At 63.6% G+C, this 56,457-nt stretch carries 51 protein-coding genes and 1 pseudogene (2 of these 52 only partly in view); 33 read left to right on the top strand and 19 right to left on the bottom strand.

The window, feature by feature from the left end; all coding sequences use genetic code 11:
• Positions 1-303, top strand: the 3' portion of a protein-coding gene (gene sixA / locus ACF8C6_RS16080; RefSeq protein WP_392500201.1) for a phosphohistidine phosphatase SixA. The gene continues 150 nt to the left of window position 1, outside the view; the window shows 303 of its 453 coding nt (coding positions 151-453); its start codon lies off the left edge, out of view; its stop codon occupies positions 301-303.
• 117 nt (positions 304-420) lie between these two features.
• Positions 421-2,085, top strand: coding sequence for an AMP-binding protein (locus ACF8C6_RS16075; protein ID WP_392500200.1), 1,665 nt, complete (start codon positions 421-423; stop codon positions 2,083-2,085).
• A 772-nt stretch (positions 2,086-2,857) separates the two neighbouring features.
• On the opposite strand, the gene cobA is transcribed toward ACF8C6_RS16075, so the two are convergent.
• The 10 genes and pseudogenes from cobA to ACF8C6_RS16025 form a co-directional block, all read right to left on the bottom strand.
• Entirely contained in the window at positions 2,858-3,595 is a 738-nt protein-coding gene (gene cobA, locus ACF8C6_RS16070; RefSeq protein ID WP_392500199.1) for a uroporphyrinogen-III C-methyltransferase, read from the bottom strand.
• A 58-nt stretch (positions 3,596-3,653) separates the two neighbouring features.
• Entirely contained in the window at positions 3,654-6,383 is a 2,730-nt protein-coding gene (locus ACF8C6_RS16065) for a molybdopterin-dependent oxidoreductase (protein ID WP_392500198.1), read from the bottom strand.
• A gap of 19 nt (positions 6,384-6,402) precedes the next feature.
• Positions 6,403-7,608, bottom strand: a pseudogene (locus ACF8C6_RS16060) (NAD(P)/FAD-dependent oxidoreductase); the annotation flags it as partial.
• Positions 7,609-7,883: 275 nt separating this feature from the next.
• The gene (locus ACF8C6_RS16055) at positions 7,884-8,492 is read right to left on the bottom strand and encodes an ABC-type transport auxiliary lipoprotein family protein (protein WP_392500197.1); all 609 of its coding nucleotides are present in this window, start codon (positions 8,490-8,492) and stop codon (positions 7,884-7,886) included.
• Positions 8,489-9,427 carry an MlaD family protein gene (locus tag ACF8C6_RS16050; protein ID WP_392500196.1) on the bottom strand — a complete coding sequence of 313 codons (939 nt, stop codon included), beginning with the start codon at positions 9,425-9,427 and terminating at the stop codon, positions 8,489-8,491. The genes ACF8C6_RS16055 and ACF8C6_RS16050 overlap by 4 nt, the downstream gene beginning before the upstream one ends.
• Positions 9,427-10,212 (bottom strand): ABC transporter ATP-binding protein, encoded by a 786-nt coding sequence (locus tag ACF8C6_RS16045; protein WP_392500248.1) that lies wholly within the window; start codon positions 10,210-10,212, stop codon positions 9,427-9,429. Before ACF8C6_RS16045 ends, ACF8C6_RS16050 begins: the two co-directional genes overlap by 1 nt.
• Positions 10,206-11,336 (bottom strand): ABC transporter permease, encoded by a 1,131-nt coding sequence (locus ACF8C6_RS16040; RefSeq protein WP_392500195.1) that lies wholly within the window; start codon positions 11,334-11,336, stop codon positions 10,206-10,208. Before ACF8C6_RS16040 ends, ACF8C6_RS16045 begins: the two co-directional genes overlap by 7 nt.
• A gap of 63 nt (positions 11,337-11,399) precedes the next feature.
• Positions 11,400-13,067 carry a protein kinase gene (locus ACF8C6_RS16035; protein WP_392500194.1) on the bottom strand — a complete coding sequence of 556 codons (1,668 nt, stop codon included), beginning with the start codon at positions 13,065-13,067 and terminating at the stop codon, positions 11,400-11,402.
• A 188-nt stretch (positions 13,068-13,255) separates the two neighbouring features.
• The gene (locus ACF8C6_RS16030) at positions 13,256-14,467 is read right to left on the bottom strand and encodes a nitrate/nitrite transporter (RefSeq protein ID WP_392500193.1); all 1,212 of its coding nucleotides are present in this window, start codon (positions 14,465-14,467) and stop codon (positions 13,256-13,258) included.
• A gap of 398 nt (positions 14,468-14,865) precedes the next feature.
• Positions 14,866-15,303 carry a thioesterase family protein gene (locus tag ACF8C6_RS16025; protein WP_277690412.1) on the bottom strand — a complete coding sequence of 146 codons (438 nt, stop codon included), beginning with the start codon at positions 15,301-15,303 and terminating at the stop codon, positions 14,866-14,868.
• 89 nt (positions 15,304-15,392) lie between these two features.
• On the opposite strand from ACF8C6_RS16025, the gene ACF8C6_RS16020 reads away from it, so the two are divergent.
• Together ACF8C6_RS16020 and pyrF are read left to right on the top strand one after the other, a co-directional pair.
• A complete protein-coding gene (locus ACF8C6_RS16020) occupies positions 15,393-16,115 on the top strand; it encodes a ZIP family metal transporter (RefSeq protein WP_392500192.1) in 723 nt (240 codons plus the stop codon).
• A 59-nt stretch (positions 16,116-16,174) separates the two neighbouring features.
• On the top strand, positions 16,175-16,870 hold the full coding sequence (pyrF, locus tag ACF8C6_RS16015; RefSeq protein WP_392500191.1) for an orotidine-5'-phosphate decarboxylase: 696 nt from the start codon (positions 16,175-16,177) through the stop codon (positions 16,868-16,870).
• Between the two features lie 70 nt (positions 16,871-16,940).
• On the opposite strand, the gene acnA is transcribed toward pyrF, so the two are convergent.
• The gene (gene acnA, locus ACF8C6_RS16010; RefSeq protein ID WP_392500190.1) at positions 16,941-19,682 is read right to left on the bottom strand and encodes an aconitate hydratase AcnA; all 2,742 of its coding nucleotides are present in this window, start codon (positions 19,680-19,682) and stop codon (positions 16,941-16,943) included.
• Between the two features lie 135 nt (positions 19,683-19,817).
• Here acnA and rlmM point away from each other — a divergent pair, with 135 nt between their 5' ends.
• Genes rlmM through ACF8C6_RS15995 form a run of 3 tightly spaced genes read left to right on the top strand, consistent with a single transcriptional unit; the run spans position 19,818 to position 21,605 of the window.
• Positions 19,818-20,867, top strand: a complete 1,050-nt coding sequence (gene rlmM / locus ACF8C6_RS16005) for a 23S rRNA (cytidine(2498)-2'-O)-methyltransferase RlmM (RefSeq protein ID WP_392500189.1) — start codon at positions 19,818-19,820, stop codon at positions 20,865-20,867.
• 46 nt (positions 20,868-20,913) lie between these two features.
• On the top strand, positions 20,914-21,153 hold the full coding sequence (gene tusA / locus ACF8C6_RS16000) for a sulfurtransferase TusA (protein ID WP_277690417.1): 240 nt from the start codon (positions 20,914-20,916) through the stop codon (positions 21,151-21,153).
• Positions 21,153-21,605 (top strand): gamma-glutamylcyclotransferase family protein, encoded by a 453-nt coding sequence (locus tag ACF8C6_RS15995; RefSeq protein WP_392500188.1) that lies wholly within the window; start codon positions 21,153-21,155, stop codon positions 21,603-21,605. The genes tusA and ACF8C6_RS15995 overlap by 1 nt, the downstream gene beginning before the upstream one ends.
• Here ACF8C6_RS15995 and ACF8C6_RS15990 read toward each other — a convergent pair.
• Positions 21,563-22,969 carry an MATE family efflux transporter gene (locus ACF8C6_RS15990; RefSeq protein WP_392500187.1) on the bottom strand — a complete coding sequence of 469 codons (1,407 nt, stop codon included), beginning with the start codon at positions 22,967-22,969 and terminating at the stop codon, positions 21,563-21,565. The two genes, ACF8C6_RS15995 and ACF8C6_RS15990, sit on opposite strands and share 43 nt — an antisense overlap.
• A gap of 127 nt (positions 22,970-23,096) precedes the next feature.
• On the opposite strand from ACF8C6_RS15990, the gene pdxB reads away from it, so the two are divergent.
• Positions 23,097-24,227 (top strand): 4-phosphoerythronate dehydrogenase PdxB, encoded by a 1,131-nt coding sequence (gene pdxB / locus ACF8C6_RS15985; protein ID WP_392500186.1) that lies wholly within the window; start codon positions 23,097-23,099, stop codon positions 24,225-24,227.
• A gap of 15 nt (positions 24,228-24,242) precedes the next feature.
• On the opposite strand, the gene ACF8C6_RS15980 is transcribed toward pdxB, so the two are convergent.
• Positions 24,243-24,416 (bottom strand): PA1571 family protein, encoded by a 174-nt coding sequence (locus tag ACF8C6_RS15980; RefSeq protein ID WP_392500185.1) that lies wholly within the window; start codon positions 24,414-24,416, stop codon positions 24,243-24,245.
• A 115-nt stretch (positions 24,417-24,531) separates the two neighbouring features.
• Here ACF8C6_RS15980 and ACF8C6_RS15975 point away from each other — a divergent pair, with 115 nt between their 5' ends.
• Genes ACF8C6_RS15975 through ACF8C6_RS15960 form a run of 4 tightly spaced genes read left to right on the top strand, consistent with a single transcriptional unit; the run spans position 24,532 to position 29,031 of the window.
• Positions 24,532-25,650 carry an ATP-NAD kinase family protein gene (locus ACF8C6_RS15975; RefSeq protein WP_392500184.1) on the top strand — a complete coding sequence of 373 codons (1,119 nt, stop codon included), beginning with the start codon at positions 24,532-24,534 and terminating at the stop codon, positions 25,648-25,650.
• Positions 25,651-25,699: 49 nt separating this feature from the next.
• The gene (locus ACF8C6_RS15970; RefSeq protein WP_392500183.1) at positions 25,700-26,146 is read left to right on the top strand and encodes a thiol-disulfide oxidoreductase DCC family protein; all 447 of its coding nucleotides are present in this window, start codon (positions 25,700-25,702) and stop codon (positions 26,144-26,146) included.
• On the top strand, positions 26,143-27,927 hold the full coding sequence (locus ACF8C6_RS15965; protein WP_392500182.1) for an ABC transporter transmembrane domain-containing protein: 1,785 nt from the start codon (positions 26,143-26,145) through the stop codon (positions 27,925-27,927). Before ACF8C6_RS15970 ends, ACF8C6_RS15965 begins: the two co-directional genes overlap by 4 nt.
• A complete protein-coding gene (locus tag ACF8C6_RS15960) occupies positions 27,928-29,031 on the top strand; it encodes a saccharopine dehydrogenase family protein (RefSeq protein WP_392500181.1) in 1,104 nt (367 codons plus the stop codon).
• Here ACF8C6_RS15960 and rhtA read toward each other — a convergent pair whose 3' ends face one another.
• The 3 genes from rhtA to ACF8C6_RS15945 all read right to left on the bottom strand — a co-directional run bounded on the left by rhtA (position 29,032) and on the right by ACF8C6_RS15945 (position 30,875).
• Positions 29,032-29,907: a threonine/homoserine exporter RhtA gene (gene rhtA, locus ACF8C6_RS15955; RefSeq protein WP_392500180.1), complete on the bottom strand. Its 876-nt coding sequence runs from the start codon at positions 29,905-29,907 to the stop codon at positions 29,032-29,034.
• Positions 29,908-29,980: 73 nt separating this feature from the next.
• Positions 29,981-30,262, bottom strand: a complete 282-nt coding sequence (locus tag ACF8C6_RS15950; RefSeq protein WP_277690427.1) for a pyrimidine/purine nucleoside phosphorylase — start codon at positions 30,260-30,262, stop codon at positions 29,981-29,983.
• 70 nt (positions 30,263-30,332) lie between these two features.
• The gene (locus ACF8C6_RS15945) at positions 30,333-30,875 is read right to left on the bottom strand and encodes an exonuclease domain-containing protein (protein ID WP_392500179.1); all 543 of its coding nucleotides are present in this window, start codon (positions 30,873-30,875) and stop codon (positions 30,333-30,335) included.
• Between the two features lie 141 nt (positions 30,876-31,016).
• On the opposite strand from ACF8C6_RS15945, the gene ACF8C6_RS15940 reads away from it, so the two are divergent.
• From ACF8C6_RS15940 to ACF8C6_RS15930, 3 genes are all read left to right on the top strand, one after another.
• Entirely contained in the window at positions 31,017-31,898 is an 882-nt protein-coding gene (locus tag ACF8C6_RS15940; RefSeq protein ID WP_392500178.1) for an NAD(P)-dependent oxidoreductase, read from the top strand.
• Positions 31,899-31,995: 97 nt separating this feature from the next.
• Complete coding sequence (locus ACF8C6_RS15935; protein WP_392500177.1) at positions 31,996-32,247, top strand: YkgJ family cysteine cluster protein; 252 nt, start codon at positions 31,996-31,998, stop codon at positions 32,245-32,247.
• 43 nt (positions 32,248-32,290) lie between these two features.
• Positions 32,291-32,899 carry an START domain-containing protein gene (locus tag ACF8C6_RS15930; RefSeq protein ID WP_392500176.1) on the top strand — a complete coding sequence of 203 codons (609 nt, stop codon included), beginning with the start codon at positions 32,291-32,293 and terminating at the stop codon, positions 32,897-32,899.
• Positions 32,900-32,955: 56 nt separating this feature from the next.
• On the opposite strand, the gene gltA is transcribed toward ACF8C6_RS15930, so the two are convergent.
• Positions 32,956-34,242: a citrate synthase gene (gltA, locus tag ACF8C6_RS15925; protein WP_277690432.1), complete on the bottom strand. Its 1,287-nt coding sequence runs from the start codon at positions 34,240-34,242 to the stop codon at positions 32,956-32,958.
• Between the two features lie 350 nt (positions 34,243-34,592).
• Between gltA and sdhC the strand changes: the two genes are divergently transcribed.
• The 16 genes from sdhC (at position 34,593) to ACF8C6_RS15845 (ending at position 53,681) form a co-directional block, all read left to right on the top strand.
• Positions 34,593-34,979 carry a succinate dehydrogenase, cytochrome b556 subunit gene (gene sdhC / locus ACF8C6_RS15920; protein ID WP_277690433.1) on the top strand — a complete coding sequence of 129 codons (387 nt, stop codon included), beginning with the start codon at positions 34,593-34,595 and terminating at the stop codon, positions 34,977-34,979.
• Positions 34,973-35,341 (top strand): succinate dehydrogenase, hydrophobic membrane anchor protein, encoded by a 369-nt coding sequence (gene sdhD, locus ACF8C6_RS15915; protein WP_277690434.1) that lies wholly within the window; start codon positions 34,973-34,975, stop codon positions 35,339-35,341. Before sdhC ends, sdhD begins: the two co-directional genes overlap by 7 nt.
• A 3-nt stretch (positions 35,342-35,344) precedes the next feature.
• Positions 35,345-37,117 carry a succinate dehydrogenase flavoprotein subunit gene (gene sdhA / locus ACF8C6_RS15910; protein WP_392500175.1) on the top strand — a complete coding sequence of 591 codons (1,773 nt, stop codon included), beginning with the start codon at positions 35,345-35,347 and terminating at the stop codon, positions 37,115-37,117.
• Positions 37,118-37,128: 11 nt separating this feature from the next.
• A complete protein-coding gene (locus tag ACF8C6_RS15905) occupies positions 37,129-37,848 on the top strand; it encodes a succinate dehydrogenase iron-sulfur subunit (RefSeq protein WP_277690436.1) in 720 nt (239 codons plus the stop codon).
• 248 nt (positions 37,849-38,096) lie between these two features.
• On the top strand, positions 38,097-40,928 hold the full coding sequence (locus ACF8C6_RS15900; RefSeq protein ID WP_392500174.1) for a 2-oxoglutarate dehydrogenase E1 component: 2,832 nt from the start codon (positions 38,097-38,099) through the stop codon (positions 40,926-40,928).
• A gap of 71 nt (positions 40,929-40,999) precedes the next feature.
• The gene (odhB, locus tag ACF8C6_RS15895) at positions 41,000-42,226 is read left to right on the top strand and encodes a 2-oxoglutarate dehydrogenase complex dihydrolipoyllysine-residue succinyltransferase (RefSeq protein WP_392500173.1); all 1,227 of its coding nucleotides are present in this window, start codon (positions 41,000-41,002) and stop codon (positions 42,224-42,226) included.
• Positions 42,227-42,292: 66 nt separating this feature from the next.
• Positions 42,293-43,729, top strand: coding sequence for a dihydrolipoyl dehydrogenase (lpdA, locus tag ACF8C6_RS15890; RefSeq protein ID WP_277690439.1), 1,437 nt, complete (start codon positions 42,293-42,295; stop codon positions 43,727-43,729).
• 188 nt (positions 43,730-43,917) lie between these two features.
• Positions 43,918-45,084, top strand: coding sequence for an ADP-forming succinate--CoA ligase subunit beta (sucC, locus tag ACF8C6_RS15885; protein WP_392500172.1), 1,167 nt, complete (start codon positions 43,918-43,920; stop codon positions 45,082-45,084).
• The gene (sucD, locus tag ACF8C6_RS15880; protein WP_392500171.1) at positions 45,084-45,971 is read left to right on the top strand and encodes a succinate--CoA ligase subunit alpha; all 888 of its coding nucleotides are present in this window, start codon (positions 45,084-45,086) and stop codon (positions 45,969-45,971) included. The genes sucC and sucD overlap by 1 nt, the downstream gene beginning before the upstream one ends.
• Before the next feature lie 277 nt (positions 45,972-46,248).
• A complete protein-coding gene (gene brnQ, locus ACF8C6_RS15875; RefSeq protein WP_392500170.1) occupies positions 46,249-47,562 on the top strand; it encodes a branched-chain amino acid transport system II carrier protein in 1,314 nt (437 codons plus the stop codon).
• Positions 47,563-47,687: 125 nt separating this feature from the next.
• A complete protein-coding gene (locus ACF8C6_RS15870; RefSeq protein WP_392500169.1) occupies positions 47,688-48,494 on the top strand; it encodes an alpha/beta fold hydrolase in 807 nt (268 codons plus the stop codon).
• Complete coding sequence (locus ACF8C6_RS15865) at positions 48,491-49,354, top strand: alpha/beta fold hydrolase (protein ID WP_392500168.1); 864 nt, start codon at positions 48,491-48,493, stop codon at positions 49,352-49,354. The genes ACF8C6_RS15870 and ACF8C6_RS15865 overlap by 4 nt, the downstream gene beginning before the upstream one ends.
• 50 nt (positions 49,355-49,404) lie before the next feature.
• Positions 49,405-50,058, top strand: coding sequence for a glutathione S-transferase family protein (locus ACF8C6_RS15860; protein ID WP_392500167.1), 654 nt, complete (start codon positions 49,405-49,407; stop codon positions 50,056-50,058).
• A gap of 8 nt (positions 50,059-50,066) precedes the next feature.
• Positions 50,067-50,870: a DUF4892 domain-containing protein gene (locus tag ACF8C6_RS15855; protein ID WP_392500166.1), complete on the top strand. Its 804-nt coding sequence runs from the start codon at positions 50,067-50,069 to the stop codon at positions 50,868-50,870.
• A gap of 51 nt (positions 50,871-50,921) precedes the next feature.
• Entirely contained in the window at positions 50,922-51,974 is a 1,053-nt protein-coding gene (locus ACF8C6_RS15850) for an AI-2E family transporter (RefSeq protein WP_392500165.1), read from the top strand.
• A 174-nt stretch (positions 51,975-52,148) separates the two neighbouring features.
• Complete coding sequence (locus ACF8C6_RS15845; protein WP_392500164.1) at positions 52,149-53,681, top strand: YdgA family protein; 1,533 nt, start codon at positions 52,149-52,151, stop codon at positions 53,679-53,681.
• A 106-nt stretch (positions 53,682-53,787) separates the two neighbouring features.
• Here the strand turns inward: ACF8C6_RS15845 and ACF8C6_RS15840 are convergent, their stop codons facing one another.
• On the bottom strand, positions 53,788-54,795 hold the full coding sequence (locus tag ACF8C6_RS15840) for a patatin-like phospholipase family protein (RefSeq protein ID WP_392500163.1): 1,008 nt from the start codon (positions 54,793-54,795) through the stop codon (positions 53,788-53,790).
• A 136-nt stretch (positions 54,796-54,931) separates the two neighbouring features.
• On the opposite strand from ACF8C6_RS15840, the gene ACF8C6_RS15835 reads away from it, so the two are divergent.
• Together ACF8C6_RS15835 and ACF8C6_RS15830 are read left to right on the top strand one after the other, a co-directional pair.
• Positions 54,932-55,210, top strand: a complete 279-nt coding sequence (locus ACF8C6_RS15835) for a hypothetical protein (protein ID WP_392500162.1) — start codon at positions 54,932-54,934, stop codon at positions 55,208-55,210.
• A 5-nt stretch (positions 55,211-55,215) separates the two neighbouring features.
• The gene (locus ACF8C6_RS15830) at positions 55,216-55,821 is read left to right on the top strand and encodes a flavin reductase family protein (RefSeq protein ID WP_277690451.1); all 606 of its coding nucleotides are present in this window, start codon (positions 55,216-55,218) and stop codon (positions 55,819-55,821) included.
• Here ACF8C6_RS15830 and ACF8C6_RS15825 read toward each other — a convergent pair.
• On the bottom strand, positions 55,811-56,457 hold the 3' portion of the coding sequence (locus ACF8C6_RS15825; protein WP_392500161.1) for a cation-transporting P-type ATPase. The gene runs 2,035 nt beyond the window's last position; 647 of the gene's 2,682 nt are visible here — the last part of the coding sequence; its start codon lies off the right edge, out of view; it ends in the stop codon at positions 55,811-55,813. The genes ACF8C6_RS15830 and ACF8C6_RS15825 overlap by 11 nt on opposite strands.

Here is a 56,457-nt window from a genome sequence, read left to right as displayed (position 1 = left end):
TATCTGCGTGCCCAGCAAACCGCCGAGTTGGTGCGTGAGAGCCTGGGCCTGAAGCTGCCGTTGACCACGGTGGACTGGGCCACGCCCGATGACTCCCCGCGCGCAGCCGCCAATCAACTGGATGCATACCCCGGAGAGTGCTTGCTGGTCAGCCACAACCCCTTGCTAGGCAGCCTTGCAGGGCTGCTGCTGCATGGCCATTTGCAGCAACCGCTGGGCCTGAGTACTGCCAGTCTGGTGGCCCTCGACGGCGAAACCATTCCCGGGCTGATGCAATTGGCCGGTCTGTATCACCCGAGCTAGGGCGCTTGGGTTACCTGTAACATTTCTTCACTTGCGACGCCTCCTGACGCATGGAATATTCAACCAAGCAAGTGCTTGGTTGCTCCCTGTGACAAAAACAATAAACAAGGAGGCCCCGTGGCCAGTGCAGTTCGTTTACCGCTTGACCTGTTCTTCGAACGTGAGTCGCGTCACCCCAACAAAACCTACCTGATCCAACCGCAGGCGGGGGGCCAGGTCGAACAGCTGAGCTGGGCCGAGGTAGGTGACCAAGCTCGACGAGCTGCCGCCTGGCTGCGCAGCCTGGAGCTGGAGCCCGGCAGCAAAATCGCGATCATCTCGAAAAACTGCGCACACTGGATTGTCACCGACCTGGCGATCTGGATGGCTGGCCACGTCTCCGTGCCCCTTTATCCCAATCTCACCGCCGAATCGATGCGCCAGGTACTGGAGCATGCGGAGGCGAAGGTGGCCTTTATCGGTAAGCTCGACGACTGGCCAGCAATGGCGCCAGGGCTGCCGGCGGGAGTACTGACCGTGGCCCTGCCGCTGCATGCGCCCGGCAATTTCGATAAACAGTGGAGTGACCTGCAGGCGTGTGCGCCAATTCAGGATCGGCCCGCGCCTGCGCCTGAGCAGCTCGCCACTATCATCTACACCTCCGGTACTACCGGGATGCCCAAGGGCGTGATGCACAGCTTCGGCAACTTCGGTTTTACCGCCAGCCACGCTACGGAGCTGTTCGGTGTGGGTGAGGATGACCGCGTGCTGTCCTATCTGCCGCTGTGCCACGTGGCGGAACGCATGTTCGTCGAGCTGAACTCGCTCTACAGCGGGCTTACCGTGTTCTTTGCCGAGAGTCTCGATACCTTCCTCGAAGACCTGCGCCGGGCGCGGCCGACGGTATTCTTTGGCGTGCCGCGCATCTGGACCAAGTTCCAGATGGGCGTATACGCCAAAATGCCGGCCAAGAAACTGGATTTCCTGCTATCCCTGCCGCTCGTTGGCCGTCTGGTCGGGCGCAAGGTACTGCGTGGCCTGGGGCTGGACGCGGTCCGCTTCGGCCTTTCCGGCGCCGCGCCGGTGCCAGATGCGCTGCTGGCCTGGTATCGACGCCTGGGCCTGGAGTTGCAGGAGGTCTACGGCATGACCGAGAACTGTGGTTACTCGCATGTGTGCCGGCCTGGCAAGTTCAAGTCTGGCTGGATTGGCCAGAACAACCCGGGCGTCGAGGTTCGTATCAGCGACGTGGGTGAAGTGTTGGTGCGCAGTGGCTCGACCATGCAGGGCTACTACAAGGAGCCAGGCAAGACCGCCGAAGCGATGACCGAGGACGGCTTCCTGCGTACCGGCGACAAGGGCGAGCAGGACGCCGAGGGCAACCTGCGCCTGACCGGGCGGATCAAGGAAATCTTCAAGACCAGCAAGGGCAAGTACGTCGCCCCGGCGCCCATCGAGAACCGCCTGGCCGTGCACAGCCATATCGAACAGGTCTGCGTGGTTGGCGACGGCCTGCCCCAGCCGCTCGCTCTGTGCGTGCTGTCCGAGGCCGGGCGCAAGGAGCCGCGCGAGGAGCTTGAGGGCAGCCTCAAGCGTCTGCTGGAGGAAACCAATCAGGTGCTGGACAAGCATGAGCAGCTCAATGGTCTGGTGCTGGTGCCCGAAGTATGGGCGGTGGAGAACGGCTTTCTGACACCGACGCTGAAGATCAAGCGGGCGTCGGTGGAGAGTGTCTATGGTCCGCACTTCGGGGCTTGGGGCGAGCGGCGCGAGGGGGTGGTTTGGCATCAGCAGGTCAGTTGAGCATCTTTGGAATGGGGGCGCTCTGATACTGGACTGGCAAGATTGTGTTTGCCTGATTCGGTGTCCAGCCGTTTTCAGAGCGAGCTGAAGGCTCCGGTTTCGCCCCTCCCGGGCGAGTCACTTTCTCTTGTCTGGCCAAGAGAAAGTAACCAAAGAGAAGGCCACCCCGGCATCCGGCCCCGCCTGCGGCGGGGTTCCCTCCTTCCGGTGTCGCTCCGGGGGCCGTCACGAAGGGACGTCCCTGTCCCTTCGTTCCTCGCTCGGCGTCCTGCCTCGCGTCCCCCTGCGCAACACCTCCACTCGGCCTCCTGACGGGGACTTGGGTTCCGAGTTGCTTGAGCGGTTTTCTTTCTCTCTTGGTTTTCCGATGCGAGCCATCAGGCAGCACCCAAGGCCCCTTCAGGAGGCCGAGTGGAATCGTTGCGTAAGGGTTAGAGCGGCATGGATGCCGCGAGAGGCGCGATGGGCCACGGAGGGCCCTTCGCGACGTGCCCCTGGAGCAGCGATGGAGCGAGCGAACCCGGAGCGAAGCGCAGGGCCGGATGCAGGGGCAAGCGGTTTTGCTTACTTTTGTCCCGGTCGGGCATGACGCGATTGGCAAAAGTAAGTCGCCCGGCGGGGCGAAATAGGAAGTATCGGTAAGCGAGGAAAACGGTCGGACAAGGATCAAGTACACGTGATCAGCCCAGCGCTGAGGCCTCATGCCTCACTCAACGCAAAAAAACCCGGCCATACGGCCGGGCGAGGCACTACTCCGCAGGAGCGAAGGGGATCAGGCAGTTTCTGCCAAAGCTTCAATCTGTTGCTGCGCCGCCACTTCACCGATCACCAGAATCGCCGGGCTTTTCAGCTGAAAGTCTTGAGCGGCCTGCTGCATGCCAGCCAGGGTACTGCGGCATTCGCGCTGCTGCGGCAGCGAGGCGTTCTCGATCATCGCCACCGGCATGTCGGCGCGCATGCCGCCGGCCAGCAGGCTTTCGCGGATTTCCGGCAGCTTGGCCACGCCCATGTACACCACCAGGGTGGTGCCGCCCTGGGCCAGGGCCTGCCAGTTGAGGCTGCTGTCGTCCTGGGTGTGGGCGGTGACCAGGGTCACGCCGCGGGCCACGCCACGCAGGGTCAGCGGGATGCCGCAGTTGGTGGCGCCGGCCAGGCCGGCGGTGATGCCGTTGACCATTTCCGCTTCGACGCCGTGCTCGGCCAGCCAGTCGGCTTCCTCGCTGCCACGACCGAAGATGCACGGGTCGCCGCCTTTCAGGCGTACCACGCACTTGCCCTGACGGGCGTAGCGCAGCATCAGGCGGTGGATGAAGGCCTGCGGGGTAGAGCGGCAGCCGCCGCGCTTGCCCACCGGCACCACGCGGGCAGCGGGGCAGTGCTCAAACACGGCCGGGTTGACCAGGTCGTCGATCATCACCACGTCGGCCTGGTTGAGAGCTTTCACTGCCTTGAGGGTCAGCAATTCCGGGTCGCCGGGGCCAGCGCCTACCAGCCAGACTTTTGCGCTCATGCTTATCTCCTCATCACTGCGCCGGGATCGCCAGTGGCTAATCCGGCCTAGGGTTGTTTCAGGCTTCTACCGCTACGGGCTGCGTGGCCAGTAGTCGTTTGATTTCCGGCACGCACGAGCCACAGCTGGTGCCGCACTTCAGTTCGTTCTTCAGACCATTCAGATCCAGTCCGCGAGCGATGCCGGCGCAGACCGCGTCCTGGCTGACGTTCATGCAGTTGCACAGGGTTTTGCTGGCCTTGACCCCTCCACCGGGTGGCGTGGCCAGCGGGGCCAGCAGCCAGCGGCGCAGGTCGGTGTCGGCCTTGCCTTCCTGCCACATCCCCTTGAGCCAGTCGCGGGCAGCGGTTTCACCGGCCAGGCGGATGGCGACGATGCGCCCGTCCTCGATACGGATGCGTTTGCCCACGGCGCGCTGCGGGTCGTCGTAGGTCAGCACCGGGCCCTGATCGACCCCCAACAGGGCATCAATCTGTGCCAGCAGTGCGGTATCGGGCGCCGTGGCGCAGGCGGCGCGCAACAGCAGTGCGGGGCGTTCTTCGCGGCCGGTCGGGTTCAGGCTGGCGTAAGCGAAACTTTCGAACAGCGGACGCAGGGCGTTGAAGCGGCGCTGTACATCGCCTTCGACCAGGGCAAACAGCTGCCAGGGCAGCTCGGCCTTGGCGACCTGCACGCCGCTGATCTTCAGCTCCGGCTGTTTGGAGAGCGGATCGAACGCCGGTTGGGTCAGCACATTGGTGCCCAGGCCCTTGAGGAAACGGTCGCCCCAATGCATCGGCAGATAGGCCTGGCCCGCTTGCAGGCTGTCGTCAGCCTGCACTGGCAGAGTCAGTCGGCCGCGACGGCTGCGCAGCTCGACCAGATCACCGCTTTGCAGGCCGCGCTGGCTCAGCTCGATCGGATGCAGGCCGAGCAGCGCTTCCGGCACATGACCAAACAAGCGCGCGGCGGTGCCGGTGCGGCTCATACCGTGCCACTGGTCGCGCAGGCGGCCGGTGTTGAGCAGCAGCGGGAAGTCCTTCTCCTGGCGTTCCCTGGCCGGCACGTAGGCATCGGCGACGAACTGGGCACGGCCGCTGGCGGTGGGAAAGCGGCCATCCCGGTACAGGCGTGCGGTGCCCTGCTGGGCGCCGGCGGGGAAGGGCCATTGTTGCGGACCTTGGTTGTCCAGAATCGCGTAGCTGAGACCGGACAGATCCAGGTCGCGACCGCTGGTGAGGTGCTTGTATTCCTCGAACAGCATTTCTGCGCTGAGGAAGTTGAACAGGCTTGGCAGGCCGGGGCGGAGCAGTTGTTCGAGGCGACGGGCGAAGTCGGTGGTGATCGCCCAGTCCGGCCGCGCCTCTGCGGGCGCTGGCACGGCGCGGCGCACGTGGGTCACGCGCCGCTCGGAGTTGGTTACGCTGCCTTCCTTTTCGCCCCAGCTGGCGGCCGGGAGCAGAAGGTCGGCGTATTTGCAGGTTTCGGTAGTGAAGAAGGCTTCCTGTACTACCACGAAGGGGCACAGGGTCAGCGCTTCGTGGATCTTCTGCTGGTCCGGCAGGGACTGGGCCGGATTGGTGCAGGCGATCCACAGGGCCTTGATCTTGCCGGCACGCACCGCCTCGAACAGCTCCACGGCGGTCAGGCCGGGCTTGCTCGGCAGTTCGTCGACACCCCAGTAGCGGGCGACCTCGGCGCGGTGCTCGGCATTGCCGGCCTCGCGGTGGCCGGGAAGCAGGTTGCTCAGGCTGCCGGTTTCGCGCCCGCCCATGGCGTTGGGCTGGCCGGTCAGCGAGAAGGGGCCGGCGCCGACCTTGCCGATCTGTCCGGTGGCCAGGTGCAGGTTGATCAGTGCGCTGTTCTTGGCGCTACCGGCGCTGGACTGGTTGAGGCCCATGCACCACAGCGAGAGAAAGGCCGGCGACTGGCCGATTAGCTCGGCCGCTTGGCGCAGGTCATCTTCATCGATGCCGCACAGCCGCGCGACTTCGCTTGGCGGGTAGTCGGCGGCCAGCTCGCGCAGGGTTTCGAAGCCTTCGGTGTGGTTCTCGATATAGGCCGGGTCGTAATTGCCGCCAGCCAGCAGCAGATGCAGCAGGCCGTGGAACAGGGCCACATCGGTGCCGGGGGCGATGGCCAGATGCAGATCGGCCAGCTCGCAGGTGTCGGTGCGCCGTGGGTCGACCACGATGATCTTCATCTCGGGCCGCGCGGCCTTGGCGGCTTCCAGACGGCGGAACAGGATCGGGTGGGCGTAGGCCATGTTGCTGCCGGCGATCAGCAGGCAGTCTGCCTGTTCGATGTCCTCGTAGCTGCACGGCGGGGCGTCGGCGCCCAGGCTGCGCTTGTAACCGACCACCGCCGAGCTCATGCACAGGCGCGAGTTGGAGTCGATGTTGTTGGTGCCGACCAGGGCGCGGGCCAGCTTGTTGAAGGCGTAGTAGTCCTCGGTCAGCAGCTGACCGGAGATGTAGAACGCCACGCTGTCCGGGCCGTGATCGCGGATGGTCTCGGCGAACACGCTGGCGGCGTGATCCAGGGCGTTGTCCCAGCTGCTGCGGCTGCGGGCCAGAGCCTTGCCCAGACGCAGCTCGGGGTAGAGCGCGCGGGCATCGAGATCGCCGGTCAGGTGCAGGGTCGAGCCCTTGCTGCACAGCTTGCCGAAGTTGGCCGGGTGCGCGGGGTCGCCGCGCACGCCGCTGATGCGTTCGCCATCGTGGTCGATCAGCACGCCACAGCCGACGCCGCAGTAGCAGCAGGTCGCGGCGGTGGTGTGCAGGACGGGATTGGGGGCAGGCAGGGTCATCGGCTCAGGCACCTATACCGCTGGTGTCGCCAAACATCAGGTGGTCGCGCACCTGGCTGATGTTGGCGTTGTTGCGGATTTGCTGGAAATACCAGCCGCCATCCAGGGTGTCGCCGTACAGGCAGCCGCCGACCAGCACGTCGTCCTTGATCACCAGCTTCTTGTAGATGTTGCTGATGGGGTCGTTGAGGGTGATGGTTTCGGTGCCTTCGCCGCCCATGAAGTCGCCGGCCGAGAACAGCTCGATGCCGGTGACCTTGAGCTTGGTGGACACCACCGAGCCCTTGTAGCGGGCAGTGCCGAGCATGGCCAGGTGGTTGGCACAGACCTGGGCTTGCTCGAACAGTGGCGCCACCAGGCCATAGGCGATACCGCGGTGGTTGGCGCATTCGCCAATGGCGTAAACCCTTGGGTCGTAGGTCTGCAGGCAGTCGTCGACCAGAATGCCGCGGTTGCAGGGAATGCCGGCCTTTTCCGCCAGTTCGGTGCAGGGGCGGATGCCGGCGGCCATCACCACCAGGTCGGCGGGAATCACGTCGCCGCTCTTGAACTGCACGGCACAGACCCGGCCGCTACCGTAGTCCAGAAGTTCTTCGGTCTGCTCGTTGAGACGGAAACGGATGCCTCGGGCCTCCAGAGCTGCCTGCAGCAGCTTGCCGGCGGCCTTGTCCAGTTGACGCTCCAGCAGCCAGTCGGCGAGGTGCACCACGGTTACGTTCATGCCACGCTGGCGCAGGCCGTTGGCGGCCTCCAGGCCGAGCAGTCCGCCGCCGATGACCACCGCGTGGCTGTGGTTGCGGGCGGTTTCGATCATGCTCTGAGTGTCGGCGATGTCACGGTAGGCGATCACGCCCGGCAGGCGATTGCCCGGCACCGGCAGGATGAAGGGGGTGGAGCCGGTGGCCAGGAGCAGGCGATCGTATTCGGCGGTGCTGCCGTCGTCGGCGGTGACGATGCGCTTCTTGCGATCGATATGCACCACCTTGCGGCCCATGCGCAGGTCGATGTTGTTGTCGCGGTACCAGCTCAGGTCGTTGAGCACGATGTCATCGAAGTTCTGCTCGCCGGCCAGTACGGGGGAGAGCAGGATGCGGTTGTAGTTGGGGTGCGGCTCGGCACCGAACACGGTGATGTCGTAGAGGTCCGGGGCGAGCTTGAGCAGCTCTTCCAGGGTGCGTACCCCGGCCATGCCGTTACCTACCAGTACCAGCTTGAGTTTTTTCATGCCGGCCATCTCCTGCATCTCTAATCACGGAAAACAAAAAAGGCGTCCCGCTAGCTCACTAGCGAGGACGCCTTTGTCCTTGTCCCGATCTGTCGGGAGGCACCACCTTCTACGTTGAAGGCGCTGCCTTTATGTAATGTCGGTATTCACCAAGCATGCGCCGTGCCAAAAGCCGCAAGCCCGCGAATTGCGGGTTTGCGCGAGGGCTAGGGCGGTGCTGCGGGTAGGGGTGCACTCGATTGAGGCCGGCTCGCCTCGTCGTGGTGCGAAATGGCTCAGGGCGCCTTGCGAATCTGGCTCGTCGTCCATTCAAGCAACTGCTCGGCCAGCCGGTCGCTGGCCTGCCCGAAAGCCTGCACTACGGCGGGCACCTGAGCATCCTGAGTGGGCTGGCGTATGACGAAGCTGCGACTGGCCAGTACGCTCTGATCCCGGCTGCGTACCAGGCGGGCATCGAAGCGGATGCGGGCCTCGGGGCGCCCATCCTGGTACTCGCTCTGGAAGGCCAGCAGGTTGCCGATCAGCTTGTAATCGCTGTGCAGGTGCTGCATGTCGCTGCTCAGCGCGGCAAAGCGGCCGTCATTCTGGAAGGCTTCCAGCAGCTGGTCGCGCAACAGGGCCGGGGCTGGGTCGCTCCAGCGCGCGCCTTTGTAGTTGGTGATCTCACTGCCCTGCGGCACGACGGCGATGCGGGTGCTGTCGAGCGTCAGGCTGGCCTGCGGCCGGCTGATGCTGAGCGATGTGTTCAGACTCTGGTTGCTGGCCTTGATCTGCGAGTTGGGGAGCAGGTAGGTCTGCACCTGTTCGGCCTTGGGCAGCACCGAGCAGCCAGCAAGCAACAGCAGGCCGGCCAGGCAGCTGTGACGCAACGGCGATGGGATCATGGCTGAAATTCCTTGTTCTGTTGATGATCCAGCAGCAAGGCGCCGGGGTTTTCGGAGAGTTGCCGGGTCATCTGCCGCAGCGCCGCGAGGGTGCTGCGCAGCTCACCAATGGCCGGGCCGAGTTCAGCCAGGCCCTGCATGCCGCCGCTGAGGGCATCCTGGTTGCGCTCGATGAGTTGCTCGATGTCGCGGCTGCTGTCTTCCAGGCTGGCCATGGCCCTGGCGGCCGAGTTCATGGCGCTGCGGCCTTGCTGATCGACCAGGCTGTTGGCATTGCGCAGGGTGCTGGCGCCCTGGGTCAGCATGTCATTGGCCTGCCGGCTGGCGGCAGCCAGGTTGCTCAGGGCTTCACGGATCTCGTCACGACGCTCGGCCACACTGCCGGTCATCTGCTCCAGGTGCGCCATGGTTTGCCCCATGCGTTCGATGTTTTCGTCGGAGAACATGCGGTTGGCATTGAGCAGCAGCTTGTTGATGTTACTGACCAGATCCTCGCCGTTATCGAGTAGACGAGCCAGCGGTGATGGCTCGGCGGTGATCCGGGTGGGCTGGTCATTGTTGGTGAGCAGTGGCGGGCTGTCCGGGGTTCCGCCGTAGAGCTGGATGGCGGCGCTGCCAGTGATGCTGGTCAGCGCCAGGCGGACATGGGTGTCCTGCTTGAGCGGGGTGGCACCGGCCACTCGAATACGCGCCCTGACCCGGCGTGGGTCCTGCGGGTCCAGGCTCAGGTCGGTGACGTCGCCCACGACAATACCGCTGTATTGCACGGGGCTGCCCACGGACAGGCCGCTGACCGGCTCGTTGAATATCACGTCGTACAGTTTGAACTCGCGGTCTACCTGGGATTTACCCAGCCACAGGGCGAAGAGCAGGGCACTGCCGACGGCGATCACGGTGAACAGCCCGATGAGAATGTGATGGGCACGGGTTTCCATCAGCGGCACTCCTGGTTGGCGGCGCGTTGCGCCGCTCGGCCTCGTGGGCCGTGAAAGTAATCGCGAATCCAGGCGTCGTCGGTGGCTTCGACTTCTTCCAGCGGACCTGCGACCAATACGCGCTTCTGCGACAGCACGGCCACGCGATCGCAGATGGTATAGAGCGTGTCGAGGTCGTGGGTGACCAGAAATACGCTCAGGCCCAAGGCATCGCGCAGGGTCAGGATCAGTTGGTCGAAGGCCGCGGCACCAATCGGGTCGAGGCCCGCCGTGGGTTCGTCGAGAAAGAGGATTTCCGGGTCCAGGGCAATGGCCCTGGCCAGCGCAGCGCGCTTGACCATGCCACCGGACAGCGAGTCCGGGTACTTATCGCCGGCATCAGCAGGCAGGCCCGCCAGGCCCACCTTGACCCTGGCCAGGCGTTCAGCCTCGGGGCGCGGCAGACCGGCATGCTCGATCAGCGGCAGGGCGATGTTCTCGACCACGGTCAGCGAGGAGAACAGGGCGCCGCGCTGGAACAGCACGCCAAAGCGTCGCTCCAGCTCGGAGCGGCGTTTGGGCGGTGCTTCCAGCAGACTTTCCCCGAACACCTGGATCTGGCCAGCAGCGGGCCGCAGCAGGCCGACGATACTGCGCAGCAATACCGACTTGCCGGTGCCGGAGCCGCCGACCACGCCTAGCACCTCGCCGCGACGGATATCCAGGTCGAGATCCTGATGCACCACTTGCGTGCCGAACTGATTGCGCAGGCCGCGTGCCTGTACCAGGACGTCGTCGTTCACCAGCCCATCTCCATGAAGAACATGGCGGCGACTGCGTCAAGCAGGATCACCATGAAGATCGACTGCACCACGGCGGAGGTGGTGTGGTCGCCGACCGACTTGGCGCTACCGCCGGATTTGAAGCCTTCCAGGCAGCCGATGATGGCGATGATGAAGGCGAAGAAGGGTGCTTTGGCCAGGCCGATGTAGAAGTGTTTGACGGCGACATCCGTCTGCAAAATGCCGAGAAACAGGGTAGGAGAAATATCCAGCAGCAGGGTGCTGACCATGGCGCCACCGAGGATGCCGGACAGCATGGCGATAAAGGTGAGGATCGGCAGGCTGATCATCATGGCCAGGAGGCGCGGCAGCACCAGCAGCTCCACTGGGTTGAGGCCGAGCACGCGGATGGCGTCGATTTCCTCGTTGGCCTTCATCGAGCCGATCTGCGCAGTGAAGGCGCTGGCGGTACGGCCGGCCATGAGGATGGCGGTGAGCAGTACGCCAAATTCGCGGAGAAAGGAGAAGGCCACCAGATGAACGGTGTAGATCGTGGCGCCGAAGTTGGCGAGCACCGTGGCACCGAGGAAGGCGACGACGGCGCCGACCATGAAGGTCAGCAGTACGATGATGGGGATGGCATTCAGGCCGGTCTGCTCGACATGGGCTGCCAGCGAGGTGATACGCCAGCGACGAGGTTGGAACAGGCAGAGAAACAGGCTTTCCAGCGCAAGCCCGATGAAACCGAGCAGGGCGCGCAGCTGTTTCCAGTAGCCTTCGACGGCGCCGCCGATTTTTTCCAGCAACTCCAACGCGGCAGCGTGTTTGGCTGGGCGGGCGTGGGTGGGGGTGTGCGGCAGGGCTTCGGCGACGGTGCGCAGAAGCGCCAGGCGTTCGGCTGGTAGATCCTGGCTTTGGGTCAGTTGTTGCAGGCGCTCGTGGCCGATCCAGCGACCGAGCAGGGCGGCGCCAGCGGTGTCCAGACGCCCCAGTTGGCTAAGGTCCAGCGAGTATCCGTCGGCTGAGCCGGGCTGACGGGTCAGTTGGGCCTGGAGATGGGCGTAGTGCTGAAGCGTCCAGTCCCCTCTCAGTTGCAGGCGGGCGGGCTCTTCACTGCTGCTCTGGATGATGCTGCCAGCTTCCGACATGGGCGTCCTGCTGTGGGCTCGGGCCCGGATAAAACTGGGCGAAAAGCCTCTGGAACGCAAGTCTCAGCCGAGTATCAGCGCCAATAACATCAGGTTGAGCAGAAGCGAAGCCAGCGCAACTCCGCGCCAAACCTTCAGTAGCTCGCGCTCCAGCAGCGGGCGCGGGCGACTGGCCAGGGCCGCGCGCTCCCCCTGTTCGAGTTGCAGCAGCCATTCTTCAGCGGTTTCGAAACGCTCCTGCGGGTTGCTGGCCACGGCGCGTAGCAGGCACTCATCGAGCCAGGCGGGCAAGTCCGGGCGATAGCGGCTGGGCGGCGTGACCTTGCCGAAGCGCGGGTGCTGGAAGGCTTCGATCTCGCCGTAGGGGTAGTGGCCGGTGAGCAGGCGATAGAGAGTGACGCCGGTGGCATACAGATCCTGCCCTGGGTTCGGTTCGGCTCCGGTAAAGGCTTCCGGGGCGATATAGCTGGGCGTGCCGGGCAGGCTGTGCTGTTCGTCACGGGACAGGCCGGGGCAGTAGGCCAGGCCGAAGTCGAGCAGGCGCAGTTCGCCGTCGTCTCCCCACAGCAGGTTTTCCGGCTTGATGTCGCGGTGCAGGATATTGCGCCGGTGCAACATACCCACGGCCTTGAGCAGGCGCGGGGCGAGGTCCAGCCATTCCGTCAGACCCAGTTGGCCGCTTAGGCGCAGGTGTTCCTCCAGCGTCTGCCCGGCGTACTCGCGCTGCACGTAGTACAGGTGCTGGCGCTGCGGCAGCGGGTGCAGTTCGGGGAAGTGGCGGCCAGCCACGCGGCGCAGGAACCACTCCTCCAACAGCAGCGCCGGGCCGGCCAGTTCTTCGTCGCGGCGAGTGTCTGGCAGGGTCTTGAGTATCCAGCGGCGCGATTGCGCATCACGCACCCGGTAGACCAGCGACTGGCGCGACTCGGCCAGCAGGCGCTCGACTTGCCAGCCTTCGAAGTCCTGTCCCTCGCGCAGGCGTGGCGGCAGTGGCCAGTGGCTGAGCTGGGCAAGGGTATCGGCCAGGTTGTTGTCGGGCAGGTTCTCGATGCTGACCAGTACAGCGCTGGCATTGTCCTGGCTGCCGGCCAGATGGGCGGCGCCAACCAGCGCGCGGCAGGCGGCGGTGGGGTCGGCCTCGTCACTGAGCAGATTACGGATGGTGCTGTCACCGAGTGCCGACCAGACGCCATCGCTGACCAGCAGATAGCGCTCGCCCTGGCGCAGCTCGCCTTCCAGGTAGTCGACCACCAGGTGCTGATCCAGGCCCATGGCACGCTTGAGCACGTGCTGCATGCCGGGCTGCTCCCAGACATGGTCTTCGCTGAGTCGTTCCAGTTGCCCCTCGTACCAGCGGTACACGCGGCAGTCACCCACGTGCGCGAGGGTGAAGCGGCGCCCGCGCAGGACCAGGGCGGAGAGGGTGGTGAGCAACGGCTGACCACCGCCGTTGGCCTGTAGCCAGCGATTGTGGGCTACCAGCAGGCGGTCGAGTGATTGCGCCACGGCCCAGGTTTCCGGGGTGGCGTAGTAGTCCAGGGCCAGCGCCTGCAGGGTGGCTCGCGCGGCCAGGCCTCCGTCGGCACATTGACTGACGCCATCGGCCAGGGCCAGCAGGAAACCCTTGCTGGCGGCCAGGCCTGGCGCCGGCGTGACCACGCGCACGGCATCCTGGTTTTCCGCGCGTGGGCCGGTGGCGGAGGCTTCGCCGAAACTCAGTTGCAGGGCCATAAGGCTTCTCGATAGGCGAAAGGCGCCGATCGGCGCCCGAAGGAAGTCAAGTCGGTTGAGACAAAGGCCGGGCCGTTGGTGCCCTAGGAGCGTTGCTACCTGACCAGTGCGATGAGCCTTGCCCGGCTCAGCCTTTGTCGCAACCGACCTGAGCAGGCGCCGCACAGGATGGCGGCGCCTGCTGCAGGTTATACGCGAGCTGCCGTGACGGCGGCGCTCCCCCAAGTGGTACGCCAGCGCAGCTTGACCCCGTGCAGACCGACCCAGGCCAGCACGCCGAGGCTGGCGAACAGCCACAGACCGAGCTGATAGTCGCCAGTGGCCTGCTTGATGGCGCCCAGGCCTGCGGTGAGGCAGAAGCCGCCGATGCCACCGGCCATGCCGACCAGACCGGTCATCACGCCGATCTCTTTACGGAAACGCTGCGGCACCAGCTGGAATACCGCGCCGTTGCCGGCGCCCAGGCTGAGCATGGCGGCGACGAACAGGGCCAGGGCGGCATAGGCGCTGGGCAGGTTGAAGCCCACGGCGGCGATGCAGATGGAGGCGCAGGTGTACATCATCAACAGAGAACGGATGCCGCCGATGCGGTCGGCCAGGGCACCGCCGAGCGGGCGCATCATGCTGCCGGCAAACACGCAGGCGGCGGTGTACAGGCCGGCTTTCACCGGGTCGAAGCCGTACTGGTCGTGGAAGTAGCCGGGCAGGGTGCTGGCCAGGCCGAGGAAGCCACCAAAGGTGATGCTGTAGAAGAACATGAACCACCAGCTGTCACGGTCACCCAGGGCTTTGAGGTAGTCGGCCATCGACTTTGGGGCCGGCCGCTCGGGGGCGTTCTTGGCCACGCTGGCGAAGATGATCAGGGTCAGCACCAGCGGGATCAGGGCCAGGCCGAACACGTTGCCCCATCCGAACAGTGCAGCCAGTGCCGGCGCGAACAGGGCCGCCAGCACGGTGCCGGAGTTGCCGGCGCCGGCGATGCCCATGGCCTTGCCCTGGTGCTGCGGCGGATACCACTGCGACGCCAGTGGCAGGGCCACGGCGAAGGAGGCACCGGCGAAGCCGAGGAACAGGCCGAGCAACAGGGCTTGCTCATAGCTCTGGATACCATGCAGCCAGGCTACCGCCAGCGCAGCGATGACGATTACCTGACCGAACAGGCCGGCTGCCTTGGGCGAAGTGCGATCCGCCAGGGCGCCCATGAACAGACGCAGCACGGCGCCGGCCAGAATGGGCGTTGCGACCATCATGGCGCGTTGCTGGGTGCTCAGGCCCAGGTCGGTGGCAATCTGTACGCCCAGCGGGCCGAGTACGTACCAGACCATGAAGCTCAGGTCGAAATAGAGAAAGGCGGCGAACAGCGTCGGTGCATGGCCGGCTTTCCAGAAACTTGTATTCATCCAACACCTCGTCAGGAAAGAGTCCCGGTGGACGGACGGCGCCGCGTTCGTGGGCACGTCGCCGGCCGCCTGCCGGGGTGGTTTCGGCTTGTGGCCGCAACCGAGTGGCCGAAGCCACAATCGTTATGAAGAGAGTCCTGGTCGACGCCCGGATCACGGCTCGTCCACCCGCCCCGATCGCTGGGGCCGAAACGCAAAAGGCGCCGCGCCACCCTGAGGGTGTCGCGACGCCTTTGTCGTATGTGGGCAGCCGCCGTTGGATGCCGATGTCACTAGCAAAGCAAGACTTGGGCCAGCATGCTGAGTCCAGGTAAATGGCCGGGATGAAGGCGAGTGAGCGTGGTGGCCTGTTTCGCAATGGTGCGATCGCTGTCGCCTGCGCACTCTATTGAGGCGATTTACAGCCAGTTCACCTCGGGAAATTTGTCGCGGAAGCTGTCTGGCATCTGGGTTACCTTGCCGGCGATGTAGTCGAAAAAGACAAAACCGGACTTGGCCAGGGCGATCAGCGTGCTGTCGGCGGGGCGGGTGATGCGGAAGATGATGTCGCCACCATAGCGGTTGAAGTCCATCACCCCGACTTCGAACAGCAACTGGTCGCGCGAATGCGACTCGGCGCGGTACATGGTGGCCAGGTCGGTGACGATGATGCCGTGCTGCTGATCGGCTTCGCGGATGCCGAAGTCATAAAGGAAGCGCGCCCGGGCCTCGGAGATCATCGAGATCATGGCGTCGTTGCCGAGGTGGTTGCTGGCGTTGATATCGGTGCTGCGTACAGTCATGTGGGTGCTGTAACAGAATTCTTGTTGCGAGAAGTCGAGCTGGAGACGGGCCATTACTGCTGCCTGATGAAAACGCGGGGGCCCAGTCTACCCTTGGTGCCCCGTTACGGAAGCAGCATTGCGCTGCTGAATAAGGAGTGTGCATGGAGTGGGGGATGACTGTGCAGGCCGGGCTGTGGGGCTGGCTGGCGGCCAGCAGCCTGTTGCTGGGGGCGATGATCGGTATGTTTGCCAGGTTGTCGCGCAAGGTGGTGGCCTCGGTCATGGCCTATGGCAGTGGGGTACTGATCGCCGCGGTCTGTTTCGAGCAGCTGCCGGATGCGCTGCGCCTGGGCGGCCATCTGCCGACTTTGGCGGGGATGTTCTGTGGCGGCGTGGTGTTCGTGCTGGCCAGTCGCTGGCTGGATGGCCTGCAAGGTGGCGGGCAGGGCGCGTTGGTGGGGCTGCTGATCGCCGCCGGAGCATTTCTCGATGGTATTCCCGAGTCGCTTGGGTTGGGCCTGGGCCTGCTCGATGGTGGCTCGGTAAGCCTGGTGATGCTGGTGGCGATCTTTCTCTCGAATCTGCCAGAGGGTCTGGCCAGTGCCGCCAGCTTGCGTGATGAAGGGCGCAGCAAGGCCTGGGTATTCGGTTTGTGGGCCGTCATCGTGCTGCTCTCGGGATTGGCGTCGATGGCCGGGCCTGGGCTATTCGCCGGCTTGCCCGACAGTTGGCTGGCCTTCGTGCTGGGCTTCTCGGCCGGTGCCGTGCTGTGCATGCTGGTGGACAGCATGATTCCCGAGGCCTTCGCTGAAACCCATGCGCTGACTGGGCTGATTACCCTGTCCGGCTTCATGACCGCGCTGGCGCTGGACAAGGTGCTCTGACCAGCGCTCGCCGCTTCCGCTACAATGCGCGGCGTTTTCGACTTGCCTGTGAGCCCGCCATGTCCTGCCAGAGCCCCATCATCGTTGCCCTCGACTTTCCTTCCCGTGACGCCGCCCTGGCGCTGGCGGATCGTCTCGACCCGAAGCTGTGCCGGGTCAAGGTGGGCAAGGAGCTGTTCACCCGCAGCGGCCCGGCCGTGGTGGAAACCCTGCAGGCCAAGGGCTTCGAGGTGTTCCTCGACCTGAAATTCCACGACATCCCCAATACCACGGCGATGGCGGTCAAGGCCGCTGCCGAATTGGGCGTGTGGATGGTCAACGTGCACTGCTCCGGCGGCCTGCGCATGATGGCGGCCTGCCGCGAGGAGCTGGACAAACTCTCCGGCGCCAAGCCGCTGCTGATCGGCGTGACCGTGCTGACCAGCATGGAGCAGAGCGACCTGGCCGGCATCGGCCTGGATATCGCTCCGCAGGAGCAGGTGCTGCGCCTGGCCGGTCTGGCCGCGCAGGCGGGTATGGACGGTCTGGTTTGCTCGGCCCAGGAGGCGCCGGCGCTGAAAGCCGCGCAGCCGTCCCTGCAGCTGGTGACCCCGGGCATCCGCCCGGCCGGCAGCGCGGCCGACGACCAGCGCCGCATCCTGACCCCGGCCGATGCGATCAAGGCCGGCTCCGACTTCCTGGTGATCGGTCGCCCGATCAGCCAGGCTGCCGACCCGGCCCAGGCCTTGGCAGCCGTGGTCGCCGAACTGGCCTGAGTCTGGCTACGCCTGCAGTTGACGTTGTAGGTTGGGCTGAGCACAGCGAAGCCCAACGGCGCCGCGGCGTCTACTCCTTGAGCATCTGCCGCAACACGTAGTGCAGGATGCCGCCGGCCTTGAAGTACTCCACCTCGTTCTGCGTGTCGATGCGGCACAGCACCTCGGCCTCTTCCTGGCTGCCGTCTTCGCGCTGAATGTTCAGCTTCAGGCTCATCTGGGGGCGCAGGCTTGCTTCGTTCAGGCCGGTAATGGTGACTTTTTCCCGCCCCGTCAGGCCCAGGCTCTTACGCGTCTGTCCACTCTTGAACTGCAGCGGCAGCACGCCCATGCCCACGAGGTTGGAGCGGTGGATGCGCTCGAAGCTTTCGGCGATTACCGCTTTCACACCCAGCAGGTTGGTGCCCTTGGCGGCCCAGTCGCGGGATGAGCCGGTGCCGTACTCCTTGCCGGCGAAAATCACCAGCGGTACGCCATCCTGCTGGTAGCGCATGGCGGCATCGTAGATCGCCAGCTTGTCGCCACTGGGCTGGTGCAGCGTGTTGCCGCCTTCCTCGCCGTCGAGCATTTCGTTCTTGATGCGGATATTGGCGAAGGTGCCGCGCATCATCACTTCATGATTGCCGCGGCGCGAACCGTAGGAGTTGAAGTCCGCCGGCGCCACGCCGTGCTCGCTCAGGTAGCGGCCGGCAGGGCTATCCTTTTTGATATTACCGGCGGGGGAGATGTGGTCGGTGGTTACCGAGTCGCCCAGCAGAGCGAGGATGCGGGCGCCCTGGATATCAGCGATCTGCGGTGGCTCGCCGGCAATGCCCTCAAAAAAGGGCGGATGCTGGATATAGGTGGAGTCCGCCTGCCACTGGTAGGTGGCTGCCTGCGGCACGGCGATGGCCTGCCACTGGGCGTCACCGGCGAACACCTCGGCGTACTCCTTGCGGAACATGGCGGTATCGACTTTGGTGATGGCTTCGGCGATCTCCGCCTGGCTGGGCCAGATGTCCTTGAGGTAGACCGCTTGGCCGTCCTTGCCCGTGCCCAGTGGTTCACTGGCCAGGTCGGTGCGTACGCTACCGGCCAGGGCATAGGCCACCACCAGTGGTGGCGAAGCCAGCCAGTTGGTTTTCACCAGAGGGTGTACGCGACCTTCGAAGTTGCGGTTGCCGGACAGCACCGAGGCTACCGTGAGATCGGCAGACTGAATGGCTGCCTCGATGGGGTCGAGCAGCGGCCCGGAGTTGCCGATGCAGGTGGTGCAGCCATAGCCGACCAGATCGAAGCCCAGTTCGTCCAGGTAACGGGTCAGCCCGGCAGCAGCAAAGTATTCGGTGACCACCTTGGAGCCGGGCGCCAGCGAACTCTTCACCCAGGGCTTGCGGGTCAGCCCTTTCTCCACGGCTTTCTTGGCCAGCAGCCCAGCAGCCATCATCACGCTGGGGTTGGAGGTGTTGGTGCAGGAGGTGATGGCGGCGATCACGACGGCGCCATTTTTCAGGCGATAGCGTTGGCCTTCGTGTTCATACTCGGCTTCGCCCACCAGCGCCTCGCTGCCGACAGCGGTGCCGCCACCACCCTCGCTCAGCAGGCGACCTTCTTCCTTGGCGGACGGTTTGAGTTGCAGGCCGACGAAGTCGTCGAAGGCTTGGCTGACCTGGCTCAGGGCCACGCGATCCTGCGGACGTTTGGGGCCGGCCAGGCTGGCCTCCACCTCGCCCAGGTCGAGGCTCAGGCTGTCGCTGAACGACGGCTCGTCACCCGGCTCGCGCCACAGACCCTGGGTTTTGCAGTAGGCCTCTACCAACTGCACGCTGTCTTCCGGGCGCCCGGACAGGCGCAAGTAGCCCAGGGTGATGTCGTCGACCGGGAAGAAGCCGCAAGTGGCGCCGTATTCCGGGGCCATGTTGGCGATGGTGGCGCGGTCGGCCAGGGGCAGGTCGGCCAGGCCATCGCCGTAGAATTCGACGAATTTGCCCACCACGCCCTTCTTGCGCAGCATCTGCGTCACGGTCAGCACCAGGTCGGTGGCGGTGATGCCTTGCTTGAGCTTGCCGCTGAGCTTGAAGCCGATCACTTCGGGAATCAGCATCGACACCGGCTGGCCGAGCATGGCGGCCTCCGCCTCGATGCCGCCGACGCCCCAGCCCAGCACGCCGAGGCCGTTGATCATGGTGGTGTGCGAGTCGGTGCCGACCAGGGTGTCGGGGAAGGCGAAGGTGGTGCCATCTTCCTCTTTGGTCCACACGCTGCGCGCCAGGTATTCCAGGTTGACCTGGTGGCAGATGCCGGTGCCCGGTGGCACCACGCGGAAGTTGTCGAAGGCACTCTGGCCCCAGCGCAGGAAGGCGTAGCGTTCGCCGTTGCGCTGCATTTCGATGTCGACGTTCTGTGCGAAGGCGGACGGCGAGGCGTACTTGTCGACCATCACGGAGTGGTCGATCACCAGGTCGACCGGCGACAGCGGGTTGATGCGCTGGGCATCACCGCCGGCTGCGGCCATGGCGGCGCGCATGGCCGCCAGATCGACCACGGCCGGCACGCCGGTGAAGTCCTGCATCAGTACCCGTGCCGGGCGGAACTGGATCTCGTGATCGCTGGAGCGATCTTTCAGCCAGTCGATCATGGCCTTGATGTCGTAGGCGCTGACCGTGGCATTGTCTTCGAAGCGCAGCAGGTTCTCCAGCAGCACCTTGAGTGACTTGGGCAAATGGCTGATGTCACCGAGGTTTTCGGCGGCATGTTGCAGGCTGTAGTAGTGGTAGGTCTTGCCAGCGATCTGCAGTTCGCGGCGGCAATTCAGGCTATCCAAAGAAGGCATCTGAGTCTCCTGCTCATTGGGCCAGAGCACTGAGAAACTAGACCCGTAGGTCAGCTCTCGCCACTTCTCTGGACAGGGCAAGTGCGCTTCGGGTTCCCGACTCAGCTATCATGCGCGGCCTTGAGGAGAGCCCTGATGAATACCTTGTTACTGCACTGCCGCCCCGGTTTCGAGGGAGAGGTCTGCGCCGAACTGTCTGAGCTGGCCGCCAACCTGGGGGTGGCAGGCTACGCCAAGGGCAAGGCCGGTGGTGCCCATGCCGAGTTCGTCTGCAGTGAGACCGGTGGTGCCGAGCGCCTGATGCAGGGGGCTCGCTTCAATCAGCTGATATTCCCCCGCCAATGGGCCCGTGGCGACTACCTGGCCCTGCCGGAAACCGACCGCATCAGCGTGCTGCTGCAGGCCCTGGCCGGTTACCCCCAGTGCGGCAGCCTGTGGCTGGAAGTGTTCGATACCAACGAGGGCAAGGAACTGTCGAATTTCTGCAAGAAGTTCGAGGCGCCCCTGCGCAAAGCCCTGGAGAAAGCCGGGCGTCTGGTCGAAGACCCCAGCAAGCCGCGTTTGCTGCTGACGTTCAAGAGCGGCCGCGAGGTGTTTCTCGGTATCGCTGAAACGCGCAATTCGGCGCTGTGGCCCATGGGCATTCCGCGCCTGAAGTTCCCACGCGAAGCGCCCAGCCGCTCCACGCTGAAGCTGGAAGAGGCCTGGCATACCTTCATTCCCCGCGAGCAGTGGGACGCACGCCTGTCCGAGGACATGACCGGTGTCGACCTGGGCGCGGCGCCTGGCGGCTGGACCTACCAACTGGTGCGTCGCGGCATGCTGGTGACCGCCATCGACAACGGGCCGATGGCGCAGAGCCTGATGGATACCGGCCTGGTCACCCACCTGATGGTCGACGGTTTCACCTGGAAGCCGAAACAGCCGGTGGACTGGATGGTCTGCGACATCGTCGAGAAACCGGCGCGCACGGTGGCCATGGTCGAGGAGTGGATCAGTGGCGGCCACTGCCGTGAGACGGTGGTCAACCTCAAGCTGCCGATGAAGCAGCGTTATGCCGAGGTGCGCAAGCTGCTGCAGCGCCTGGATGAGGCCTTCAAGGCCGGGCGTCTGAGAGTGTCCATTGCCTGCAAGCAGCTGTATCACGACCGCGAAGAGGTCACCTGTCATCTGCGCCGGCTATGAATCCAACGTTTACGCCACAATAGCCGCCTGATTTACGGAGTAGTCCATGTCCCTGCAACCCGACGCCATTCTCGATGCTACCGGCCTCAACTGCCCAGAGCCGGTGATGATGCTGCACAACAAGGTGCGCGACCTGCCGGCCGGCGGCCTGCTCAAGGTGATCGCTACCGACCCCTCGACCAAGCGTGACATTCCCAAGTTCTGCATGTTTCTCGGCCATGAGCTGCTGGAGCAGGGCGAGGAGAGCGGCAGCTACCTGTACTGGATCCGCAAGAAGGCAGACTGATGTCGTACTACTTTGCCTATGGCTCCAACATGAACCCGATGCGTATGCAGGCGCGCGGATTAGCCGTTGAGGAGGCCATGGCTGCGAGGCTGCCGGGCTATGCGTTGTGCTTCAACAAGCGAGCTCATGATCATCCGGGGCGGGCTTACGCCAACATCCGCCATCAGCCGGGTAGCGTGGTCGAGGGTGTGCTGTATCGCCTGACGAGCGGCGATGAGATCGTCAAGATGGACCCCTTCGAAGGCACGCCGATCTACTACAGCCGTGAGCGCATGTGGGTCGAAACTGCGCAGGTGACTATCGCCGCCTGGTTGTATGTCGCGAACCCTGCCTGGCGTCAGGAAGGGCTGTCGCCCAGCGTCAGCTATCTGAGTCACCTGCTGGCCGGGCGCGAGTGGTTGTCTGCTGATTACTGGGCGGCGCTCGCGGCCACTCCGGCCCTGGCGGACTGATTGCGGATATGCCGCCGCGCACTGCGCGCCAGGCGAATGCCCAGCAGCACTGCCGCGCAGGTCAACCCCACCACCAGGCCCTGCCACAGCCCTCGTGGCCCCGAAGGCTCGCCAAACCAGTCGGCCAGGCCCAACCCATAGCCGATCGGCAGGCCGATGCCCCAGTAGGCGAGCAGGGTGAACAGCATGGTCACGCGGGTGTCCTGATAACCGCGCAAGGCCCCGGCGGCCGTGACCTGCACGGCATCGGAGAACTGGAACAGCGCCGAGTAGACGATCAGCGACGCGGCGATGGCGATCACCGTCGGATCGGGCGTATAGATCGCCGCGATCTGCTCGCGCAACAACAGGGCCAGACTGGCGGACAGGCAGGCATAGGCCAGCGCCGTGCCCATCGCCACGCCAGCAGCGAAGCGCGCATCCCGAGGGGCACTGCGCCCCAGCGATTGGCCGACCCGCACAGTGGCGGCCATGCCCAGCGAGTAGGGGATCATGAAGATCATCGAGCTGAAGTTCAGGGCGATCTGGTGGCCGGCCACCACGTCGGCACCGAGGCCGCCGATCAGCAGGGCGATCACGGCGAAGATGCTTGACTCGGCGAAGACCGCCACACCAATCGGCACGCCGATCGACAGCAGGCGGCGGATCACCGCCCATTGCGGCTGCTCGAAACGGGCGAACAGTTGACTCGGCTTGTAGTACGGCGCCCAGCTGACCCAGGCCAGCATGCCCAGCAACATGCACCACATGACGATGCCCGTGGCCCAGCCGCAACCGACGCCACCCAGGGCTGGCAGGCCCAGCTTGCCGTAGATCAGCACATAGTTGAGGGGGATGTTCAGCAGCAGGCAGAGCAGGCTCAGCACCATGCTCGGTCGGGTATGGCCCAGGCCATCGCTGAAGCAGCGCAGCACGTAGTACAGCGCCACGGCCGGGAAGCCACAGGCCACGCCGCGCAGGTAACCCATGGCCGGCTCGATCAGCGTTGGGTCGACTTTCATCACCTGCAGTACTGGCGTGGCATTCCAGAGCAACACTGCGCAACTGCAGCCGACGAACAGGCCCAGCCACAGGGCCTGGCGCACCAGTGGGCCGGTTTCTTCCTGTTTGCCGGCACCGAAGCGCTGCGCCACCTTGGCCGTAGTGGCCAGGAGGATGCCGGTCATCAGCAGGAACACAGGAATCCACAGCGAGTTGCCCAGGGCTACGGCGGCCAGGTCGTGGGCGCCGACGCGGCCAGCCATCACGGTATCGACGAAGCCCATGGCGGTGTTGGCCAGCTGCGCAATGATGATTGGCAGAGCCAGCTTCAACAGGGCGCTCAACTCAGCGCGCACACGGGCGGGGCGGGAGAGGGTGGACATCGACAGAACCAGGCTTGTGCGGGGCGCTAGTCTAGCCCTGACGCTGTGGTCAGGAAAGCGTAAAGACGGCGCGCTTATCGCGGGGCGCCGAAGGGCCTAGAATGCCCGCAGCTAACAGGAGTGCACCATGCTGATCGTGGCCGACGAAAACATCCCGCTGCTCGACGAATTCTTTGCCGGTTTCGGCGCTATCCAGCGCTACCCCGGGCGGGCCATCGGCCGTGCGGCGTTGGGCGATGCCGAGGTGCTGCTGGTGCGCTCGGTGACGCGCGTCGACCGGGCGCTGCTGGAAGGCAGCAAGGTGCGTTTTGTCGGCACTTGCACCATCGGCACCGACCACCTCGATCTGGATTACTTCGCCGAAGCCGGTATCGCCTGGTCCAGCGCTCCCGGCTGCAATGCCCGTGGTGTGGTGGACTATGTGCTGGGCTGCCTGCTGGCGCTGGCCGAACGTACCGGCGCCAGCCTGCCCGAACTGCGTTATGGCGTGGTGGGCGCCGGCCAGGTGGGCGGGCGGCTGGTCGAGGTGTTGCGCGGCATGGGCTGGGACGTGCGCGTGTGCGATCCGCCACGACAGGCCGCCGAGGACGGCGACTTCGTCGAACTGGCGAGTATCCTGCGCGACTGCGACGTGATCAGCCTGCATACGCCGCTGGATGCCGGCACTCGCCACCTGATCGGAGCGGCCGAGCTGCTGCAGCTCAAGCCTGGCGCCTGGCTGATCAATGCCAGTCGCGGCGCGGTGATCGACAACCAGGCCCTGAAGGCGCACCTGCAAGGCGGCGCTGATCTGCAGGTGGCGCTGGATGTGTGGGAAGGCGAGCCGCTGGCCGACCCTGCACTGGCCGCGCTGTGCCAAATCGCCACACCGCATATCGCCGGCTACAGCCTGGATGGCAAGCTGCGCGGCACGGCGCAGATCTACCAGGCCTATTGCCGGGCGATGGGGCTGAGTGAAACGGTGCAGTTGAACGACCTGCTGCCGGCACCCTGGCTGGGCGCTGTGGAGTTGCACGACTCGGCCGCTATCGATTGGGCGCTGGCCAGCCTGTGCCGGGCAGTCTATGACCCGCGGCGGGACGATGCGGATTTTCGCCGCGCCCTGGTAGGCGATGAGCAGCAGCGCAAGGCGGCCTTTGATGCCCTGCGCAAGCACTATCCCTATCGTCGCGAGATCGAGGGCTTGTCGGTGAGCCTCAGCGGCGAAGCCCCACACCTGGCGCAGCTGGCCACGGCGTTGGGCTGTCGCCTGCTGTAGTCGGTCGAGTGCGGATCAGGCGTGGCGTGGGATTTGCCAGGCTTTGTCGAGTTCACGACAGGCTTGCTGGATCATCTGCTCGGTGATGGGTATTTCCCGACCTTCGGCATCGATGATCGAACCACCGACGGGCTGTTGCGGGTTGAACGGGGTGACGCGAGGTTGTTGGGGCTGTTGCTGCGCTTTCATGGCCGAGTCTCCTGGCTGTGGAAATAGTCTAGGCAGGGCATATGAAAGCGCCGTGACAGCTGGCGCGAGAGGTTTATTCGGGGCACCGAACGGTGCGCCGGGATGTGGAGTGGTTATGAGTGTTTTCCATCTTGGCCTGATCATCAACCCGCTGGCCGGCCTCGGCGGACCAGCGGCGCTCAAGGGCAGCGACGGTGTCGCTGCCGAAGCCTTGGCGCTGGGGGCCGAGCCGCGGGCCGCGGCGCGTACGCGTATCGCCCTGGAGTGTCTGCGGCCGGTGGCCGGGCGATTGCAGTTCGTCACCTTTCCCGGGCCGATGGGCGCTGATCTGCTGGCCGAGCTGGGCTACGAGCATCGTGTACTGGGTAGTCTGGGTGAGAGGCCGACCACGGCAGCGGATACCCAGCAGGCCGTTAAAACGCTGCAGGAAGCCGGCTGCGCGCTGATCCTGTTTGCCGGCGGTGATGGCACGGCGCGGGACGTCTGCGCGGCGGCGCGCGAGGATCAGCCGGTGCTGGGCATTCCGGCCGGGGTGAAGATTCATTCGGCGGTCTACGCCATCAGCCCGCGCGCGGCGGGATTGATGGCCCTGCGCCTGGTCGAGGGAGGTTTGGTGCGCCTGAGCAGCGGCGAGGTGCGCGACATCGACGAGACGGCCTTGCGCGAGGGACGGGTCAATGCCCGGCACTACGGCGAGCTGTGCGTGCCGGTCGAGGGCGAGTACATGCAGCACGTCAAGCAGGGCGGCATGGAGTCCGAGGAGCTGGTGCTGGTGGATCTGGCCGATTGGCTGGCCGAAAGCTGGGAGGAGGGCGTGCGCTATGTTTTCGGCCCCGGCTCCACGCTGCACGGGCTCGCCGAGAATCTGGGCCTGGAGACCACGCTGCTGGGTGTGGACGTGATCGAGAATGGTCAGGTGATCGCCCGTGACGTGACTGAAACGCAGCTGTTCGAGCTGATTGACGGCAAGCCGGCGCGCTTGCTGGTGACCGCCATCGGCGGCCAGGGTCATATCATCGGGCGCGGCAATCAGCAGATCAGCCCCCGTGTGCTGAGAAGCATCGGCCTGGAGCAACTGCGGGTGGTCGCCACCAAGCGCAAACTCGCTACGCTGGAAGGCCGGCCATTGCTGGTCGACAGCGGCGACCCGGCGCTGGACGCGGCTTTCCCCGATGCGATTCGCGTCTGGGCTGGGTACCGGGAAGAGCTGCTCTACCCCGTGGGGCATCATTGAGCGGTGACAGGCATTAGCACTTCACATCATGAGCAACAAGGACGTCCCCATGCCAAACACCGGATTACCGCCGCATATCCAGGCCCACGAGCGGGTCGTGCTGTTCGACGGGGTGTGCCGCCTGTGCAATGGCTGGGCGAAGTTTCTGATTCGCCGCGACCCTGAGCGGCGTTTTCGCCTGTGCTCGGTGCAGTCGCAGGAGGGCCAGGCGATCCTGGCCTGGTTCGGTCTGCCGACCGATAGCTTCGAGACGATGGCCTATATCGAGGGCTCCCAGCTGTTTGTTCGCTCCGATGCGGTGCTGCGTGTGGTCACACAGTTGCCCGGTGGCTGGCGTCTGTTGAACGGCTTGCGGGGGCTGCCGCGGGGGCTGCGCGACTGGTGCTACGACCGGATCGCGCTGAACCGCTACCGCCTGTTCGGTCGCTATGACAGCTGCCTGCTGCCCAGTGCCGATCACCAGGCTCGTTTCATCGATGGCGAGTCGCACTCATGAGCCTGATTTCTGGCAGTCGGCGCCAGGCGCTGGGCATGGCCTGGCGTTTCATTCGGCCCTATCGCGGGCGCCTGGCCGGGGCGCTGGCGGCGCTGATGTTCACCGCGGCGATTACCCTGTCCATGGGCCAGGGCATCCGTCTGCTGGTGGATCAAGGCCTGACCACCCAGTCGCCTGAGGCGCTGCGTCATTCCATTGGCCTGTTCTTCGTGCTGGTGTTGGCCCTGGCGGTGGGCACCTTCACCCGCTTTTATCTGGTGAGTTGGATTGGTGAGCGCTTCGTTGCCGATATCCGCAAGCGCGTGTTCGACCACCTGATCGAGCTGCATCCGGGCTTCTACGAGAGCAATCGGGCCTCGGAGATCCAGTCGCGCCTGACGGCCGACACCACCTTGCTGCAGACGGTGATCGGCTCGTCGCTGTCCATGGCCCTGCGCAACCTGATCATGCTGATCGGCGGCATCGGCCTGCTGTTCGTCACCAATGCCAAACTCACCGCCATCGTCATGGCCGCGCTGCCGCTGGTGGTGGCGCCGATCCTGATCTTCGGCCGCCGCGTGCGCGCACTGGCCCGGCAGAGCCAGGATCGGGTGGCCGATGTTGGCAGCTATATCGGCGAGACCCTGGGCCAGATCAAGACGGTACAGGCCTACAACCATCAGGCGCAGGACAAGCAGCGCTTCGCCGGCACCGTAGAGGCGGCCTTCGCCACGGCCGGCAAGCGCATTCGTCAGCGCGCCTGGCTGATTACCGAGGTTATCGTGCTGGTCCTGGGGGCAGTCGGGGTGATGCTCTGGGTCGGCGGCATGGACGTGATCGCCGGGCGCATCAGCGGCGGTGATCTGGCCGCTTTCGTGTTCTACAGCCTGATCGTCGGCATGGCCTTCGGTGCCATCAGTGAAGTGATCGGCGAGCTGCAGAGTGCCGCTGGCGCGGCCGAGCGGATTGCCGAGCTGCTGCGTACGCGCAATGCCATTACGCCGCCAACCGAGGGCCTGCTGCAGCTGCCCAGGCGAGTCAGCGGCACCCTGCAGCTGCGCGATGTGCAGTTCGCCTATCCCTCGCGGCTCGATCATCCGGCCATTGCTGGTATTGACCTGCAGGTCCAGGCCGGGGAAACCCTGGCGCTGGTCGGCCCCTCGGGTGCGGGCAAGTCGACCCTGTTCGATCTGCTGTTGCGCTTCTTCGACCCGCAGCAGGGCGAGATTCGGGTGGATGGCGTGCCGATCAGCAGGCTCGATCCGGCCGATCTGCGCCGCTGTTTTGCCCTGGTGTCGCAAAATCCGGCGCTGTTCTTCGGCAGTGTGGCGGACAACCTGCGCTATGGCCGGCCCGATGCCAGTGATGTGGAAATCGAGGCGGCGGCGCGGGCGGCGCATGCCCATGAGTTCATCGAACGTTTGCCGCAGGGGTATCAGACCCATCTGGGTGAGGCTGGGGTGGGCTTGTCGGGCGGCCAGCGCCAGCGCCTGGCGATTGCCCGTGCGTTGCTGGTCGATGCGCCGATCCTGTTGCTGGACGAAGCCACCAGTGCGCTGGATGCGGAAAGCGAACATCTGATCCAGCAGGCGCTACCGGCGCTGATGAGCGGGCGCACCACCCTGGTCATCGCCCACCGCCTGGCCACGGTGAAGAACGCCGACCGCATCGCGGTGATCGACAAGGGGCGGCTGCAGGCTATTGGAACTCATGGCGAGCTGGTGCTGAGCAACCCGCTGTACGCCCGGCTGGCCGAACTGCAGTTCAATACCGAGCGCGGTGAGCGCGCCCAAGGAAGGTAAGTGGAAAAGGATTTCGGCGTGGTGGTGCTAGGTGGCTACGGCAATTTCGGCCAGGTCATCGTGCGCAAGCTGGCGGCCAGCAACATGCGCGTATGGGTGGCCGGGCGTGACCTGGCCAAGGCCGAGGCGTTGGCGCGGCAGACTGGCAGCCAGGCACTGCAACTGGATATGAACACCGATGATCTGGCAGAACGGCTGCGCGAGCTTGGTGCGCAGTTGCTGATTTCCACCGCCGGCCCTTTCCAGCGTCAGGATTATCGGGTGCCCCAGGCAGCCGTCGCCGCTGGCATGCATTACATCGACCTGGCCGATGCCAGGAGTTTCGTCTGCGGCATCGGTGCACTCGACGCCAGGGCCCGGGCAGCCGATGTACTGGTGTGCAGCGGCGCCAGTTCGGTGCCGGCGCTGGCCGCCGCGGTGATCGATGAGCTGTTGCCGCGTTTCTCCCGCCTCGACAGCATCTGGCATGGCATCAGCTCTTCGGAGAAAACACCGGGCGCGTCGACCCTGGCGGCGGTGCTGGATTACTGCGGCAAGCCGTTCCAGCAATGGCGCGATGGTCGCTGGCAGAACGTGTATGGCTGGCAGGACCTGCACCGGCACGAATTTCCTAAGCCGCTCGGCCCGCGCTGGGTGGCCAATTGCGATATTCCCGATCTGCAGCTGTTTCCGGCGCGTTATCCCAGCGTGCGTGACGTGCGTTTCTCGGCCGGGGTCGGTTTGCGCCTGACCCAGTTTGGCACCTGGGCCTTGTCCTGGCTGGTGCGCAGCGGTCTGTTGCGCAGCGCGGTGGCGTTGACCGACTTCCTGCATCGCCGGGCCGTTTCGGTCGAGCGCTTCGGCGACGGTCGCAGCGGCATGTTCGTGCGCCTGCAGGGGCTGGATCAGGCAGGCAGGGCGCAGACGCTGTGCTGGGAGTTGCTGGCAGAGCACAACGACGGCCCGAATATTCCCTGCATGGCCGCCGTGGCACTGGCGCGTAAATTGGCGGCGGGCGTGCTCAGCGAGCGCGGTGCCATGCCCTGTGTCGGCCTGCTCAGCCAGGCTGAATACCTGGCCGAGCTGCAGGGTCTGGCGATCAGAACCATGCTGCGCCCGCTGTGATCAGGGTTCGCCTATCGGCGGTTTGCCTTGGGGGCGAATGGTCGCGGCGGCACCGGCCGAGGCGAGGATGATGGCGCCGATAGCCAGCCACTGATTGGCCGCCAGGCGTTCGCTGAGAAAGAGCAGGCCGGACAGCGCGGCAATCGCCGGTTCCATGCTCATCAGAATGCTGAAGGTGCGTGCCGGCAGGCGGGTGAGGGCGAACATCTCCAGGCTGTAGGGCAGGGCAGATGACATCACCGCGACGGCCAGAGCAATCGGCAGCAGATCGAGCGAGAACAGCGCGCTACCGGCCTGGCTCAGGCCGATGGGCAATACCAGCAGAGCCGCGACCAGGGTGCCGAACACCACAGTCTGCGAGCCGTGGGCCGCGCCGGCCTTCTGCCCGAAGAGGATGTACAGCGCCCAGCACAGGCCCGCGCCCAGCGCTAGCGCCATGCCCAGTGGGTCGAGGTGATCGGTAGAGCGGGTGTCCGGCAGTAGCAGCCACAGGCCGCACACGGCCAAGGCGACCCAGGCGAAGTCCAGCAGGCGGCGCGAGGAGAGCAGCGCCAGGGCCAGTGGTCCGGTGAACTCCAGGGCGACGGCAATGCCCAGCGGAATGGTTTTCAGCGACATGTAGAACAGCAGGTTCATGCCGCCCAGCGACAGGCCATAGCCCACCAGCGAACGCCAGGCCGTGAAGTTGGGGCGGGTGCGCCAGGGACGCATGATCACGCCGAGGATCAAGGCCGCCAGGCTCAAGCGCAGGGCCGTGGTGCCCTCCGGTCCGACCAGGGGAAACAGCCCCTTGGCCACAGAGGCGCCACTCTGAATCGAGGTCATAGCTATGACCAGCAGGGCGATGGGCAGAAACACTGCAGTCGAGCGCGACATGGGCTGTTCCGGAAGCAAGGAAGTCAGAAAAACAAAAACCGGCCCGCAGGCCGGTTTTTAGGGCGCTGGCTACTTAGCGGTATTCGCAGAGGTAAGCGGTATCGACTGCTACCTTGAGCTGGAACTTGCTGTTGGCCTGTACGGTGAAATGGCTACCCGCGGCGAAGGTTTCCCAGTTCTCGCTGCCCGGCAGCTTGACGGTCAGGGCGCCGGCGATCACGTGCATCACTTCCAGTTGAGCCGTACCGAACTCGTATTCACCAGGAGCCATGACGCCGATAGTGGCCGGACCTTCGCTCATGGCGAAGCCGATGGATTTGACGGTGCCGTCGAAGTACTCATTGACCTTGAACATGCTGGGCTCCTTGGGAGGGGTTAAAAAAGGCTCGCCAGTATGCCCAAGCACGGCAGCGCAGTCATCCGGCTCAATCAGGGAAAATCAGTGGCAGCAGGCGCGCGGTATTGCGTGCGTCTTCCAGCGCTCTGTGCTGCTGGCCCTGGAAGTGCAGACCAGCCAGCTGCAGAGCGCTGTTCAGGCCGACGGCACGCCTGAGTTGGCGCTTTTCGGCGAACAGCTGCTTGAGGTTGTGATGGGGTAGGTTGGCCAGGAGGCTGGACAACCCGTGCTGCCGCCATTCCTGCTGCAGCTGGCGGTGGTCGTAGTCGCCCCAGCTGCCCCAGCCAGCCAGTCTCGGTTGGTGTGGCGCCAGCCACTGTTCGAACTGCGGCCAGACGTGCGACAGCGGGGTGGCACTGTCGATCTGGGCCTGGCTGATGCGTGTCAGCTCGCTGCAGAAGGCCGTCAGGCAAGGGCGACGCAGCGGGCGCACGAAACGCTGGAAATGCGCCACCTCATGGCCGTGTGGGGTGACCAGGCTGGCGCCAATTTCGATGATTTCCATGTCTTCCACTGGCCAGCCACCTTCTTCGGTCGTGGCTTCCAGGTCGATGATCAACCAGTGCGGCATAACGGCTCTCCATGGCGTTGCGCCAGTATGGTCGGGCTGGCCCCGCTGGGCAAAGCCCGAGCAGATTTGCCTGGCAACTGTGCCGGGCTTCGATCCGGCATCCGGGATATGCTTGGCATCTGGTGCTCAAGGAGATGCAACATGGCGAAAGTGACCTTTATCGGCCTGGGTGTGATGGGCTACCCGATGGCCGGACATCTGGTTCGCAATGGCCACGAGGTTTGCGTGTACAACCGCTCGGCGGAAAAAGCCGAGCGCTGGTGTGCAGAACATGGCGGGCGCAGTGCGCCTACTCCTCGTGAAGCGGCACTGGATTCCGAGTTCGTGATGGTCTGCGTGGGTAATGACAATGACCTGCGCAGTGTGGTGCTGGGGGCTGACGGAGCCCTGGCCGGGATGGCGCCAGGCAGTGTGCTGGTTGACCACACCACTGCCTCTGCCGATGTTGCCCGCGAGCTCGCCGTCCAGGCTGCCGAGCGTGAGCTGGGTTTTCTTGATGCCCCGGTTTCCGGTGGCCAGGCAGGTGCCGAGAATGGCGTGCTGACGGTCATGGTCGGCGGCGATACCGCCTTTTATGAGCGCGCCGAACCGGTGATCGACAGCTATGCGCGCATGATCAAGCGCATGGGGCCAGTGGGAAGTGGTCAGTTGACCAAGATGGTCAACCAGATCTGCATCGCAGGCCTGGTGCAGGGCTTGTCCGAGGCATTGCACTTCGCTCAGTGCGCGGGCCTCGATGCGCATGCGGCCATGGAGGTGATCAGCAAAGGAGCGGCGCAGTCCTGGCAGCTGGAGAATCGCCATCAGAATATGCTGGCGGGCAAGTTCGACTATGGCTTTGCCGTCGACTGGATGCGCAAGGACCTATCGATTCTGCTGGACGAGGCCCGTCACAATGGCGCGCAACTGCCGGTAACGGCCCTGGTCGACCAGTTCTATGCCGATGTGCAGGCGATGGGCGGTGGTCGCTGGGATACCTCCAGCCTGATCGCCCGTCTCAAGCAGGTGCCGGGCAAGGCCTGACCGAGGTTGTTTGCGGCTAAAGCGCCTGACTTCCGGTAGCGCGCTTTACTGGGCGAAGCGTTAGAATCGCGGCCTTTCAGCTTTCACGGGTTGCTTCATGCAATGTCGTCCAGGGTGCGGTGCTTGCTGTATCGCGCCATCCATCAGCTCTCCCATACCCGGCATGCCCAATGGCAAGCCGGCTGGGGTGCGCTGTCTGCATCTGTCGGCTGAGTCGCTCTGTGCTCTTTTCGGTCAACCCGAGCGCCCTGCGGTGTGCTCGGGCTTTGCCGCTGATATCGAGGTCTGTGGCAACAGCCGCGAAGAAGCCATTCACCTGATTGGCTGGCTGGAACTCGCCACGGCCTGACTTTCGTGCCTGCCGCAGGCGGGCTTAATTCTGCTGAGGATCAATGATGATTTCGTCTAGAGCGGCGGCTTTGTTCGCTTTCGCCTTGCTGGGCAGTGCCATGGTGCAAGCCGAAGACTGGAAGCTGGCTAAGGATGAGGCTGGCATCCAGATCTACCTGAGCGAGGTCGCGGGCTCGAAGTACAAGGCGTATCGCGGGGTTACCACCATTGCCAGCGATATGGGCACGCTACGGGCCCTGCAGGAGGATGTCACAGGCTCCTGCAGTTGGATTCATGCCTGTGCTGAGCAGCGCCTGCTCAGGAATGAGGGTGCGCAAAGCTGGGTCTATACCCGTTTCGATATGCCTTGGCCGGTGACTGCGCGCGATTCGGTGCTGCATGTAATAACGGAAGAGAGCGCCGATGGCAGCCTGCTGCGCAAGCTCGAGGGCCAGCCGCAGTTTATGCCGGAGAAAGACGGCAATGTGCGGGTCGCCAGCCTGGAAGGCTATTGGCGTCTGGTGCCGAAGGGCGCAGGTAAGGTCGAGGTGACCTATCAGGTACATACCGAGCCGGGTGGTAGCGTGCCTTCCTGGCTGGCCAACAGTTTCGTGGTCGATGCGCCGTTCAATACCCTGGAACAACTGCGGGCCATTGCCGAAAAGCGCTGAGGCTCAAATGAAAAAGGGCTGCCAATGGGCAGCCCTTTTGGTTGGAGGAGGCGAGCTTAGCCGCGCTCTTCCAGCGGTACCAGATCGCGACGATCGTAGCCGGTGTACAGCTGGCGCGGGCGGCCAATCTTGTAAGGGCTGGAGAGCATTTCCTTCCAGTGCGAGATCCAGCCGACGGTGCGCGCCAGGGCGAAGATCACGGTGAACATGCTGGTCGGGATGCCGATGGCCTTGAGGATGATGCCCGAGTAGAAGTCCACGTTCGGGTACAGGTTGCGTTCCTTGAAGTACGGATCGTTACGGGCAATCTCGTCGAGCTTCATGGCCAGCTCCAGCTGCGGGTCATTGATACCCAGTTCAGCCAGTACTTCGTCGCAGGTCTGCTTCATGACCTTTGCGCGCGGGTCGAAGTTCTTGTACACGCGGTGACCGAAGCCCATCAGCTTGAACGGATCGTTCTTGTCCTTGGCCTTGGCGATGTACTTGTCGATGTTCTCGACGCTGCCGATTTCGTCCAGCATGCTCAGGACGGCTTCGTTGGCGCCGCCGTGAGCCGGGCCCCACAGCGCGGCAATGCCGGCAGCGATACAGGCGAACGGATTGGCGCCGGAAGAACCGGCCAGACGCACGGTGGAGGTGGAGGCGTTCTGCTCATGGTCGGCGTGCAGGACGAAGATGCGGTCCATTGCCTTGGCCAGTACCGGGCTGATCGGTTTGATCTCGCACGGGGTGTTGAACATCATGTGCAGGAAGTTTTCCGCGTAGTTCAGGTCGTTACGCGGGTACATCATGGGCTGGCCCATGGAGTACTTGTAGGTCATGGCGGCGATGGTCGGCATCTTGGCGACCAGACGCATGGCCGAGACTTCACGATGGTGCGGATTATTGATGTCCAGCGAGTCGTGGTAGAAGGCGGAGAGGGCGCCGACCACGCCGCACATGATGGCCATCGGGTGGGCATCGCGGCGGAAGCCGTTGAAGAAGTTCTTCAGCTGCTCGTGAACCATTGTGTGGTTCTTGATGGTGCTGACGAACTTGGCCTTTTCTTCGGCGTTGGGCAGTTCGCCGTTCAGCAGCAGGTAGCAGGTTTCCAGGTAGTCGGATTTTTCAGCCAGCTGTTCGATGGGGTAGCCGCGGTGCAGCAGGACACCGGCGTCGCCGTCGATGTAGGTGATCTTCGACTCGCAAGAGGCGGTCGACATAAAGCCAGGATCAAAAGTGAAGCGACCCGTGGCGGTCAAGCCCCTCACGTCGACAACATCGGGACCGACGGTGCCGGTCAGTACGGGCAGCTCTACGGGGGCATTGCCCTCGATGATCAACTGCGCTTTTTTGTCAGCCATGTGCGGCCTCCTGTTTATGCTTGGAATCATCAGACAGCCCCCCACGCAGGGCCCGGGACACTATAGAGCCATAAATCTGAAAGTCAATTTGCGAAAACCCAGGCAGCAGAGGGGTTTCAGCCCTGTTTTAGGGCAACTGTCGAGGCCTAATACGACATTTATATAGGCATGCGCAATCCGCTTTTAAGCGAGGGTCTCTGCGTTGTCATTAGTGACCTAACTGTCTATACTCTGCGCCCGGCCGCCAATGGCTTGAAAGCCTGCAAGCAGGCGGCTGGCACTCCCTTGGTGAGGGGTACCTGACCAGTGCACTTCCCGACAACTTGCCCTGTTTGTTAGGGGCCTCTAGTGTGAAAAAAGCCGTGAATAGCCAACGACCTGTAAACCTAGATCTCAGGACCATAAAACTCCCAGTCACAGCTTATACGTCCATTCTGCACCGTGTTTCCGGTGTCATCCTCTTCCTGGGAATCATCGTGATGCTCTATGCGCTCGATAAATCCCTGGCTTCCGAGGAAGGCTTTGCAGAAGTCAAGGCGTGTCTGACCAGTCCGCTGGCCAAGCTGATTGTGTGGGGGCTGCTGTCCGCTCTGCTGTATCACCTGGTGGCCGGCGTGCGCCATCTGATCATGGACATGGGTGTCGGCGAGTCGCTGGAAGGCGGCAAGCTGGGCTCGAAGATTGTCATCGCCGTATCGGCGGTGGTCATCGTTCTGGCGGGGATCTGGATATGGTAACCAACGTCACCAACTTCTCGCGCTCGGGTCTCTATGACTGGATGGCTCAGCGTGTTTCTGCGGTTGTTCTCGCGGCTTATTTCATCTTCCTGATTGGCTACCTGGTAGCTCATCCAGGCCTCGGTTATGCCGAGTGGCATGCTCTGTTCTCCCACACTGCAATGCGCATCTTCAGCCTGCTGGCGCTGGTTGCGCTCATCGTGCACGCCTGGGTCGGTATGTGGACCATCACTACCGACTATCTGACCCCTATGGCTATCGGCCGTTGGGCGACTGCTGTGCGTTTTCTCATCCAGGCATTGTGCGGCGTGCTTCAGTTCGTCGTCTTTGTTTGGGGTGTGCAGATCCTGTGGAGTTTCTGATCCATGTCTAGCATTCGTACTCTTTCCTATGACGCCATCATCGTCGGTGGCGGTGGTGCAGGCATGCGTGCCGCGCTGCAACTGGCCCAGGGTGGCCACAAGACCGCGGTAGTCACCAAGGTCTTTCCGACTCGTTCGCACACTGTGTCCGCCCAGGGCGGTATCACCTGCGCCATCGCTTCGGCCGACCCGAACGACGATTGGCGCTGGCACATGTACGACACCGTCAAGGGCTCCGACTACATCGGTGACCAGGACGCGATCGAATATATGTGCTCTGTAGGCCCGGAAGCTGTGTTCGAGCTTGAGCACATGGGCCTGCCGTTCTCCCGTACCGAGCAGGGTCGTATCTACCAGCGTCCGTTCGGTGGTCAGTCCAAGGACTTCGGCAAAGGTGGCCAGGCTGCTCGTACCTGCGCTGCGGCCGACCGTACCGGTCATGCGCTGCTGCACACCCTGTATCAGGCCAACCTGAAAGCCGGCACCTCGTTCCTCAACGAGTGGTACGCCGTCGACCTGGTGAAGAACCAGGACGGCGCCATCGTCGGCATCATCGCCATCTGCATCGAGACCGGCGAAACTGTCTACATCCGTTCCAAGGCCGTGGTTCTCGCCACTGGCGGTGCTGGCCGTATCTACGCCTCCACCACCAATGCCCTGATCAACACCGGTGACGGCGTGGGCATGGCCCTGCGTGCCGGCGTTCCGGTGCAGGACATCGAAATGTGGCAGTTCCACCCGACCGGCATCGCCGGCGCGGGCGTGCTGGTCACCGAGGGCTGCCGTGGTGAGGGTGGTTACCTGATCAACGCCCACGGCGAGCGTTTCATGGAGCGTTATGCGCCCAACGCCAAAGACCTGGCTGGCCGCGACGTGGTTGCCCGTTCCATGGTCAAGGAAGTGATTGCCGGTAACGGCTGTGGTCCGGACAAGGATCACGTGCTGCTGAAACTTGATCACCTCGGTGAGGACGTGCTGCACAGCCGCCTGCCGGGCATCTGTGAGCTGTCGAAGACCTTTGCTCACGTTGATCCGGTTGTTGCTCCGGTTCCGGTTATCCCGACCTGCCACTACATGATGGGTGGCGTCGCCACCAATATTCATGGTCAGGCCATCACTCAGGACGCCAACGGCAACGACAAGATCATCGAAGGTCTGTTCGCCGTGGGTGAAGTCGCTTGCGTATCGGTGCACGGTGCCAACCGTCTGGGCGGCAACTCGCTGCTGGACTTGGTCGTGTTCGGTCGCGCCGCCGGCCTGCACCTGGAAAAAGCGCTGAAAGAAGGCGTGGAAGTCCGCAGTGCCAGCGAGACCGACATCGAGGCTTCGCTCAAGCGCCTGTCCGGCGTTAACGAGCGCAGCACTGGCGAAGACGTGGCTCCGCTGCGTAAAGAGCTGCAGCAGTGCATGCAGAACTACTTCGGTGTATTCCGTACCGGTGAATACATGAAGAAGGGCATCGCTCAGCTGGCTGACCTGCGCGAGCGCATCGGCAACGTCAAGATCGCCGACAAGAGTCAGGCCTTCAACACGGCGCGCATCGAAGCGCTTGAGTTGCAGAACCTGCTGGAAGTGGCCGAAGCCACTGCCATCGCCGCTGATACCCGTACCGAGTCCCGCGGTGCGCATGCCCGCGAAGACTTCGAGGATCGCGACGACACCAATTGGCTGTGCCACTCCCTGTACTTCCCGGGTGAGAAACGTGTTGCCAAGCGCGATGTAAACTTCGCGCCTAAGACCGTTCCCGCATTCGAACCGAAAGTGCGTACTTATTGAGGGTGGCCAGTATGTCTCTTGGTAAAACTTTGCAAGTCAGCGTTTATCGCTACAACCCGGAAAAAGATGCTGCACCGTTCATGCAGGACTTCACCGTTGAGATCGACGGCAAGGACCTGATGGTGTTGGACGTTCTCGCCCTGATCAAAGAACAGGACGAAGGCTTCTCTTACCGTCGTTCCTGCCGTGAAGGCGTCTGCGGCTCCGACGGCATGAACATCAGCGGCAAGAATGGCCTGGCCTGCATCACTCCGATCTCCACCGTGGTGAAGGGTGACAAGCTGGTGATTCGCCCGCTGCCGGGTCTGCCGGTCATTCGTGACCTGGTCGTTGATATGAGCATCTTCTACAAGCAGTACGAGAAGGTGCAGCCGTTCCTGCAGAACGATACGCCGGCTCCGGCCATCGAGCGTCTGCAGAGCCCGGAGGAGCGCGAGAAGCTGGACGGTCTGTACGAGTGCATTCTGTGCGCGTGCTGCTCCACCAGCTGCCCGTCCTTCTGGTGGAACCCGGACAAGTTCCTCGGTCCCGCTGCGCTGCTGCAGGCCTATCGTTTCCTGGCCGACAGCCGCGACACCAAGACCAACGAGCGTCTGGCGTCCCTGGATGACCCGTTCAGTGTGTTCCGCTGCCGCGGCATCATGAACTGCGTGAATGTGTGCCCGAAGGGTCTGAACCCAACCAAGGCTATCGGTCACGTACGTAACATGCTGCTGCAGAGCGGTACCTGATAGCGACACTGTTTCACCTGTAACACCTGCCCGGCGGAGCGATTCGTCGGGCAGTAAAGCCCAGAACCCCAGCTCACAAAGCCAGGGTTCTTATTTGAAAAGAAATGACGACCAGCAGGGGCATCCGGGCTGGTGCCCGGACTATCTGCGGGATCCGTAGTGGCTTACCGAGTCGCTGCTTCAGGACTTTGAATGGCCAAGTTACGGCTTCCACGCCGGTGGTGTCCCCTTACCGAGGGTGACCAAGCATGCAAGAAAGCGTGATGCAGCGCATGTGGGAAAGCGCCCACCTATCAGGTGGCAACGCAGCCTACGTGGAAGAGCTCTACGAGCTCTACCTGCACGATCCCAACGCTGTGCCAGAAGAATGGCGCACTTACTTCCAGAAATTGCCGACTGATGGCAATTCCGCCACTGATGTCTCGCACTCCACGGTGCGCGATCAGTTCGTGCTGCTGGCGAAGAACCAGCGCCGCGCTCAACCGGTCTCCGCCGGGAGCGTGAGCAGCGAGCACGAGAAGAAGCAGGTGGAAGTACTGCGTCTGATCCAGGCGTACCGCATGCGCGGCCATCAGGCATCGTCGCTCGACCCGCTGGGTCTGTGGCAGCGTCCCGTGCCGGCCGACCTGGCGGTCAACCATTACGGGCTGACCGACGCCGACCTCGACACTACCTTCCGCACCGGTGAGCTTTACATCGGCAAGGAGGAGGCGACTCTACGAGAAATCCACGAGTCCCTGCAGCAGACATATTGTCGCACCATCGGTGCCGAGTTCACCCATATCGTCGACTCCGACCAGCGCAAGTGGTTCCAGCAGCGTCTGGAAAGCGTTCGTGGCCGTCCGGCGTACTCCGCCGACGTGCAAGGCCATGTGCTTGAGCGCCTGACGGCTGCCGAAGGCCTGGAAAAATACCTGGGCACCAAGTATCCGGGCACCAAGCGTTTCGGTCTGGAGGGCGGCGAGAGTCTGATTCCGATGCTGGACGAGATCATCCAGCGCTCCGGCTCCTATGGTACCCAGGAAATCGTTATCGGCATGGCCCACCGTGGCCGCCTGAACGTACTGGTCAACACCTTTGGCAAGAACCCGCGCGACCTGTTCGACGAGTTCGAAGGCAAGCAGGTCGAAGGCCTGTCCTCTGGCGACGTGAAGTACCACCAGGGCTTCTCCTCCAACGTCATGACTCCGGGCGGCGAAGTGCACCTGGCGCTGGCGTTCAACCCGTCGCACCTGGAAATTGTATCCCCTGTGGTCGAAGGGTCCGTGCGTGCGCGCCAGGATCGCCGTCAGGATACGACTGGCGACAAGGTACTGCCGATTTCCATCCACGGTGACGCGGCATTCGCCGGTCAGGGCGTGGTCATGGAAACCTTCCAGATGTCGCAGACCCGTGCCTACAAGACAGGTGGCACCATCCACATCGTCATCAACAACCAGGTGGGCTTCACCACCAGTCGTGCCGACGATGCGCGTTCCACCGAGTACGCCACCGACGTCGCCAAGATGATCCAGGCGCCGATTCTGCACGTGAATGGCGACGACCCGGAAGCGGTGCTGTTCGTCACCCAGCTGGCCGTTGACTACCGTATGCAGTTCAAGCGCGACGTGGTCATCGACCTGGTCTGCTACCGTCGTCGCGGTCACAACGAGGCCGACGAGCCGAGCGGCACCCAGCCGCTGATGTACCAGCAGATTGCCAAGCAGCGCACCACGCGTGAGCAGTATGCCGAGAGCCTGGTACAGAGCGGCCGCATCGATGAAGAGGCGGTCAAGGCCAAGGTCGAGGAATACCGTAGCGCACTGGACAATGGCCAGCATGTGGTCAAGAGCCTGGTCAAGGAGCCGAACAAGGAACTGTTCGTCGACTGGAAACCCTACCTGGGCCATGCCTGGACCGCGCGTCACGACACTCGCTTCGAGCTGAAGACGCTGCAGGATCTGGCCAGCAAGCTGCTGGAAATCCCGGAAGGTTTCGTGCTGCAGCGTCAGGTCGCCAAGGTGCTGGAAGACCGCGCCAAGATGACCGCCGGTGCCATGCCGATCAACTGGGGCTACGCCGAGAACCTGGCCTACGCCACCCTGCTGTTCGAAGGCCATCCTGTCCGCATGACTGGTCAGGATGTCGGTCGCGGTACTTTCTCGCACCGCCATGCGGCGCTGCACAACCAGAAAGACGCCACCACCTATCTGCCGCTGCAGAACCTTTACGAAGGTCAGCCGCGCTTCCAGCTGTACGACTCCTTCCTCTCGGAAGAAGCGGTACTGGCGTTCGAATACGGCTATGCCACCACCATGCCGAACGCGCTGGTGATCTGGGAAGCCCAGTTCGGTGACTTCGCCAACGGTGCCCAGGTGGTGTTCGACCAGTTCATCTCCAGTGGCGAGCACAAGTGGGGGCGTCTGTGCGGCCTGACCATGCTGCTGCCGCACGGCTACGAAGGGCAGGGCCCGGAGCACAGCTCCGCACGCCTGGAGCGTTATCTGCAGCTGTGTGCCGAGCACAACATGCAGGTTTGCGTGCCGACCACCCCGGCGCAGGTCTACCACATGCTGCGTCGCCAGGTGATTCGCCCGCTGCGCAAGCCGCTGGTGGTACTGACGCCGAAGTCGCTGCTGCGCCACCCGCTGGCCATCTCGACCCTGGAAGAACTGGCCGAAGGCTCGTTCCAGACCGTGATCGGCGAAATCGATCCGATCGAGCCGAAGAAGGTCGAGCGCCTGATTCTATGCAGCGGCAAGGTCTACTACGACCTGCTGGCCAAGCGCCGTGCCGAAGGCCGCGAGGACATCGCCATCGTCCGTATCGAACAGCTCTATCCGTTCCCGGAAGATGACCTGACCGAGGCGCTGGCGCCTTACAAGAACCTCAAGCACATCGTCTGGTGCCAGGAAGAGCCGATGAACCAGGGCGCCTGGTACTGCAGCCAGCACCACATGCGTCGCGTTGCTACTGCGCACAAAAAGGGCCTGTTCCTTGAGTATGCCGGTCGCGATGCCTCGGCCGCGCCGGCCTGTGGCTACGCTTCGATGCACGCTGAGCAGCAGGAAAAACTGCTGAACGACGCCTTTACTGTTTAACGCCTTCGCGCATTGGGGCGACGGCATGGGTCGTCGCCCCCTGAAGAAACGAATTTAAGGAAACACACACAATGGCTATCGAGATCAAAGCCCCAACCTTCCCGGAATCGGTCGCCGACGGCACCGTGGCTACCTGGCACAAGAAGCCGGGTGATGCGGTCAAGCGCGATGAGCTGATCGTCGACATCGAAACCGACAAGGTGGTGATGGAAGTACTCGCCGAAGCCGACGGCGTTCTCGCCGAGATCGTCAAGAACGAGGGTGACACCGTGCTGTCCGGCGAACTGCTGGGCAAACTGGGTGATGCCGGCGCTGCGGTCGCCGCTGCTCCAGCTGCTGCCGCTCCGGCCGCGGCACCTGCCGCTGCTGCCGCCCCGGCTGCTGCCGATGACGCCATCCTGTCGCCTGCTGCGCGCAAGATCGCGGAGGAGGGCGGTATCGACCCGAATTCCATCACTGGCACCGGCAAAGGTGGCCGTGTGACCAAGGAAGACGCCGTCGCTGCCGTCGCCGCCAAGAAAGCCGCTCCGGCAGCAGCCCCGGCCGCCAAGCCGGCTGCTCCGGCTGCCGATGCACCGCTGTTCGCCGCGGGCGACCGCGTCGAGAAGCGCGTACCGATGACCCGCCTGCGTGCCAAGGTCGCCGAGCGTCTGGTCGAAGCCCAGTCCACCATGGCTCAGCTGACCACCTTCAACGAAGTTGACATGACCGAGGTCATGGCCCTGCGTTCGAAGTACAAGGATCTGTTCGAGAAGACCCATAATGGCGTGCGCCTGGGCTTCATGTCCTTCTTCGTCAAGGCGGCTGTCGAGGCGCTGAAGCGTCTGCCGGCGGTCAACGCCTCGATCGACGGCAACGACATCGTCTACCACGGCTACCAGGACATCGGCGTGGCCGTCTCCAGCGACCGTGGCCTGGTAGTGCCGGTACTGCGCAACGCCGAGCTGATGAGCCTGGCCGAGATCGAGAACGGCATTGCCACCTTCGGCAAGAAGGCGCGTGAAGGCAAACTGTCGATCGACGAGATGACCGGCGGCACCTTCACCATCACCAACGGTGGTACCTTCGGTTCGATGATGTCGACCCCGATCGTCAACCCGCCGCAAGCCGCCATCCTGGGCATGCACAACATCATTCAACGCCCGATGGCCGTCAATGGCCAAGTGGTGATTCGCCCGATGATGTACCTGGCGCTGTCTTACGACCACCGCCTGATCGATGGTAAGGAAGCCGTGACCTTCCTGGTAACCATCAAGAACTTGCTGGAAGACCCGGCGCGCCTGCTGCTGGATATCTAAAAGCCAGTTTCTCCAACGGCGGCCCTATAAGCAGGGCCGTCCGGTTTATTTGAGAAGGAATACGTTATGACCCAGAAATTCGACGTGGTAGTCATCGGTGCCGGCCCCGGCGGCTATGTAGCCGCCATCAAAGCAGCTCAACTCGGTCTGAAGACCGCCTGCATCGAGAAGTACCAGGACAAGGATGGCAAGGTGGCCCTGGGTGGCACCTGTCTGAACGTCGGCTGCATCCCGTCGAAGGCGCTGCTGGACAGCTCCTACAAGTACCACGAGGCCCATGAAGGCTTCAAAGTGCACGGCATCGAAGCCAAGGGCGTCACCATTGACGTGCCGCAGATGGTCGCGCGCAAGAACACCATCATCAAGAACCTGACTGGCGGCGTTGCTGGCCTGTTCAAATCCAACGGCGTGACCCTGCTGGAAGGCCACGGCAAGCTGCTGGCCGGCAAGAAAGTGGAAGTCACCGGTCTGGACGGCAAGACCCAGATCGTCGAAGCCGAAAACGTGATCCTCGCTTCCGGTTCCCGTCCGGTTGATATCCCGCCGGCTCCGGTTGATCAGGATGTGATCGTCGACTCCACCGGCGCTCTGGAGTTCCAGGCCGTACCGAAGAAGCTGGGCGTGATCGGCGCCGGCGTCATTGGTCTGGAGCTGGGCTCGGTATGGGCCCGTCTGGGCGCCGAAGTCACCGTGCTGGAAGCGATGGACAAGTTCCTCGCCAGCGCCGACGAACAGATCTCCAAGGAAGCGCTGAAGATTTTCAGCAAGCAGGGCCTGGACATCCGCCTGGGCGCTCGCGTCACCGGCAGCGAAGTGAAGAAGAAGCAGGTCACCGTGACCTTCACCGACGCCACTGGCGAGCAGAAGATGACCTTCGACAAGCTGATCGTCGCCGTCGGTCGCCGTCCAGTGACGACTGACCTGCTGGCTGCCGACAGCGAAGTGACGCTGGACGAGCGCGGCTTCATTTACGTCAACGATCAGTGCGAGACCAGCGTGCCGGGCGTTTATGCCATTGGTGATGTGGTACGCGGCGCCATGCTGGCGCACAAGGCCTCCGAAGAGGGCGTGATGGTTGCCGAGCGTATCGCCGGTCACAAGGCCCAGATGAACTACGACCTGATTCCGTCGGTGATCTATACCCACCCGGAAATCGCATGGGTCGGCAAGACCGAGCAGCAACTCAAGGCCGAAGGCGTGGCGATTAACGTCGGTACCTTCCCGTTTGCCGCCAGTGGCCGTGCCATGGCTGCCAACGACACCGCTGGTCTGGTCAAGGTCATCGCCGATGCCAACACCGACCGCGTGCTGGGTGTGCATGTAATTGGTCCGAGCGCGGCCGAGCTGGTCCAGCAGGGCGCCATCGGCATGGAATTCGGCACCAGCGCCGAAGACCTGGGCATGATGGTGTTCTCGCACCCGACTCTGTCCGAGGCACTGCACGAAGCAGCCCTGGCGGTGAATGGCCACGCCATCCACATCGCCAATCGCAAGAAGCGTTGATGCAGCGAGCGCCTCGTATAACGGGGCGCTCATGCAGCGGCACAACCACGGCGGGCGGCCCGCGGCGATTCGCTAGAGTCGGTCGCAGGAATGTCCGTCGGACTGCTAACCAGAGCAGTCACAGGTGGCGCGGTGCCATGAGCGCAGCGCCGAATGCGCAATACCTAAACGAAGAACGGTAGATAAGCATGAATCTTCACGAGTATCAGGGTAAGCAGCTGTTCGCTGAATACGGCCTGCCGGTATCCACTGGCTACGCTGTAGACACCCCGGAAGAAGCGGCTGCGGCCTGCGAAAAGATCGGTGGCAGCGAGTGGGTTGTCAAAGCCCAGGTGCACGCCGGTGGCCGCGGTAAAGCGGGCGGCGTCAAGCTGGTCAAGAACAAGGAAGACGCCAAGGCGTTCGCCTCCAACTGGCTGGGCAAGAACCTGGTGACCTACCAGACCGACGCCAATGGCCAGCCGGTGAGCAAGATTCTGGTTGAATCCTGCACCGACATCGACAAGGAGCTGTACCTCGGCGCCGTTGTCGACCGTTCCAGCCGCCGTATCGTGTTCATGGCTTCCACCGAAGGTGGCGTGGACATCGAGAAAGTTGCTCACGACACCCCTGAGAAGATTCTCAAGGCCACCATCGACCCGCTGGTTGGCGCTCAGCCGTACCAGGGCCGCGAGCTGGCCTTCCAGCTTGGCCTGCAGGGCGACCAGATCAAGCAGTTCACCAACATCTTCGTTGGCCTGGCCAAGCTGTTCCAGGACTACGACCTGGCGCTGCTGGAAGTGAACCCGCTGGTGATCAAGAAAGACGGCAACCTGCACTGCCTGGACGCCAAGATCAACATCGACTCCAACGCCATGTACCGTCAGCCCAAGCTGCGCGCCATGCACGACCCGTCCCAGGACGACGCTCGTGAAGCCCATGCGCAGAAGTGGGAGCTGAACTACGTCGCGCTGGAAGGCAACATCGGCTGCATGGTCAACGGTGCCGGTCTGGCCATGGGCACCATGGACATCGTCAACCTGCACGGCGGCAAGCCGGCCAACTTCCTCGACGTGGGCGGTGGTGCGACCAAAGAGCGCGTGACCGAAGCCTTCAAGATCATCCTGTCCGACAGCAACGTGGCTGCCGTACTGGTGAATATCTTCGGCGGTATCGTGCGTTGCGACATGATTGCCGAAGGCATCATCGGCGCCGTGAAAGAAGTCGGCGTGAAAGTGCCGGTCGTCGTGCGTCTGGAAGGTAACAATGCCGAGCTGGGCGCCAAGGTCCTGGCCGACAGCGGTCTGAACATCATCGCGGCTACCAGCCTCACCGACGCTGCCCAGCAGGTCGTTAAAGCCGCGGAGGGCAAGTAATGAGCGTCCTGATCAATAAAGACACCAAAGTCATCTGCCAGGGCTTCACCGGCTCGCAGGGTACTTTCCACAGCGAACAAGCCATCGCCTACGGCACCAAGATGGTTGGCGGCGTGACTCCCGGCAAGGGCGGCACCACCCACCTGGGCCTGCCGGTGTTCAACACCGTCAAGGAAGCTGTAGAAGCCACCGGCGCTGAAGCCTCGGTAATCTACGTTCCGGCTCCGTTCTGCAAGGACTCGATCCTGGAAGCGGCCAACGGCGGCATCAAGCTGATCGTGTGCATCACCGAAGGCATCCCGACCCTCGACATGCTGGATGCCAAGGTCAAGTGCGACGAGCTGGGCGTACGCCTGATCGGCCCGAACTGCCCGGGCGTGATCACTCCCGGCGAGTGCAAGATCGGCATCATGCCGGGTCACATCCACCTGCCGGGCAAGGTAGGCATCGTGTCGCGTTCCGGCACCCTGACCTATGAAGCCGTGAAGCAGACCACCGACGCCGGCTTCGGCCAGTCCACCTGCGTGGGCATCGGTGGCGACCCGATCCCGGGCTCCAACTTCATCGACATCCTGAAGCTGTTCCAGGAAGACCCGGCGACCGAAGCGATCGTGATGATCGGTGAGATCGGTGGCAGCGCTGAAGAAGAAGCCGCGGCCTACATCAAGGCCAACGTCACCAAGCCTGTAGTGTCCTACATCGCTGGTGTGACCGCACCGCCCGGCAAGCGCATGGGCCACGCCGGCGCCATCATCTCCGGTGGCAAGGGCACTGCGGACGAGAAGTTCGCGGCTCTGCAGGACGCCGGTGTGAAAACCGTGCGTTCCCTGGCTGACATCGGCAAGGCCCTGGCCGAGCTGACTGGCTGGGAAGTCAAGAAAGCCTAAGGCTTTCGCGACTGGGAAGAGGCCGCCTGCGGGCGGCCTTTTTCATGGCTGCAACTTGCGCTCTGGCGACACTTTGTTGCGTGCCATCGACAGCCCGACCGGCACCTGCCGCGGTTTGTCGCCTGAATCGTTAGTATTGCAACTATTTTCCCACCAGGCCCCACAAGGGTAGGGCAGGGAAAGCCAGTGGCCATCCTCCAACCGGGATGGTGACGTTTCCCAATCCAGCGGAAACCCTGCCGTATTCCATGAATTTCTGCCTGTGGTACTTCCTGCTATGACTCGTTTGAAAAGCCTCGACCTTCTGGCCCTGGGCTTCATGACCTTCGCCCTGTTTCTGGGTGCAGGCAACATCATCTTTCCGCCCAGCGCCGGTATGGCTGCGGGTGAAAACGTCTGGTCCGCCGCGTTTGGCTTCCTGATTACCGGCGTCGGTCTGCCACTGCTGACGGTGGTCGCTCTGGCCCGTGTCGGCGGCGGCATGGACGAGCTGACCGCACCGCTGGGCCGCAAGGCTGGCACGCTGCTGGCAGTGGCCGTGTACCTGGCCATCGGTCCACTGTTCGCCACTCCACGTACGGCCGTCGTGTCTTTCGAAATGGGCATCGCGCCCTTTACCGGCAATGACGGTACGCCACTGTTGATCTACACCCTGGCTTACTTCGCCGCAGTGCTGTTCCTGGCCCTCAACCCCGGCAAGCTGGTGGACAGTATCGGCAAGTTCATCACCCCCGTGCTGCTGGCGTCGCTGTTGGTCCTCGGTGGCGCTGCGCTGACCGTGCCGGCTGGCGAGATCGGTCAGAGCAGCGAGTCCTACCAGACCATGCCGTTCATCAAGGGTTTCCTCGAAGGTTACCTGACCATGGATACCCTGGGCGCGCTGGTGTTCGGTATCGTCATCGCCACGGCCATTCGTGATCGCGGCGTGGACGATCAGGGCCTGGTCACCCGTTATTCGGTGATTGCCGGTGTCATCGCGGCCGTCGGCTTGTCGCTGGTCTACCTGGCGCTGTTCTACCTCGGGGCGACCAGCCAGGGTATTGCCGGCGATGCGCAGAATGGTGTTCAGGTGCTGACCACCTATGTGCAGCACACTTTTGGTTTGTACGGCAGCCTGTTGCTGGCGGTGGTGATTACCCTGGCCTGTCTGACTACCGCTGTGGGCCTGTTGACCGCCTGCGGCGAGTACTTCAGCAAGCTCGTGCCGTTGTCCTACCGCAGCGTAGTGTTGATCTGTGGCCTGTTCAGCCTGGTGGTGGCCAATCAGGGGCTGACCCAGCTGATCAGCTTCTCCATCCCGGTACTGGTCGGTCTCTATCCCCTGGCCATCGTGCTGGTCGGTCTCAGCCTGCTCAATGGTCTGTGGCGTTCGCAGTCGCGGGTGTTTGTGCCGGTGATGCTGGTGGCGCTGTTGTTCGGTCTGGTCGACGGTCTCAATGCTGCTGGCCTGAACGGCGTGGTGCCAGGCTTCTTCAGCCACTTGCCACTGGCCGAGCAAGGTCTTGGCTGGCTGTTGCCAGTGGCGCTGACCCTGCTCTGCTCTGCGGTGTTCGACCGTCTGCGTGGCGAGCCGCGCGCGCAAGCCTGTTAAATCCCTCTAGGGCGCGCCGTTTGGCGCGCCCAACCGCTTGTTTGGCATATCTGGCACTTTCTGGCGATTGCCGCCTGCCTGGGTGTGCCGGACAATCCTCGGCAACTCATTCGTAGTTTGCCGCCATGTCGCAATCTGTCTTCTTCGCTCACGCCAACGGTTTCCCGTCGGCGACCTACGCCAAACTCTTCGCCGCCCTGGCGCCCGACTTCAATGTCCAGCACCTGGAGCAGCACGGGCATGATCCGCGCTTTCCGGTCAACGACAACTGGGACAATCTGGTAGACGAGCTGATCCTGCATCTGCAACAGGCTGACGAGCCGGTGTGGGGTGTCGGTCATTCCCTCGGCGGCGTGCTGCACTACCATGCCGCGCTGCGGCACCCCGAGCTGTACCGCGGTGTCGTGATGCTCGATTCGCCCTTGCTGACGGGGGTCGACCGGCTGGTGATTCGTGCCGCCAAACGCTTTGGTTTCATTGACCGGATCACGCCGGCCGGGCGTACGGTCGGTCGGCGCGAGGCCTTCAGCGATTTCGCGGAGGCCCGCGATTATTTCGCCGCCAAGACCCTGTTTCGCCGCTTCGACCCGGAGTGCCTGGATGCCTACATACGCCATGGCCTGCGTGCGGAGGGGCAGGGCCTGCGTTTGCGTTTCGACCCGGCAACCGAGATCAGTATTTACCGCAGCGTGCCACACACCGTACCGGGGCGCCCGCAGCAGCTGCAGGTGCCGTTGGCCGTCGTGCGCGGTCGACATAGTCGTGTGGTGATGCCGCACCACGCCCGCCAGGTGGCACGAGTGCCCCGTGGCGAATACCACAGTCTGCCCGGCGGGCATATGTTTCCGCTGGAGCGGCCGCAGGACACGGCGCGACTGCTGCGTGAGCTGTTCAGCCGCTGGCAGGATCAGGATATGGAGCGTTCTGCATGAGTTTCAGCGTCGAGGAAACCCGTTTCAGCCTGCCGCATGTCGAGCTGGCGGCTCATTTGTTCGGGCCCGAGGATGGTTTTCCGGTAATCGCTCTGCATGGCTGGCTGGACAACGCCATGACCTATGCCCGCCTGGCGCCGAAACTCCGGGGGCTGCGCATCGTTGCCCTGGATTTCCCCGGCCATGGTCATTCCGGCCATTACGCCAGCAACTCCAGCTACAGCATGTGGGAATACCTGGAGGATGTACTACTGGTGGCCGAGCAGCTGGGCTGGGAGCGTTTCTCCCTGCTCGGGCATTCCCTCGGCGGGATCATTTCGACTCTACTGGCTGCGGCCGTGCCGGAGCGCATCGAGCGTCTGGCGTTGATCGATGGTCTGGTGCCCTATACCGCCGAGGCTGATAGCGCGCCCAAGCGTCTTGGCGATGCGCTGCGTGCACGCCTGGCCGTGCGTAACAAGCAGAAGCCGGTCTATCCGGATCTGGAAAAGGCCGTACAGGCGCGGATGAAGGGCGTGGTTGCGGTCAGCCGCGAGGCTGCCGAGCTGCTGGCCCAGCGCGGGCTGGAACCCGTGCCGGGCGGTTACACCTGGCGTACGGATATCCGCCTGACCCTGCCTTCGGTCATGCGCCTGACCTTCGCTCATGTCGAGCACTTCGTGCAGGCGGTGCAGTGCCCGGTCAGCCTGATTCTCGCCGAGGGTGGGCAGATGAGCGTCGAGCCGCGGCTCAAGTCCCTGATCGAGGCTACGGGGTTTGAGGTACATGTATTGCCGGGCGGCCATCATCTGCATCTGAATGACGAGGCCGGAGCCCAGCAGGTCGCAGACTGTTTCAATCCTTTCTTCCTGCGGCCTTGACGCAGCCTCGGCAACTGCCGAGGCTTGCAGGAACGCAACGGGAGAATTGCATGATTGAGCTTTATACAGCTGCCACCCCTAACGGCCACAAGGTTTCTATCGCGCTCGAGGAGCTGGGGCTGCCTTATCAGGTGCACGCCTTGTCGTTCGACAAGAAAGAGCAGAAAGCCCCGGAGTTCCTCCGCATCAACCCCAACGGACGCATCCCGGCCATTGTCGATGATGGCTTTGCCGTGTTCGAGTCCGGCGCCATCCTCATCTACCTGGCTGAGAAGACTGGTCGACTGATGCCCGGTGACGCTCAGGGCCGCTCTCTGGTGCTGCAGTGGCTGATGTTCCAGATGGGGGGAGTAGGGCCCATGCAGGGCCAGGCCAACGTGTTCTTCCGCTATTTCCCCGAGAAGCTGCAGGGCGCCATTGACCGTTACCAGCACGAAACCCGTCGCCTCTATGAAGTACTCGACCGCCGCCTCGGCGAGGCCGAATACCTGGCCGGTGACTACAGCATCGCCGATATCGCCACGTTCCCCTGGGTGCGAGTACACGACTGGGCGGGCGTCTCGGTCGAAGGCCTGGAACATCTGCAGCGCTGGCTGAGCGCGATCGGCGAGCGACCGGCAGTGCAACGCGGGTTGCAGGTGCCGCGTCGTCCCGACGACGAAAGCAGCCTGGTAAAAACCGCGCAAAGCATGCTGACACGCTGAGGTTGCGCATGTCCCGTCATCTCTTGCTCTGCCTGACCCTCTGCTGCACCCCCGTTCTGGCCGCCGACGTTGCCGGCAGCCAGGACCTGGATATCCTGCCGCGCTTTCCCCGTGCCGAAATCGTCGACTACCGCGATGCTGCGGTCGAAGAGCGTCGCTATCCACTCGATGGTGTGCGCCGCATCAGTGGCCAGATACGCATGTCGCGCGAAGTGCTGGTCGAAGGTCGCGTGCGTGCCTTGACCTACCGCCTGCCTGACGAACACTCCCCAGACGAGGTGTTGGAACAGGCCCGTGAGCACCTGGACCAGGCTGGCGCGCAGTTGCTGTACTGGTGTGAGGGCCGTGACTGCGGCTCCAGCAGCCTGCTGGCCAATGCCATCTTCGGCAACGCCAAGCTCTACGGTCCCGAGGAGCGGCAGAGCTACCTGCTGCTACGTCTGGCCGAACCCCAGGACAACAGCCTGCTGGCCTTGTACGGCATCACCCGCGGTAACCGCCGCTCCTACCTGCATGCCGAACAACTGGATGCTGCCGCCCCCCTGGCGGACATTCTTCCTGCCGCCGCCACGCTGCGCAAAAAGCTGCGCCAGAGCGGGCAACTGGCGCTACCCAAACTGGGCGAACCGGATGACACCTGGGCGGAGCTGCTGGCCAACACGCTGCTGCTCGACCGCACGCTGCGGGTCAGCCTCAACGGTGCCAGTGCCGAAGCCTGGCGTGCGACGCTGGAGCAGCGAGGGGTACGCGCCAGCCGACTGGAAACCGGCGAGACAGAGGGCTCTGGCCTGTTGTTACGAATGCTGCGCTGACGCATGATGGCGGGCCGGGCGATCAGCGCCCGGTATCCGGAAGTGGAAACCATGCTGAACAACGACCGCCTGCTGGTGCAGATTCTCCTGCTGGCTCTACTGGGCGCGTGCGCCTGGGTGCTGGCGCCATTCTTTTCCGCGCTGTTCTGGGCCGCCGTGCTGGCGTTCGCCAGCTGGCCGCTGATGCGCCTGCTCAGTCGGGCGCTGGATGGCCGCGCCGCCGCCGCCGCCGGCATTCTCACCGCGGGCTGGATGGTCCTGGTGGCGGTGCCGTTGGTCTGGCTGGGTTTCAATCTGGCCGATCATATTCGCGACGCCAACGAGATGTTCAAGAACTTCCAGGTCGATGGCCTGCCTGACCCACCCTCGTGGCTCGGCAGTCTGCCACTGGTGGGGCAGAACCTGGTGGAGTTGTGGCTGCGCGTGGATCGTGAGGGCTCGGAGCTGTTCGCGACGCTTCGTCCTTACCTTGGCGAGGTAGGCAACTGGGTACTGGCGCGCAGTGCCCAGATTGGCGGTGGCATGCTGGAGCTGGCGCTTAGCCTGGTGCTGGTGTTCTTCTTCTACCGGGACGGGCCGCGCTTGGCGGCATTTGCCCAGAGCATGCTGCAACGCCTGATCGGTGGCCGCGCCGAGCACTACCTGGAACTGGTAGCCGGCACGGTACAGCGGGTGGTCAATGGGGTGATCGGCACGGCCGCGGCTCAGGCCCTGCTGGCGCTGATCGGTTTCTATATCGCCGGCATTCCCGGCGCGCTGGTACTGGGCCTGCTGACGTTCGTGCTCAGCCTGATTCCCATGGGGCCTCCGCTGATATGGGTGCCGGCCACCGCCTGGCTGGTCAGCCAGGGTCAGTACGGCATGGCAGTGTTCCTGGGCATCTGGGGCGCGTTCATCATCAGCGGCGTGGACAACGTGCTCAAGCCCTACCTGATCAGCCGTGGCGGCAACCTGCCGCTGGTGGTGGTGCTGCTCGGGGTGTTCGGCGGCATTCTGGCCTTCGGCTTCATGGGCCTGTTCCTCGGGCCTACCTTGCTGGCGGTGGCCTTCAACCTGCTCGACGACTGGGTGAAGAACGAGCAGGAGCCGCCAGCTCAGGCATAACGGGAGCAGGTTGGCATACGCGCCAGGCCAGCCTTGGAGCCTGGGTCTGCGGATGCTAGCCTGCTGCGCCGCTCAAGCGACAGTGCAGGCGCGGTTATATCTTGACCGCCGCGGTGCCCGCAGAGGTGCCTTGCGGTTCAGGGAAGAAAGACCAACACAAACATGGAGCATCTGATGAAAAAGATTGCAGGTATCGCTGCAGGGGCAGTGCTGGCCATCGCAGCCATCGGCACCGCAGGCGCCTGGTATACCGGCCAACAGCTACCCGGCGTGCTCGACGCATCGATCAAACAGGCTAACGCCGAAATGGCCAGCAGCCTTCCGGTCCTTGGGCTCAGCGCTTCGCTCGAATTGTTGTCCCTGAACCGTCAGTTCTTCAGCAGCGAAGCACGCTATCGCATGGTTTTCACGGTGGAGGGTGAGCCGGTCGAACTGATCGTCACCGACCATATCGAGCACGGCCCATTCCCCTTGTCTCGCCTCAAGCAGGCCAAACTGTTGCCGGTCATGGCTACCAGCAACTATGAGCTGGAACACAACGAAGCCCTCGCCAAGTGGTTCGCCGCCAGCGCTGGCAAGTCGCCGCTCAGCGGTCAGGTGAGTCTGGGCTATGACCGCGCGGTGACAGGCACACTGCAGATCAGCCCGCTTGAGGCGGTACTCGATGAGCGTACCTCGCTGAGTTTCAGCGGCCTCGACGTCGACTTCGACAGCACCGCCGATGCCATGGCAATCAAGGCGTCTGGCGCGATGGGCAACCTGCGTATCAACTCCAGGCTGGAGTCGACCGACCAGCCGCTGACCATCGAACTCAAGGGGCTGAGCCTCGACAGTCAGACCGAGAAGGGCGCCAGCGACTTCTACCTGGGCCGCAACGAAGTGCGCCTGCAGCGTATCGAAGTGCTGGCCGACGAGGGCGCTACGGTGGTGTTGCGCGACCTGGTGCAGCGCGATGAAACCAGCGAAACCGATGGCAAACTGGCCGCGCGTTACAGCTATGACGTCGGCATGATCAGCTACCGGGGCCACGACCTCGGGGCTGCGCAGATGCAATGGAGCCTGAAGAGCCTTGATGGTGCGGCACTGCAGTCACTGGTCGGCCTGTATGGCGAGCTGATGCAGAGCGGCGGGCAACAACCGGAAACCAGCGGCGACAGTGCCGTCCCATCGCTTTCTGAAGCGCAGCAGGCACAGCTGATGGCCGCTGTCGACAAGCTGCTGGCCGGCAACCCGGGCATCGCCTTGGAGCGGCTGGCGTTCAAGACCGCCAGCGGCGAAAGCAGCCTGAGCCTGTCGCTGGAACTGAATAAACCGGAATCCTTCGAGCTACCGCCAGCGGAGCTGGCCAAGCAGCTGATTGCCCAGCTGGATGCCAAGGTGGCGGTTTCCAAGGCGATGATCGGTGACATGGTGGGGCTGCAGGCAGCTATCGCCGGCGAGACCGACCAGCAGGCGATCGCCCAGCAGGCCTCGATGATGGGTGACATGGCCGGCGGCATGGCGCAGGCCACCGAGTTGGCCAGGTTGGAGGGCGACAATATCGTTTCGACACTGCACTACGCCGATGACAATGTGGAGTTCAACGGCAAGTCGATGACGGTCGAGGAGTTTGTCGCGATGGCATTCAGCACAGGCTCGGGCCTGGGTGGGCTTGGCGCAGGTGACATGCATGAAGAGGAGTCGGAACTGGATGTGATCGAGCGGTAAGTGAATAGCTCGCCCACGGCTGAACAAGGCCCGCCTCCCAGAGTCGCGGGCCTTTTCGTGTCAGGTTGAAGCGCCGCGCAGGGAGTATGGACGGCAGAAGCCGCGCTTAACCATGCTCCTGCTCGTACTTGTCCAGCGTGTCGGCAGCAATCTGTCGACCGAGCTGGATCAGCTCCGGTGCCTTGTGGAACTCGAAGAAGCGGCATACCCGCTTGGGTACGTTGATCAGGATATCCGGGGGGTAGCCGGCGATCTTGTACTGAGCCAGAGACGTCTGCATGACCTCGAAGCTCTGGTTGACCAGTTCCAGTAGCGAAGCCGGACCGACCGCGCCCACCACCTGCGAATCGCTGGCGGATTTGGGCGCGCTTTCCTCCTTGGGGGCAGGGATTGACTGGCTGGTTTCGACCCAGGGATTTTCCAGTGCCAACATGGCTTCGCCTTCTTCCTCTTCATCGGCTTCGCGGCGCAGGAAGGGCAGGCGGGCGCTGAGCGAACCCATCAGCTGGTCGATCTTGCCCTTGATCGCCGCCGGCCGTTCGATCACCGGCAGCTGGTAGTGCTTCTGGTTAAGGGCGTTGAGGTTGACCGCGACGATCAAGTCGCAGTGGCTGGACACCACCGGCACGATGGGCAGCGGGTTGAGCAGGCCGCCGTCGACCAGCATGCGCGAGCCCTGGGTCACCGGAGTAAACAGGCTGGGGATGGCCGCGGAGGCGCGCATGGCCTTGTGCAGGCAGCCTTCCTGAAACCAGATTTCCTGCTGGTTGGTCAGGTCGGTGGCGACTGCCGTGTAGGGAATCGCCAGGCTTTCGATATCGATCTCGCCGACGATCTCATGGATCTTGCCGAACACTTTCTCGCCGCGGATGGCGCCCAGGCGGAAGCTGACGTCGAGCAGGCGCAGCACGTCCAGGTAGTCCAGGCTCTCCGTCCACTCGCGGTACTCGCCCAGCTTGCCGGCGGCGTAGATGCCGCCAACCACGGCGCCCATGGAGCAACCAGCAATACAGCCGATCTCATAGCCGCGGGCTTCCAGTTCCTCGATCACGCCGATGTGCGCATACCCGCGCGCTCCGCCGGAGCCCAATACCAGTGCCACTCGCTTGCTCATACAAATCCCCCGGAAAAACCTCTCGAACATACCTGTCTAGAGCCACTGCGCCAACCTTGGCTGTTAGACTGCGGGGCGCAGGGCACTTTGCTGGGGATCGCCAATCAAAGTCGCCACCCAATCTCTGGAGAACACCATGACAAGAATCGCCGCTCTGATGTTTTCGGCTATTGCCCTGGCCGGTTGTGCCGGGAAAACGGCTTACCGCGATAGCTGTGCCAACCAGCTGGATGCGGCCTGGCGCGAGCTGGACATCGCCAAGGCCGAAGGTTTCGCCGGCACCGTGAGTTACTCCAAGGCGCTGGCTTTGCTGACGACGGCCAAGACCTCGCAGCAGTTCGAGGGTTATCAGAGCTGCACCGAAAACGCGGAGAAAGCGCGTTTTTATATTCGCGAATCCCGCGCCGGGCGCTAAATACCATGCAACTGGATTTCACCACCTTGTCGCCCTTGGAGGCTTACCGCTGGCTGGCCTCCAGCGTTACTCCGCGACCGATTGCCTGGGTATCGACGCGCTCAGCCTCAGGCCGGGACAACCTTGCGCCCTTCAGTTTTTTTCAGGTGATCAGCGATGAGCCGCCGACGCTGATGGTGAACGTCGGCAGCCGTGACGATGGCAGTCTGAAAGACACCCTGCGCAATGCCCAGGACAGTGGCGAACTGGTGATTCAGTTGGTCAGTCACGCTCAGGCAGAGGCGATGAATGCGTCGGCGGCAGTGCTGGCCCACGGCGTCAGCGAGTTCGAGCACTGTGCCATTGCCGGGGTGCCGGCCGAGCGGGTGAGCGCCTTGCGCGTCAGCGGTGCCCCGGTGGTTTTCGAGTGCCGAGTGGCGCAGATCCAGCCCTATCCGGCCCAACAGCCCAATTGCCATCTGATCTTCGCCGAGGTGCTGCTGGCGCATATCGACGATGCTGTGCTGAATGAGCAGGGCCGTCTCGATCCACAGCGTCTCGACCTGGTCGGGCGTCTCGGTGGCAGCCACTACTGTCGCACCACCGAGACGTTTGCGCTGCTCAGGCCTTGAATCCACTCAGGCGCTTTTCCAACTCAGTCAGCCCGCAGACGAGCAGCGCCACACCCAGGCACAGGCCCCAGGCCGAAAACGCCAGCGGTACGGTGCCGAACAGCTTCTGCAGTGGCGGCCAATAGGTAAAGGCTGCCTGCAGCAGGAGTATGCAGCCCACCATGGCCCACACCATCGGATTGCTGGCGTGGTCGAAGCGGGCTGGGCCGTGCAGGCGGCGGGTGGTGAAGAGAAAGCCGACTTCACCGGCGACCAGCGCATTGACGGCCAGGGTGCGGGACATTTCTAGAGACCAGCCCCAGTGTTGTGCCAGGAGAAACAGGCTGAGGCTGGCGATGGTCAGCAGCAGCGATACGTAGCTGATTTTCCACAGCAGCCTGGCGGACAGCAGCGGCGCCCTGGGATCACGCGGTGGGCGTTGCATCAGCTGGTTTTCCGCGGGCTCGAAGGCCAGGGCGAGGGCGAGTGTCACCGCGGTGACCATGTTCACCCAGAGGATCTGCAACGGCGTGATGGGCAGCGTCAGGCCCAGCCCGATGGCCATCAGCAGCACCAGTGCCTGGCCGCCGTTGGTAGGCAGGATGAACAGGATCGACTTCTTCAGGTTGTCGTAGACCGTACGGCCTTCCTCCACCG

Origin of the sequence: Pseudomonas sp. zbq_18 (genome assembly GCF_043102245.1) — a bacterium.
Classification (GTDB): Bacteria; Pseudomonadota; Gammaproteobacteria; order Pseudomonadales; family Pseudomonadaceae; genus Aquipseudomonas.
Note: the sequence above shows the minus strand (reverse complement) of the source record. Positions and strands in the feature narration are given on the sequence as shown.

Coding starts and splice junctions, on each gene's coding strand:
- cobA (WP_392500199.1), bottom strand. CDS start 3,595: ATGAGCGCAAAAGTCTGGCTGGTAGGCGCTGGCCCCGGCGACCCGGAA.
- ACF8C6_RS16065 (WP_392500198.1), bottom strand. CDS start 6,383: ATGACCCTGCCTGCCCCCAATCCCGTCCTGCACACCACCGCCGCGACC.
- ACF8C6_RS16055 (WP_392500197.1), bottom strand. CDS start 8,492: ATGATCCCATCGCCGTTGCGTCACAGCTGCCTGGCCGGCCTGCTGTTG.
- ACF8C6_RS16050 (WP_392500196.1), bottom strand. CDS start 9,427: ATGGAAACCCGTGCCCATCACATTCTCATCGGGCTGTTCACCGTGATC.
- ACF8C6_RS16040 (WP_392500195.1), bottom strand. CDS start 11,336: ATGTCGGAAGCTGGCAGCATCATCCAGAGCAGCAGTGAAGAGCCCGCC.
- ACF8C6_RS16035 (WP_392500194.1), bottom strand. CDS start 13,067: ATGGCCCTGCAACTGAGTTTCGGCGAAGCCTCCGCCACCGGCCCACGC.
- ACF8C6_RS16030 (WP_392500193.1), bottom strand. CDS start 14,467: ATGAATACAAGTTTCTGGAAAGCCGGCCATGCACCGACGCTGTTCGCC.
- ACF8C6_RS16025 (WP_277690412.1), bottom strand. CDS start 15,303: ATGGCCCGTCTCCAGCTCGACTTCTCGCAACAAGAATTCTGTTACAGC.
- ACF8C6_RS16020 (WP_392500192.1), top strand. CDS start 15,393: ATGGAGTGGGGGATGACTGTGCAGGCCGGGCTGTGGGGCTGGCTGGCG.
- pyrF (WP_392500191.1), top strand. CDS start 16,175: ATGTCCTGCCAGAGCCCCATCATCGTTGCCCTCGACTTTCCTTCCCGT.
- acnA (WP_392500190.1), bottom strand. CDS start 19,682: ATGCCTTCTTTGGATAGCCTGAATTGCCGCCGCGAACTGCAGATCGCT.
- rlmM (WP_392500189.1), top strand. CDS start 19,818: ATGAATACCTTGTTACTGCACTGCCGCCCCGGTTTCGAGGGAGAGGTC.
- tusA (WP_277690417.1), top strand. CDS start 20,914: ATGTCCCTGCAACCCGACGCCATTCTCGATGCTACCGGCCTCAACTGC.
- ACF8C6_RS15995 (WP_392500188.1), top strand. CDS start 21,153: ATGTCGTACTACTTTGCCTATGGCTCCAACATGAACCCGATGCGTATG.
- ACF8C6_RS15990 (WP_392500187.1), bottom strand. CDS start 22,969: ATGTCCACCCTCTCCCGCCCCGCCCGTGTGCGCGCTGAGTTGAGCGCC.
- pdxB (WP_392500186.1), top strand. CDS start 23,097: ATGCTGATCGTGGCCGACGAAAACATCCCGCTGCTCGACGAATTCTTT.
- ACF8C6_RS15980 (WP_392500185.1), bottom strand. CDS start 24,416: ATGAAAGCGCAGCAACAGCCCCAACAACCTCGCGTCACCCCGTTCAAC.
- ACF8C6_RS15975 (WP_392500184.1), top strand. CDS start 24,532: ATGAGTGTTTTCCATCTTGGCCTGATCATCAACCCGCTGGCCGGCCTC.
- ACF8C6_RS15970 (WP_392500183.1), top strand. CDS start 25,700: ATGCCAAACACCGGATTACCGCCGCATATCCAGGCCCACGAGCGGGTC.
- ACF8C6_RS15965 (WP_392500182.1), top strand. CDS start 26,143: ATGAGCCTGATTTCTGGCAGTCGGCGCCAGGCGCTGGGCATGGCCTGG.
- rhtA (WP_392500180.1), bottom strand. CDS start 29,907: ATGTCGCGCTCGACTGCAGTGTTTCTGCCCATCGCCCTGCTGGTCATA.
- ACF8C6_RS15950 (WP_277690427.1), bottom strand. CDS start 30,262: ATGTTCAAGGTCAATGAGTACTTCGACGGCACCGTCAAATCCATCGGC.
- ACF8C6_RS15945 (WP_392500179.1), bottom strand. CDS start 30,875: ATGCCGCACTGGTTGATCATCGACCTGGAAGCCACGACCGAAGAAGGT.
- ACF8C6_RS15940 (WP_392500178.1), top strand. CDS start 31,017: ATGGCGAAAGTGACCTTTATCGGCCTGGGTGTGATGGGCTACCCGATG.
- ACF8C6_RS15935 (WP_392500177.1), top strand. CDS start 31,996: ATGCAATGTCGTCCAGGGTGCGGTGCTTGCTGTATCGCGCCATCCATC.
- ACF8C6_RS15930 (WP_392500176.1), top strand. CDS start 32,291: ATGATGATTTCGTCTAGAGCGGCGGCTTTGTTCGCTTTCGCCTTGCTG.
- gltA (WP_277690432.1), bottom strand. CDS start 34,242: ATGGCTGACAAAAAAGCGCAGTTGATCATCGAGGGCAATGCCCCCGTA.
- sdhD (WP_277690434.1), top strand. CDS start 34,973: ATGGTAACCAACGTCACCAACTTCTCGCGCTCGGGTCTCTATGACTGG.
- sdhA (WP_392500175.1), top strand. CDS start 35,345: ATGTCTAGCATTCGTACTCTTTCCTATGACGCCATCATCGTCGGTGGC.
- ACF8C6_RS15905 (WP_277690436.1), top strand. CDS start 37,129: ATGTCTCTTGGTAAAACTTTGCAAGTCAGCGTTTATCGCTACAACCCG.
- ACF8C6_RS15900 (WP_392500174.1), top strand. CDS start 38,097: ATGCAAGAAAGCGTGATGCAGCGCATGTGGGAAAGCGCCCACCTATCA.
- odhB (WP_392500173.1), top strand. CDS start 41,000: ATGGCTATCGAGATCAAAGCCCCAACCTTCCCGGAATCGGTCGCCGAC.
- lpdA (WP_277690439.1), top strand. CDS start 42,293: ATGACCCAGAAATTCGACGTGGTAGTCATCGGTGCCGGCCCCGGCGGC.
- sucC (WP_392500172.1), top strand. CDS start 43,918: ATGAATCTTCACGAGTATCAGGGTAAGCAGCTGTTCGCTGAATACGGC.
- sucD (WP_392500171.1), top strand. CDS start 45,084: ATGAGCGTCCTGATCAATAAAGACACCAAAGTCATCTGCCAGGGCTTC.
- brnQ (WP_392500170.1), top strand. CDS start 46,249: ATGACTCGTTTGAAAAGCCTCGACCTTCTGGCCCTGGGCTTCATGACC.
- ACF8C6_RS15870 (WP_392500169.1), top strand. CDS start 47,688: ATGTCGCAATCTGTCTTCTTCGCTCACGCCAACGGTTTCCCGTCGGCG.
- ACF8C6_RS15865 (WP_392500168.1), top strand. CDS start 48,491: ATGAGTTTCAGCGTCGAGGAAACCCGTTTCAGCCTGCCGCATGTCGAG.
- ACF8C6_RS15860 (WP_392500167.1), top strand. CDS start 49,405: ATGATTGAGCTTTATACAGCTGCCACCCCTAACGGCCACAAGGTTTCT.
- ACF8C6_RS15855 (WP_392500166.1), top strand. CDS start 50,067: ATGTCCCGTCATCTCTTGCTCTGCCTGACCCTCTGCTGCACCCCCGTT.
- ACF8C6_RS15850 (WP_392500165.1), top strand. CDS start 50,922: ATGCTGAACAACGACCGCCTGCTGGTGCAGATTCTCCTGCTGGCTCTA.
- ACF8C6_RS15845 (WP_392500164.1), top strand. CDS start 52,149: ATGAAAAAGATTGCAGGTATCGCTGCAGGGGCAGTGCTGGCCATCGCA.
- ACF8C6_RS15840 (WP_392500163.1), bottom strand. CDS start 54,795: ATGAGCAAGCGAGTGGCACTGGTATTGGGCTCCGGCGGAGCGCGCGGG.
- ACF8C6_RS15835 (WP_392500162.1), top strand. CDS start 54,932: ATGACAAGAATCGCCGCTCTGATGTTTTCGGCTATTGCCCTGGCCGGT.
- ACF8C6_RS15830 (WP_277690451.1), top strand. CDS start 55,216: ATGCAACTGGATTTCACCACCTTGTCGCCCTTGGAGGCTTACCGCTGG.